Source organism: Microbacterium sp. JB110, from assembly GCF_003335195.1.
Classification (GTDB): domain Bacteria; phylum Actinomycetota; class Actinomycetes; order Actinomycetales; family Microbacteriaceae; genus Microbacterium.
Genome location: NZ_QPGM01000005.1, coordinates 229,240 through 286,910 on the forward strand (window position 1 = coordinate 229,240; position 57,671 = coordinate 286,910).

Annotated in this window: 47 protein-coding genes (2 of these 47 only partly in view); 29 read left to right on the forward strand and 18 right to left on the reverse strand. The window is 69.1% G+C overall.

What is annotated here, in order from left to right; genetic code table 11:
• The 6 genes from CIK77_RS10895 to CIK77_RS10920 form a co-directional block, all read right to left on the reverse strand.
• Positions 1–158: the beginning of an ATP-dependent DNA ligase gene (locus CIK77_RS10895; RefSeq protein WP_087054015.1), read on the reverse strand. The gene continues 901 nt to the left of window position 1, outside the view; only the first 158 of its 1,059 coding nucleotides appear in the window; it begins with the start codon at positions 156–158; the stop codon falls past the left edge of the window.
• Positions 159–270: 112 nt separating this feature from the next.
• On the reverse strand, positions 271–1,776 hold the full coding sequence (locus CIK77_RS10900; protein WP_087054014.1) for a phytoene desaturase family protein: 1,506 nt from the start codon (positions 1,774–1,776) through the stop codon (positions 271–273).
• A gap of 60 nt (positions 1,777–1,836) precedes the next feature.
• Entirely contained in the window at positions 1,837–3,063 is a 1,227-nt protein-coding gene (locus tag CIK77_RS10905) for an acyl-CoA dehydrogenase family protein (protein ID WP_087054013.1), read from the reverse strand.
• A 79-nt stretch (positions 3,064–3,142) separates the two neighbouring features.
• Positions 3,143–3,907, reverse strand: a complete 765-nt coding sequence (locus tag CIK77_RS10910) for a CPBP family intramembrane glutamic endopeptidase (protein ID WP_170934049.1) — start codon at positions 3,905–3,907, stop codon at positions 3,143–3,145.
• A 197-nt stretch (positions 3,908–4,104) separates the two neighbouring features.
• On the reverse strand, positions 4,105–4,422 hold the full coding sequence (locus tag CIK77_RS10915) for a transcriptional regulator (protein ID WP_087054034.1): 318 nt from the start codon (positions 4,420–4,422) through the stop codon (positions 4,105–4,107).
• Between the two features lies 1 nt (position 4,423).
• Complete coding sequence (locus tag CIK77_RS10920) at positions 4,424–5,086, reverse strand: hypothetical protein (protein WP_087054011.1); 663 nt, start codon at positions 5,084–5,086, stop codon at positions 4,424–4,426.
• Between the two features lie 93 nt (positions 5,087–5,179).
• Between CIK77_RS10920 and CIK77_RS10925 the strand changes: the two genes are divergently transcribed.
• The 5 genes from CIK77_RS10925 (at position 5,180) to CIK77_RS10945 (ending at position 10,462) form a co-directional block, all read left to right on the forward strand.
• A complete protein-coding gene (locus tag CIK77_RS10925) occupies positions 5,180–5,389 on the forward strand; it encodes a hypothetical protein (protein ID WP_087054010.1) in 210 nt (69 codons plus the stop codon).
• A 321-nt stretch (positions 5,390–5,710) separates the two neighbouring features.
• Positions 5,711–6,430 carry an L-ribulose-5-phosphate 4-epimerase gene (locus CIK77_RS10930; RefSeq protein ID WP_087054009.1) on the forward strand — a complete coding sequence of 240 codons (720 nt, stop codon included), beginning with the start codon at positions 5,711–5,713 and terminating at the stop codon, positions 6,428–6,430.
• On the forward strand, positions 6,427–8,028 hold the full coding sequence (locus tag CIK77_RS10935) for a xylulokinase (protein WP_087054008.1): 1,602 nt from the start codon (positions 6,427–6,429) through the stop codon (positions 8,026–8,028). The genes CIK77_RS10930 and CIK77_RS10935 overlap by 4 nt, the downstream gene beginning before the upstream one ends.
• A complete protein-coding gene (gene araA / locus CIK77_RS10940; RefSeq protein WP_087054007.1) occupies positions 8,025–9,548 on the forward strand; it encodes an L-arabinose isomerase in 1,524 nt (507 codons plus the stop codon). The genes CIK77_RS10935 and araA overlap by 4 nt, the downstream gene beginning before the upstream one ends.
• Positions 9,548–10,462, forward strand: a complete 915-nt coding sequence (locus tag CIK77_RS10945; protein WP_087054006.1) for an aldose 1-epimerase family protein — start codon at positions 9,548–9,550, stop codon at positions 10,460–10,462. The genes araA and CIK77_RS10945 overlap by 1 nt, the downstream gene beginning before the upstream one ends.
• Before the next feature lie 123 nt (positions 10,463–10,585).
• Here the strand turns inward: CIK77_RS10945 and CIK77_RS10950 are convergent, their stop codons facing one another.
• Both CIK77_RS10950 and CIK77_RS10955 read right to left on the reverse strand, forming a co-directional pair.
• Positions 10,586–11,545 carry a hypothetical protein gene (locus CIK77_RS10950; protein WP_087054005.1) on the reverse strand — a complete coding sequence of 320 codons (960 nt, stop codon included), beginning with the start codon at positions 11,543–11,545 and terminating at the stop codon, positions 10,586–10,588.
• Positions 11,546–11,807: 262 nt separating this feature from the next.
• Positions 11,808–14,471 carry a LamG-like jellyroll fold domain-containing protein gene (locus tag CIK77_RS10955; RefSeq protein ID WP_170934048.1) on the reverse strand — a complete coding sequence of 888 codons (2,664 nt, stop codon included), beginning with the start codon at positions 14,469–14,471 and terminating at the stop codon, positions 11,808–11,810.
• Positions 14,472–14,853: 382 nt separating this feature from the next.
• On the opposite strand from CIK77_RS10955, the gene CIK77_RS10960 reads away from it, so the two are divergent.
• The 13 genes from CIK77_RS10960 to sucD all read left to right on the forward strand — a co-directional run bounded on the left by CIK77_RS10960 (position 14,854) and on the right by sucD (position 36,883).
• A complete protein-coding gene (locus tag CIK77_RS10960) occupies positions 14,854–15,489 on the forward strand; it encodes a hypothetical protein (protein WP_212647438.1) in 636 nt (211 codons plus the stop codon).
• 86 nt (positions 15,490–15,575) lie between these two features.
• Positions 15,576–17,051 (forward strand): hypothetical protein, encoded by a 1,476-nt coding sequence (locus tag CIK77_RS10965; RefSeq protein WP_087054003.1) that lies wholly within the window; start codon positions 15,576–15,578, stop codon positions 17,049–17,051.
• An 83-nt stretch (positions 17,052–17,134) separates the two neighbouring features.
• Positions 17,135–20,032, forward strand: a complete 2,898-nt coding sequence (locus CIK77_RS10970; RefSeq protein ID WP_170934047.1) for a LamG-like jellyroll fold domain-containing protein — start codon at positions 17,135–17,137, stop codon at positions 20,030–20,032.
• Positions 20,033–20,113: 81 nt separating this feature from the next.
• Positions 20,114–23,605: a family 43 glycosylhydrolase gene (locus tag CIK77_RS10975; protein ID WP_087054001.1), complete on the forward strand. Its 3,492-nt coding sequence runs from the start codon at positions 20,114–20,116 to the stop codon at positions 23,603–23,605.
• Positions 23,606–23,687: 82 nt separating this feature from the next.
• Entirely contained in the window at positions 23,688–26,648 is a 2,961-nt protein-coding gene (locus tag CIK77_RS10980) for an immunoglobulin-like domain-containing protein (protein ID WP_087054000.1), read from the forward strand.
• A 172-nt stretch (positions 26,649–26,820) separates the two neighbouring features.
• Entirely contained in the window at positions 26,821–27,843 is a 1,023-nt protein-coding gene (locus tag CIK77_RS10985; protein WP_087053999.1) for a LacI family DNA-binding transcriptional regulator, read from the forward strand.
• The gene (locus CIK77_RS10990) at positions 27,840–29,387 is read left to right on the forward strand and encodes a sugar ABC transporter ATP-binding protein (RefSeq protein ID WP_087053998.1); all 1,548 of its coding nucleotides are present in this window, start codon (positions 27,840–27,842) and stop codon (positions 29,385–29,387) included. Before CIK77_RS10985 ends, CIK77_RS10990 begins: the two co-directional genes overlap by 4 nt.
• A gap of 320 nt (positions 29,388–29,707) precedes the next feature.
• Positions 29,708–30,712: an ABC transporter substrate-binding protein gene (locus CIK77_RS10995; RefSeq protein ID WP_087053997.1), complete on the forward strand. Its 1,005-nt coding sequence runs from the start codon at positions 29,708–29,710 to the stop codon at positions 30,710–30,712.
• 102 nt (positions 30,713–30,814) lie between these two features.
• On the forward strand, positions 30,815–32,380 hold the full coding sequence (locus tag CIK77_RS11000; RefSeq protein WP_087053996.1) for a sugar ABC transporter ATP-binding protein: 1,566 nt from the start codon (positions 30,815–30,817) through the stop codon (positions 32,378–32,380).
• On the forward strand, positions 32,377–33,435 hold the full coding sequence (locus tag CIK77_RS11005; protein WP_087053995.1) for an ABC transporter permease: 1,059 nt from the start codon (positions 32,377–32,379) through the stop codon (positions 33,433–33,435). Before CIK77_RS11000 ends, CIK77_RS11005 begins: the two co-directional genes overlap by 4 nt.
• The gene (locus CIK77_RS11010; RefSeq protein WP_087053994.1) at positions 33,432–34,478 is read left to right on the forward strand and encodes an ABC transporter permease; all 1,047 of its coding nucleotides are present in this window, start codon (positions 33,432–33,434) and stop codon (positions 34,476–34,478) included. Before CIK77_RS11005 ends, CIK77_RS11010 begins: the two co-directional genes overlap by 4 nt.
• A 307-nt stretch (positions 34,479–34,785) precedes the next feature.
• Positions 34,786–35,952 carry an ADP-forming succinate--CoA ligase subunit beta gene (gene sucC / locus CIK77_RS11015; protein WP_087053993.1) on the forward strand — a complete coding sequence of 389 codons (1,167 nt, stop codon included), beginning with the start codon at positions 34,786–34,788 and terminating at the stop codon, positions 35,950–35,952.
• A gap of 28 nt (positions 35,953–35,980) precedes the next feature.
• Positions 35,981–36,883: a succinate--CoA ligase subunit alpha gene (sucD, locus tag CIK77_RS11020; RefSeq protein WP_087053992.1), complete on the forward strand. Its 903-nt coding sequence runs from the start codon at positions 35,981–35,983 to the stop codon at positions 36,881–36,883.
• Positions 36,884–36,953: 70 nt separating this feature from the next.
• On the opposite strand, the gene CIK77_RS11025 is transcribed toward sucD, so the two are convergent.
• Together CIK77_RS11025 and CIK77_RS17690 are read right to left on the reverse strand one after the other, a co-directional pair.
• On the reverse strand, positions 36,954–37,511 hold the full coding sequence (locus CIK77_RS11025; protein WP_170934046.1) for an AarF/UbiB family protein: 558 nt from the start codon (positions 37,509–37,511) through the stop codon (positions 36,954–36,956).
• Positions 37,512–37,557: 46 nt separating this feature from the next.
• Complete coding sequence (locus tag CIK77_RS17690) at positions 37,558–37,716, reverse strand: hypothetical protein (RefSeq protein ID WP_181861411.1); 159 nt, start codon at positions 37,714–37,716, stop codon at positions 37,558–37,560.
• A 267-nt stretch (positions 37,717–37,983) separates the two neighbouring features.
• On the opposite strand from CIK77_RS17690, the gene CIK77_RS11030 reads away from it, so the two are divergent.
• From CIK77_RS11030 to purH, 5 genes are all read left to right on the forward strand, one after another.
• Entirely contained in the window at positions 37,984–39,417 is a 1,434-nt protein-coding gene (locus tag CIK77_RS11030; protein WP_087053990.1) for an HNH endonuclease, read from the forward strand.
• 111 nt (positions 39,418–39,528) lie between these two features.
• Positions 39,529–40,773 (forward strand): cell division protein PerM, encoded by a 1,245-nt coding sequence (locus CIK77_RS11035; protein ID WP_087053989.1) that lies wholly within the window; start codon positions 39,529–39,531, stop codon positions 40,771–40,773.
• A 97-nt stretch (positions 40,774–40,870) separates the two neighbouring features.
• Positions 40,871–41,626 (forward strand): SDR family oxidoreductase, encoded by a 756-nt coding sequence (locus tag CIK77_RS11040; protein ID WP_087053988.1) that lies wholly within the window; start codon positions 40,871–40,873, stop codon positions 41,624–41,626.
• Positions 41,627–41,683: 57 nt separating this feature from the next.
• Positions 41,684–42,271, forward strand: a complete 588-nt coding sequence (gene purN, locus CIK77_RS11045; RefSeq protein WP_087053987.1) for a phosphoribosylglycinamide formyltransferase — start codon at positions 41,684–41,686, stop codon at positions 42,269–42,271.
• A gap of 14 nt (positions 42,272–42,285) precedes the next feature.
• Positions 42,286–43,896, forward strand: a complete 1,611-nt coding sequence (purH, locus tag CIK77_RS11050) for a bifunctional phosphoribosylaminoimidazolecarboxamide formyltransferase/IMP cyclohydrolase (protein WP_087053986.1) — start codon at positions 42,286–42,288, stop codon at positions 43,894–43,896.
• 149 nt (positions 43,897–44,045) lie between these two features.
• Here purH and CIK77_RS11055 read toward each other — a convergent pair whose 3' ends face one another.
• From CIK77_RS11055 to CIK77_RS11070, 4 genes are all read right to left on the reverse strand, one after another.
• Positions 44,046–44,546 carry a methylated-DNA--[protein]-cysteine S-methyltransferase gene (locus tag CIK77_RS11055; protein WP_087053985.1) on the reverse strand — a complete coding sequence of 167 codons (501 nt, stop codon included), beginning with the start codon at positions 44,544–44,546 and terminating at the stop codon, positions 44,046–44,048.
• Positions 44,543–46,048: a DNA-3-methyladenine glycosylase 2 family protein gene (locus CIK77_RS11060; protein WP_087053984.1), complete on the reverse strand. Its 1,506-nt coding sequence runs from the start codon at positions 46,046–46,048 to the stop codon at positions 44,543–44,545. The genes CIK77_RS11055 and CIK77_RS11060 overlap by 4 nt, the downstream gene beginning before the upstream one ends.
• Before the next feature lie 194 nt (positions 46,049–46,242).
• On the reverse strand, positions 46,243–46,695 hold the full coding sequence (locus tag CIK77_RS11065) for a GNAT family N-acetyltransferase (protein ID WP_087054032.1): 453 nt from the start codon (positions 46,693–46,695) through the stop codon (positions 46,243–46,245).
• Between the two features lie 90 nt (positions 46,696–46,785).
• The gene (locus CIK77_RS11070) at positions 46,786–48,189 is read right to left on the reverse strand and encodes a L,D-transpeptidase family protein (RefSeq protein WP_087053983.1); all 1,404 of its coding nucleotides are present in this window, start codon (positions 48,187–48,189) and stop codon (positions 46,786–46,788) included.
• A 210-nt stretch (positions 48,190–48,399) separates the two neighbouring features.
• On the opposite strand from CIK77_RS11070, the gene CIK77_RS11075 reads away from it, so the two are divergent.
• The gene (locus CIK77_RS11075) at positions 48,400–49,179 is read left to right on the forward strand and encodes a glucosamine-6-phosphate deaminase (RefSeq protein WP_087054031.1); all 780 of its coding nucleotides are present in this window, start codon (positions 48,400–48,402) and stop codon (positions 49,177–49,179) included.
• 3 nt (positions 49,180–49,182) lie between these two features.
• Here the strand turns inward: CIK77_RS11075 and CIK77_RS11080 are convergent, their stop codons facing one another.
• Both CIK77_RS11080 and CIK77_RS11085 read right to left on the reverse strand, forming a co-directional pair.
• Positions 49,183–49,794, reverse strand: a complete 612-nt coding sequence (locus tag CIK77_RS11080; RefSeq protein WP_087053982.1) for a TIGR00645 family protein — start codon at positions 49,792–49,794, stop codon at positions 49,183–49,185.
• 80 nt (positions 49,795–49,874) lie between these two features.
• Entirely contained in the window at positions 49,875–51,002 is a 1,128-nt protein-coding gene (locus tag CIK77_RS11085; protein WP_170934044.1) for an ROK family protein, read from the reverse strand.
• A gap of 89 nt (positions 51,003–51,091) precedes the next feature.
• Here CIK77_RS11085 and CIK77_RS11090 point away from each other — a divergent pair, with 89 nt between their 5' ends.
• On the forward strand, positions 51,092–52,720 hold the full coding sequence (locus CIK77_RS11090; protein WP_258861469.1) for a beta-N-acetylhexosaminidase: 1,629 nt from the start codon (positions 51,092–51,094) through the stop codon (positions 52,718–52,720).
• A 23-nt stretch (positions 52,721–52,743) separates the two neighbouring features.
• Here the strand turns inward: CIK77_RS11090 and CIK77_RS11095 are convergent, their stop codons facing one another.
• Positions 52,744–53,661: an N-acetylglucosamine kinase gene (locus tag CIK77_RS11095; protein ID WP_087053979.1), complete on the reverse strand. Its 918-nt coding sequence runs from the start codon at positions 53,659–53,661 to the stop codon at positions 52,744–52,746.
• Positions 53,658–53,840: a hypothetical protein gene (locus CIK77_RS11100; RefSeq protein WP_087053978.1), complete on the reverse strand. Its 183-nt coding sequence runs from the start codon at positions 53,838–53,840 to the stop codon at positions 53,658–53,660. The genes CIK77_RS11095 and CIK77_RS11100 overlap by 4 nt, the downstream gene beginning before the upstream one ends.
• A 162-nt stretch (positions 53,841–54,002) precedes the next feature.
• Between CIK77_RS11100 and CIK77_RS11105 the strand changes: the two genes are divergently transcribed.
• The 4 genes in view from CIK77_RS11105 to CIK77_RS11120 are tightly spaced (at most 10 nt apart) and all read left to right on the forward strand, a layout consistent with a single transcriptional unit that may run on beyond the window.
• Complete coding sequence (locus CIK77_RS11105) at positions 54,003–55,283, forward strand: sugar ABC transporter substrate-binding protein (protein ID WP_087053977.1); 1,281 nt, start codon at positions 54,003–54,005, stop codon at positions 55,281–55,283.
• A gap of 10 nt (positions 55,284–55,293) precedes the next feature.
• Positions 55,294–56,262, forward strand: coding sequence for a carbohydrate ABC transporter permease (locus tag CIK77_RS11110; protein ID WP_087053976.1), 969 nt, complete (start codon positions 55,294–55,296; stop codon positions 56,260–56,262).
• On the forward strand, positions 56,259–57,095 hold the full coding sequence (locus tag CIK77_RS11115) for a carbohydrate ABC transporter permease (RefSeq protein WP_087053975.1): 837 nt from the start codon (positions 56,259–56,261) through the stop codon (positions 57,093–57,095). Before CIK77_RS11110 ends, CIK77_RS11115 begins: the two co-directional genes overlap by 4 nt.
• A protein-coding gene (locus CIK77_RS11120) for a glycoside hydrolase family 3 N-terminal domain-containing protein (protein ID WP_087053974.1) crosses the window boundary here: on the forward strand, positions 57,092–57,671 show its beginning. It continues 848 nt past the right edge of the window; only the first 580 of its 1,428 coding nucleotides appear in the window; it begins with the start codon at positions 57,092–57,094; its stop codon lies off the right edge, out of view. The genes CIK77_RS11115 and CIK77_RS11120 overlap by 4 nt, the downstream gene beginning before the upstream one ends.

A 57,671-nucleotide genomic window follows, 5' to 3' on the forward strand; every position in this document is an offset into this window, starting at 1 on the left:
CCGCGCGATCCGAGCTCGACCGAGTCACCGTCCCACGAGGCGAGAACGCGGAAGCCGTCCCACTTCGGCTCGTACAGCAGCCCGCCCTCCGTCTTCGCCGGATCCGGGACATCCGGAACGGCCTTCGCCAGCATCGGCTGCGGGATCTCGTGCGCCATGCGCCCATCCTGCCCGCCGCGCACACGCCGGTCCACCCCCGCAACTCTTCAAGTCTCCGCCTTTTCCTCTGCGGGCAGCTGCGGAAAAGCGGGAGACTGAAGAACTGTGCGGTCAGGCGAACACGTGCGACAGGGTCGACGGCATGCCGCGGTCGCGCAGCGCGGTGCGCGCGGCGAACCAGCCGGCCATGCCGTTCACGCCGGGGCCGGGCGGGGTCGACGCCGAGGCGAGATAGACGCCGCGCATCGGCGTGCGCCACGGCGCAGGCGAGATCACCGGGCGCCGGAACGCCTGCATCAGCGTGAACGCGCCGCCGAGCACGTCGCCGCCGAGCGCCGCCGGGTTCTCCGCCTCGCGGGCGTTCGCGGGCACGGAGTGCGAGGCGATCACGCGATCGCGGAAGCCGGGAGCGAAGCGCTCGATCTGCGCGGTGATCAGCTCGGTCGGGTCGACGGGCGAGCCGTTCGGCACGTGGATGTACGCCCACAGCACCTGTTTGCCCTCCGGCGCCCTGGTCGCGTCGAGCACCGACGGCTGCACCGCCAGCACGTACGGAGCCTTGCTGATACGACCGCGCGCGACGGCGTTCTCGCTCGCCTCCGTCTCGGCGCGGGTGCCGCCCACGTGCACGGTGGGGGAGAGCGCGAGGGCCTCGTCGGCCCACGGAACGGGGCCGTCGAGCGCGAAGTCGACCTTCGCCGCTGCCGGCCCGTATGCGTAGCGATCCAGCGCGCGTGCGTACGACGACGGCACATCCGGATGTGTCAGTGCCAGTTTCGGCGACGTGTCGAGCATCAGCACGTCGCCGGATGCGGGATCCCCCCAATCGAGGGACGCCAGGTCGCGGACGTGCTCGCCTGTGACGACGCGGCCGCCGTGCGCGGTGAGGTCGGCGATGAGGGCATCGGCGATCGACTGCGCCCCGCCGCGGGGGTAGCCCCATCCGGTCTCGGCGTGGCCGTGCGCGGCGAGCATCAGCCCGGCTGCCGCGCCCGCCAGCGACGGCAGGGGAGTGTTGGCGTGGGCGAGCACGCCGGTCAGCAGCGCCTGCGCCTCCTCGGTGCGCAGGACGCTGCGGCCGAGCGGAGTGCCCGTCGGGAGCATGCGCAGGGCGAACCGGATGGTGGTGAGCAGATCGCGCGGGACGCGCACCATGTTGTTGCCTGTGAAGTCGACGACGCCGCCGATCCGCTTCGCGAGCGGGCCGAGCATCCGGCGCCATGCGGTGCCGTCGGCGCCGAGGCCCGCTGCGGTGCGCTCGATGTCGCGCCACGCGATCGCCGAACGACCCGGTGCGATCGTCTGCGCGTAGGAGATCTCGGGCACGATCCAGTCGACGGTGTCCATCAGGCCCGCGGCGCGGAAGAACGGAGAGGTCAGCGCGATCGGGTGCACGGCGGAGCAGACGTCGTGCCGGAAGCCCGGCAGCGTCATCTCCGTCGTCGCGACCCCACCGCCGGCATGATCGGCGGCCTCGAGCACTGTGACCTCGTACCCGCTGCGGGCAAGCGCCACAGCCGCAGCCAGCCCGTTCGGACCGCTCCCGACAACCGTTGCTCGCACCCGCCCATTGTCGCAGGTCCGCCGAGCCGGTCGTCCGAGCGCATAACTCTTCATTTCTGGCACATCTCCGGTGGTGTACCCACCCGGAGATGTGCCAGAAATGAAGAATCAGCGCTATGCGAAGGCGCCGACGCCGGTGATGTCTCGGCCGATCAGGAGCGCTTGGACGCTTTCTGTGCCCTCGTAGGTGTGGATGGCCTCGATGTCGGCCAGGTGCTGGATGACGCGGTTCTCGAGCAGGATGCCGTTGCCGCCCAGCATGTCGCGGGCGGTGCGGGCGATGTCGCGCGCCGTGCGGGTGTTGTGGAACTTCGCCAGCGACGCCTGCGTGGGCCGCAGCTGTCCCGCCGCCTCGATGTCAGCCAGGCGCCGGCAGAACAGCTGCATCGAGGTCAGCTGCGCGAGCATCTCCGTGAGTCGCTGCTGAACCATCTGGAATCTCGCCAGCGGCTTGCCGAACTGCTCGCGGGCCGACGCGTATGCCAGCGCGGCCTCGTAGCAGGCCGTCGCGTGCCCCAGCGCCGACCACGCCACGCCGGATCGCGTGGCGAACAGCACGGTCGAGGTGTCCTTGAACGAACGCGCGCCAGGCAGTACGGCATCCGCAGAGACCCGCACATCGTGCAGCCGGATGTGCGCCTGGTGGATCGCTCTCAGCGCGACCTTCCCCTCGATCACGCTCGCCTCGTAGCCGTCGACGTCCTGCTCGACGAGGAAGCACCGCACCGCGCCGTCGTCTGGATCGCCTGGCGACGCCACGCGCGCCCACACGAAGGTGATCCCGCCGGATGCCCCGTTGCCGATCCACTTCTTCGCACCGCGGATGATCCATCCGGCGCCGTCCCTGGTCGCGACCGTCTCCAGCGAGGTCGAGTCCGACCCGTGCGTCGGCTCGGTCAGCGCGAACGCACCGAGCACGGTGCCGTCGGCGAGCGGCCGCAGCCAGCGGGCCTTCTGCTCGTCGCTGCCGAACAGCGCGAGCGTGCGCAGCGCCAGCCCGCCCTGCACGGCGAGGATCGTGCCGAGCGAACCGTCGCCGCGGGAGAGCTCCATGTTCACCAGGCCGGCCGCCAGCGGCGACAGGTGCGTGAGCCCCGGATGATCGATGCCGTCCGTCATGAGATCGAGCTCGCCCATCCGGGGGACGACCTCGACCGGATACTCCGACGCGTCCCAGGCGGCGAGCATCCGTTCGCCGGTCTCGTCGACGAGGGTGCGCGCGCGACGCCACGCCTCGCGATCGGAGCCGGCGACGTCGGCGAAGACCTCGTAGTAGTCGGTGTCGGCGGGGGCGGTGACGTCGTACTTCTCTGTGCGATCGCCTGGCAGGGGAGTGCTCATGCCGTCACGCTATGGCCGTCCAGGCGCCGGTTCCAACCGGTTGTGGGATCTCGACAGGCGCCGCGGGGGTTCGTTCCGATCAGCCGATGTCGATGAACAGCAACAGCAGCGCGGGTGCGCTCGTCAGCACGTTCACGATGAGATGCGCGACGAGGATCGGCAGGAGCCGGCCCTGGAAGCGCACGATCAGCGCCGAGCCCAGCCCCCAGACGACGAAGGCGGCGAACATCGCAGCCGCCGCGCTCCACGTCGCGGCGAACCATGCGTGCTGGAACCCGAAGGCGAGCGAGGGGACGACCACCCCGGTCCAGCCGCCGAGGCCGCGCTGGGCGATGCCGCGGAAGGCGAGTTCCTCGACGGGCGCGTTCAGCGGGGCGAACAGCACGAACACACCGATGGCGATCAGCGGCGCGAGAGCGGCAGGCACGTCGACGAGGGTGTGCGGGGAGGCGAAGGCGGTCTCGAACGCGGTGAACGGGTCGGACTCGAACAGCGCGAGCGTGCCGATCAGCGCGCCGGCGAAGGGGAGGTAGAGCGCAGCGAGCCAGGCGAGACCCCACAGGACGTCCACCCAGACGCCGCGCGGACCAGGCGCGAGCATGTCCCGAATGCGCACCCGGCGGCGTCGCAGAATCCGGATGACGACGACCCACGTCAGAATGTTGACGGGGATGATCGTCCAGGTCGCCAGCAGTGACCCTGGCGGGAGCGCCCAGCGGTCGTTGGCAACGAGCAGGATCAGGGCGCCCGCCAGCGCTGCCAGCACGATCAGCGCGATCCGGATGACCAGAACCGTCCACGCATCGCGCGGTTCGAACGGTGTGGGGGCGGCGATCGAATGCATCCGCCGCCGGTCGACGCCGCCAGGCGCAGGCCGCCCACGGTGTTCCGTCGCTCCGCGGAGGGACGCGGCGCGACCGCGAGGTCGTACCGGCAGGTCGGTCGGCCCGACGCCATCCGTCGCGCCATCCGGCGGTGGAGGTTCATGCGGCGAGGTCGTCTCGCGCCCGGACGGGGGTCGGAAGCGCCGCGCGGAATCGGTCATCGGTCGCCCCTTCTCCGTGATGGAGCGCTCAGCATCGCGAGCAGCTCCTCGCGGTACGTCGCAAACGCGAGCCGACCCGCGGGGGCGAGCGCGACGTGGGTGACCGGCTTGCGTCCCTGGAAGCCCTTCGAGATCGCAACGTATCCTGCGTCCTCGAGGCGGGTGAGGTGGGTGGTCAGATTGCCTGCGGTGAGGTCGAGCTCCCGCTGCAGCTGCAGGAACGGAAGTTCGTCGGCCGGATCGGGCAGGGTCGAGGCGAGCAGGGTGACGATACGCAGGCGAACGGGTGCGTGGATGACGGGATCGAGCGCCATCTCACGCACCGGCCATGGGAGCGGCGACACGGCCCGAGCGAGCGGCGGCGAAGAAGAAGGTGCATCCCGACACGGCGTACACGAGCCAGTGGTGCGGCACCGCGACGGTGGTGGCCACGAGCACTGCGAGGCACAGCAGAAGACCGACGAAGAAAGGCGTGCGCGTGCCGCTGAGCGGGGCGCCGACCATGTAGAGGGTGGCGAACACAATCGTGAACGCCCCGGGGAACACGAGAGCCAGGGACTGCTCGTCCACACCGGAGCGATCCAGGGCGACCGTGAACATCACCACCACCGCGGTGCCGATCGAGATCGTCCAGCCGTACAGGGCGCCGGAGCGGGCGCTCGGCCCGCGCATCCCGCGGCCCATTCTGGCCCCGATGAACCCGGAAGCGGCGAGTGCGGTGCATATGACGGCGGCGATGACGATGTCGGTTGCCGTCGATGGGAGCCGGAACAGCGGGTTGCCGCCGAGCGCGCCGGATTCGCTCCACTTCAGTGCGTAGCACGCCACCCACACCACGCCCCAGATCACCAGCAGGGTGCCGCCGAGGCGCGAGGTGCGGACGGCGAGGGCGCGCTGCTGCTGTTCCATCACCCGCGCCATCTCGGCCGCGTCGACTGCGCCGTCGTCCTGCGGTTCGTCGTCCGGCATCTGGTCCATGCAAAGTAGTTTGCGATTCAAACCAATAGTTGTCAACGGCGAGCATCGGGTCTCGAGTCGGATGTTTTCGGATGGGGGAGGCGAACGGTTAGGGTGGAGCGCAAGCTTCAGAAAGGGCGCGAGATGTTCCTGCTCAGCATTATCTTGTTCGTCGGCGGAATCGCGCTGTTCGGTGTGGCCTTCATGCCGTTCATCACGGTCGGGTTCGTATCCGCGCTCGTCTTCGCGCTCGGCATCATCTGCGTGTGCCTGGCGATGGCGCTGCCGATCCACGCGCGATCCGGCGCCACGCACCAGCGCTGACCCGCACTGCTTCCAGAACGCACCCGGCCCCGTGCCGGGTGCGTTCTGCTGTGTCGGCGGCTCGGGTGGGGGAGATCGCGCTTCCCGTTCGACGGTGCCGCAGTTCGGCGCACTGGAGCGCGCGGCGGGGTCTTGGGAGCCGCAGCTCGGCACACGCGAGCACGCAGCGGGCCGGTGCCGCGGGTCGGCACACTGGAGCGGACAGCGGGTGCTGGGTAGGCTGGGGCCACGCGGGCTCCGCTCGCCTTGACGAGGTCGAAGGCCCCTCGTAGCATTTTGTTACCGGTCACAAGGTCCGGACACACAGCAGTGAGGTTTTACGTGAGCGACGCCGCCCCCACCTTTGCCCCAGAGATCGAAGAGGCCATTCGTGCCGTCCGCGCCGACGTGGCGGCGCTGCATGCCGAGCTCGTGCGCTACGGTCTCGTCGTCTGGACCGGTGGGAACGTCTCGGGCCGTGTGCCGGGCGCCGACCTGTTCGTCATCAAGCCCAGTGGTATCAGCTACGACGACCTGGCGCCGGAGAACATGATCCTCTGCGACCTCGACGGCAATGCGATCCCCGGTGCGCCAGGCAGCGAGCGCGCGCCCTCCAGCGATACTGCGGCGCACGCCTACGTGTACCGGAACATGCCGGATGTGGGAGGTGTGGTGCACACCCACTCCACGTTCGCCGTCGCGTGGGCTGCGCGCGCCGAGGAGATCCCGTGCGTCATCACGGCCATGGCCGACGAGTTCGGCGGCCCGATCCCCGTCGGCCCGTTCGCGATCATCGGCGACGACTCGATCGGCCGCGGCGTGGTCGAGACGCTGCGCGGCCACCGCTCGCGTGCCGTGCTGATGCAGAACCACGGCCCGTTCACCATCGGTGTGAACGCCAAGGACGCCGTGAAGGCGGCCGTGATGGTCGAGGACGTCGCCCGCACCGTGCACTACGCCCGAGAGGCGGGCGAGCTGGTGCCGATTCCGCAGGAGTCGATCGACAGCCTCTACAACCGCTACCAGAACGTGTACGGACAGAGCACGGACGCTCGTCGATGACCGGCGCGCAGGATATCCTCGCCGGCCGCACCAGTCTCGGCATCGAGCTCGGCTCGACGCGCATCAAGGCGTGCCTGATCGGCTCGGACGCCACAGAGGTGCTCGCCACAGGCGGCCATGCATGGGAGAACCGGCTCGAGAACGGGCTGTGGACGTACTCGCTCGACGACGTGTGGTCAGGGCTGCAGGCCGCGTACGCCGACCTGGTCGCCGACGCGGAGACGCGCCACGGCGTGCGGCCGGACACATTCGGGGCGATCGGCGTCTCCGCGATGATGCACGGCTACCTCGCCTTCGACGCAGCGGGGGAGCTGCTCACCCCGTTCCGCACCTGGCGCAACACCAACACGGGCGATGCGGCGACCGAGCTGACCGAGCTGTTCGGCGTGAACATCCCGCTGCGCTGGTCGATCGCGCACCTGCATCAGGCCGTGCTCGACGCCGAGGAGCATGTGCCGAACCTCGACTTCGTCACCACGCTCGCCGGCTACGTGCACTCGCGCCTGACCGGCCGGCGCGTGCTCGGCGTCGGCGACGCATCCGGAATGTTCCCCATCGACTCCGTCACGTGCGACTTCGATGCCCGGATGATCGATGCCTACGACGCTCGCGCCGGAGAAGCCCTGCCGGCGCCCGTCACATCGCTGCTGCCGGAAGTGCTCGCTGCGGGCGCCGAAGCAGGCGCACTGACCGACGAGGGCGCAGCGCTGCTCGACCCGTCTGGCGCACTGCGCGCCGGCATCCCGCTGTGCCCGCCTGAGGGCGACGCGGGCACCGGCATGGTGGCGACGAACTCCGTCGCACCCCGCACGGGCAACGTCTCGGCCGGCACGAGCATCTTCGCGATGGTGGTTCTCGAGAAGGCGCTCGAGAGCGTGCATCACGAGCTCGACCTGGTCACCACTCCCGCAGGCGACGCCGTCGCGATGGTGCACTGCAACAACGGCGCCAGCGAGCTGGGCGCATGGGCCGGCCTGTTCTCGCGCTTCGCCGAGGCATCAGGCCGGCAGCTCGACGACGACGCCGTGTTCGAGGTGCTGTTCCGCGAGGCGCTCGCCGGAGAGCCGGATGCCGGTGGCCTCCTCGCCTACAACCATCTCGCCGGAGAGCCGGTTGCCGGTCTCACCGAGGGCGTGCCGCTGTTCGTGCGCACATCCGGCAGCGACCTGTCGCTCGCCAACGTCATGCGCTCGCAGATCTACGGCGTGTTCGGCACGCTCGCGATCGGTATGCAGGTTCTCGCTGACGAGGGCGTGACGCTCGAGCGGATGTTCGCCCACGGCGGTCTGTTCCGCACGGCCGGCGTCGCGCAGCGCTTCCTCGCCGGTGCACTCGGTGCCCCGGTGGCGGTGGGGGAACTCGCCGCGGAGGGCGGCGCGTGGGGGATCGCCGTGCTCGGCTCCTACCTCGCGCACGCTGACAGGGCGCCGCTCGAGAAGTACCTGGACGACGACGTGTTCGCCTCCGCGGAACTCCGTGTGATCGATCCGGATCCGGCGGACGTCGCCGGGTTCACCACCTACCTCAACCGCTATCGCGCGGGCCTGGCCATCGAGGCCGTGGCACCGCAGGCAATGAACCGAACGGAAGACGCATGACTCGTACCCCGCTGTCCACGACGCTCGACGAGTACGAGGTCTGGTTCCTCACCGGAAGCCAGCACCTGTACGGTCCGGAGACGCTTGCTCAGGTCGCCGAGCAGTCGCAGCAGATCGCAGCTCAGCTGAGCGATGCGCCGGATGTCGCGGTGAAGCTGGTCTGGAAGCCGGTGCTGACCGATTCCGACGCGATCAAGCGGATCGCACTGGAGGCCAACGCCGACGACCGCGTGATCGGCGTGATGGCATGGATGCACACCTTCAGCCCAGCCAAGATGTGGATCGCCGGCCTCGACGCGCTGCGCAAGCCGCTCGCGCACCTGCACACCCAGGCGAACGTGGAACTGCCGTGGGCCGACATCGACTTCGACTTCATGAACCTGAACCAGGCGGCGCACGGCGACCGGGAGTTCGGCTACATCCAGACGCGCCTCGGGGTGCCGCGCAAGACGATCGTCGGCCATGCCGGCGACCCGCGCGTGCAGCGCGAGCTCGGCACCTGGCAGCGCGCCGCGGCCGGTCTTGCGGCCTCGCGCAGCCTGAAGCTGGCGCGCTTCGGCGACAACATGCGCTTCGTCGCCGTGACGGAGGGCGACAAGACCGAGGCGGAGCTGCGCCTCGGCGTGCAGGTGAACACCTGGGGCGTGAACGAGCTCGCCGAGGCGGTTGCCGCGGCGAGCGACGCCGAGGTGGATGCGCTGATCGACGAGTACGAAGAGCTCTACGAGATCGCGCCGGAGCTGAGGCGCGGCGGTGAGCGTCACCAGTCCCTGCGCGACGGCGCAGCCATCGAGATCGGGCTGCGCTCGTTCCTCGAGGAGGGCGGCTTCGGCGCCTTCACCACCAGCTTCGAGGACCTCGGCGCGCTGAAGCAGCTGCCGGGCCTCGCGGTGCAGCGACTGATGGCAGAGGGCTACGGCTTCGGTGCAGAGGGCGACTGGAAGACCGCGATCCTGGTGCGCATCGCGAACGTGATGGGCGCGGGCCTGCCGGGCGGTGCGAGCCTGATGGAGGACTACACCTACGACATGACGCCGGGCGACGAGCTGATCCTCGGCGCGCACATGCTCGAGGTCTCGCCGTCGCTGACGACGCAGAAGCCGACCCTCGAGGTCCACCCGCTCGGCATCGGCGGCAAGGACGACCCGGTGCGCCTGGTCTTCACCGCCGACCCCGGCCCCGCCGTCGTCGTCGCGATGAGCGACATGCGCGACCGCTTCCGGCTCACCGCCAACGTGGTCGAGAACGTCGAGCCGCGCGCCGCGCTGCCGAACCTGCCGGTCGGCCGTGCCGTCTGGAAGCCCGCTCCCGACTTCAACACCTCGGCCGCCGCGTGGCTCACCACGGGCGCCGCCCACCACACCGTGATGTCGACGGCCGTGGGCCTGGAGGCGTTCCGCGACTTCGCCGAGATGGCCGAGATCGAGCTGCTCGCGATCGACGAGTCCACGAACATCACCGAATTCCAGAAGCAGGTGCGCTGGAACCAGGCGTACTACCGCCTGGCCCAGGGTCTGTGATGACGCCCCGCTCAGGTCGCCAGATCCGGATCTCCCTGGCCGGGTACGAGGCCGTCATCGCGAGCGTCGGTGCGTCGCTGCGGCAGCTGCGCTACGAGGGTCGCGACCTGGTCGTGCCGTTCGAGGCGGACGAAGTGCGTCCAGGCTACCGCGGCACGACGCTCGCGCCGTGGCCGAACCGCGTCGTCGACGGCGCATACGATTTCGGCGGGCAGCGGCACCAGCTGGCGCTGACAGAGCCGGAGCGAGGCCAGGCGCTGCACGGGCTGCTGTGCTGGGCGGATTTCAGCGAGCGCTTCGCAGATTCGGACCGGGTCGAGCTCGCCGCGATCATCGAGCCCCAGGCGGGCTATCCGTTCCGCGTCGAGGTGACGGTCGAGTACCGCGTCGGGCCCGACGGTCTGCGGCAGACGGTGACGGCGCGCAACGTCGGCGCGGACACCGCGCCGTGGGGCACAGGACCGCATCCGTATCTCGTGGCAGGCGACGGCCGCGTCGACGACTGGACGCTGACGCTTCCGGCCGGTCAGGTGCTCACCGTGACACCGGATCGCCTCAGTCCGGTCGTGGTGGAGCCGGTCTCCTCGCACCCGGAGTGGGACTTCCGTGCGCCGCGTGCGATCGACGACGTGTTCATCGACCACGCATTCACCGGGTTGGACCGCTCGGACCGCATCGCCGAGGTGCGCCTCGAGGCACCGGGCGGCACCGGCGTCGTGATGACCTGGGACGAGCGCTGCCCGTGGGTGCAGGTGCACACGGCGGACACCCCGGATGCCGAGGCCACACACCGCATCGGCCTCGCCGTCGAACCGATGACCTGCCCGCCCGACGCCTTCAACTCCGGCACCGACCTGGTCGCACTGGAGCCGGGCGACGCCCACGCCGCCTCCTGGCGGATCACCGCGATCTGACGCGCTCGGGCGGCCCGCGGGCGCGCGTGTGACGCGAGTGCCTACGATTCTCGCGAGTGCCTACGCTGTTTCATAGGCACTCGCGAAGAACGTAGGCACTCGCGGTTGGCGCAGGTGGTGGCCTCAATCGGGGGAGCCGGCGCGGACGACGACGCGGTCGCCGTCCTGAGCGAACCGGAGAGTCGTGCCGATCTCGTGCACGGACTGCAGCTCCTCCGGGAAGTCGGCCGAGACGGTGACTTCGGCGATCGGGTCGAAGACGCCGTCGGAGCAACCGCCGGTTGTGAAGCCGCTGGCGCCGAGAGAATCGGATCCGTCGCCGCCGAATATCGTGATGCACCTCGGTGTCGGAACTGCGTCGTTCGACTCCGCCGACCCGCCGGTGGCTCCGGCGTTCATCTCGAACCCGACGAGCGTCAGCCCGAGGTAGTCCTCGAACCGCACCGCGTCGGCCGGATCGCCGAGCGGTGCGTTCTCGAAGTTCTCGGGAAAGTCGAGGTGCGGCGCCTCGTGCAGGGTGGCGACGACGGTCGGGTCGTAGTCGACGATCGTCGCGACGACGATTCCCGTGATGACGCTTGCGACCACGACGGAAGCGGCCCAGAGCGCCGCAAGTCTGCGCGTGAAGGGGCGGGGCTCCGCCTGTGCGTCATCAGCAGGTTCCACGGCGTGATCCGCCGGACCGGCTGCGATGTTCTCGGGGCGCGCGTCCGATGCCTCGCCGCGAATGCGGATCCGGCTCCCGGTCTCGGTCTCATCCGGGGCACGCGTGCGCTCGGCATCGGCAGGTCCGGCGGCCGTCGTCGCGAAACCGGCGGAGCCGTCTGCGGCCACCGACAGGAGGGCATCCGGACGGTCGCTTCTTCCCGTGACATCGTCTGCGGCGCTGTCATGCGCGTCGCTGGTCCGGGAGCCCGAGCTCAACGCCGTTCCGGCACCGTGCCCGGCCCCGCCTTCGCGCACCCCGGCCGCTTGCTCCTCCAGCTCTCTCAGCCGATGCAGCGCTGCGGTGTCATCGAAGATGTCGGCATGCCTGCCGTATGCGCGGGCACGCAGCGCGGCGAGCTCGTCGGCGTCGTGCATTCGCTCGGCTCCCTCAGCGATCCAGTGTCCACGGGCCGTCTTCCGGGCGTGGGGCTGTCCATGCAGATTACGGGATTCCGGTCGCGCATCAGGACCCGACGGCCTTCGGCGCCGGCGCGGCCATCGGCTGTCGATAGCCGTACGGCGCCCGCTGTCGGCAGCCTGGCACCTGCGCGCACAGCAACAGAATGCGCGCTCGCCAACAGGATCTCCCGGAATCCGTGTTCGCGAGCGCGCGATCTGTGCCGTTATGCGCGCACGGCTACGAGCAGTCGGCCGCGTCGTAGGGTGCGGTGACCGCCGCGTCGCCCGCGGTGGCGGTGGCCTCGCCTGCGGGGATCGAACCGTTCCGCGCCGAGAACGCCGACGACTGCGTCTCCCCAGCGGCGACCGCGACCTCGCGCTCGCCGTACGGTGTGGACACCTCAGCATCCACAGCCTCGGCGCCGTCGTTCGTCACACTCGCAACCAGCACCACGCTGCCCGCGACGCAGCGCGTCGTCGCCGTCGCACGCAGCGACGCCGGGGCCGCGGCCACCACGACCTCGGCGGTCACCTCCAGCGCGGTCGTGCTGAACAGCTCGCGGTTCGGCGCATCCCATTCGGTCGCGCCTCCCTCGCCGACCCAGTCGTTCAGGTTCGCGCCGATGGAACGCACAGTTCCCGTCACCTCGTGCGTTCCCGGCGCGGACGTGTCGAGCTGCGTCAGATCCCAGTCGACGGGCAGCTCGGCGCCGCCGTAGCCGTAGGCCAGCGTCACGCCCGCCGTGGCCGGCAGCGCGGCGCGCACGTCCTCATCCGGAGCAGACGAGGCGATCTCGACGGAACCGAGATCGGTCCGCGGCGCCTCGACGGCGTCGGAGGACCGCACGTGATCGTACTGCCCCTTCGTCAGCGAGACCACGCCGCCGTGCTTCGTGCTGGGCGCCATCCAGAACTCGTCGCTGTGCAGCTCCGTCCAGCCGGCGTCCAGGTCGTTCGTCTGCATCGGGCGGTACCCGGTGGTCGGGATCACGTCGACGTAGAGGTACCAGTGGTCGTCGTCGTGCCGTTTGAACACAGCGGGCCCCTCGACGCCGCCGGGGTCGTCGCCCGCCCAGCTCGCGCCGATCTCGGTCTGCAGCAGCGACCAGTGGGTGCCATCGGCCCACCAGTCGCCGGCCGTGGTCGACTCCATGTAGATGCCGTTGCCGAGGCCGTTGTCCTTCGTGATGCGGTAGGTGGTGCCCTCGTTCTGGATGATCGTGGTGTCGATCGCGTCGGCACCCTGATCGACCAGCGTGCCGCCGAACTCGTACGTCTCCTGCGTGAAGTCCGTCGTCGCGCCCCACATCACGCGGCTGTAGGTGCTGCCGGTGTGCTCGGCGTCGTCGTACAGGTTCGACGACCAGTACACGACGAACGCGCCGTCGCCTGCTCCGTGATAGTCGGGAACCCAGGTCGCCTCCGGCGCCCACGCCATACCGAGCTCGGCGTGGGTCACGCCGTCGGCGGTGGTCGCCACATCGAACTGGCGCAGATCGCTCCAGGTGACGAGATCCTTCGACTCCCACACGTTCAGCTTGGTGCTGCCGTTGCTCGACCAGTGGCACCAGTCACCGCATGCGCTGGTGCCGGAGTCGCCGCCGAACACCCGCAGATCGGTCGCGATGATGTAGTAGGTCTCAGTCTCGGGGCTGTACGTCAGGTACGGGTCGCGCACGCCCGTCGTGCCGAGGTCGGAGGCGAGGATCGGTTCGCCTCCGTTCAGCGGATCCCACTGCTCCGGATCGTCGCCGCGGGAGACGTCGAGGTAGATCTTCTCGGCGTACCCGTCGCTGTCCTCGATGAAGTGCACCATCATGTAGCCGAACGGCGTGTCCGCACCGACGGCCGGCCGGATCGTCACAGGCACCTCGCGCGAGACCGCATGGCCCCGCACGGTCGCCGTGGCCGTCAGCGTCGCCTCCACCGGCTCCTCGCCCGCCTCCGGCTGGGCAGCCGTCGCGGTGCGGCCGTCACCTGCCACGGTGATCGCCGAGTCGGACGACGACCACGCCACGGCGCCGTCGTAGTCAGGCAGCTGCCTCACGGCCTCGGTGAATGTGACGTCGCCCACACCGTCGGCGACGCTCTGCGCGGCGGCGAGGAGCTCATCGGCATGCAGTGCGGCGTCGGTCTCCGACACGGCGGCGACCTCGTCTGCGTCCAGGGCACGGTCGTACACGCGGAAGGTCGCCACCTCTCCCGCGTAGAGCGGGTCGGGGTACGGCGATCGGCCGATCGTGTTCATGCTCTGATCGGCGATGTCACCGGGAGTCAGGGCGGTGTCCGTCTCGCCCACGCGCTGCCCGTCGACGTAGAACGACAGCGTTCCCGCCTCCGCATCGATCACCGAGGTGAGGCTGTACCAGCGGTCGGCGGCCAGTGGATCGGATGCGCGCGCGTTCGACTCCCCGCCGCTGCCGGATGTCGTGATCGCCGAGCGCGGTGCGTCGCGCGTCGAGGCGAACCAGGACTGCTCGGGGGAGTCGCTCCCGATGCTCCAGAGGAAGTTGTAGTCGCTGCGCATCGAGGCGTCGAGCTTCGTCTCGATCGTGACAGTGGCGGATCCGGCACCCGCGAGCAGGTCGTCAGGCAGTCGCACCCAGTTGGCGCTCTGGTCTGTCTTGGCGCCGCCTGTGAGCTCCAGCGAGTCGCCCGTCCAATGGCTCCCGCCGACGACCTCGGCGGGCCCCGCACCTCCCTGGGCGGAGTTCGGCACGGTCGAGCCGCTCGTCTGCGCGAAGTCGTACGACGCGATGAGGCCCTGATCCGGTTCCGCGGCGGTCGCTCCCGAGGGGAGTGATCCGACAACGAGTGCGGCGGCGGCGAGCGTGATTCCGGATGCCAACAGCCGCTTCCGGTTCGAGCGACCGAGGGGACCGGACGTGGTGCTTCTGAACACAACAGCTCCTTTGCTGGTGGCGTCAGCCCTGCCGCACGCGGGACGTGCGATAGGGCCGTTGCGGCACGGTGAGGCCGCGGCGGTGACGCTGCGACACCGCCGGAAAATCGTGCTTGTTCCCGGTAACATAACACGCTAGTGTTCCGAGGTGAAGACGTCGACCCGACGACGGACGACACAAGGCAAGGGCGCCCCACATGCTTCCCAGAGCGCACCAGCGCACCCCGCGTGAGCGGCTGCCCTCTGCCTTGATCCGGAGTCGATTCGACACTCGAACATCCGGTGCGGCGGCGCGCAGTCGCCGGCCGGTCACACAGCGGCGGCTGCTCGTCGCCGAAGGAATCGGCGGCGACGCCGAGGAATGGAGAAAACGATGATCCGGATGAACCGGTCTCACATCGCTCGCACTGCTGCAGGCGTCGTGGGCGGCCTTGTGCTCGTCGGCGTGGGCGGCGCGGCCATCGCCGAGGAGGTCGGCGCCGACGGCGTCGACGTCAACGTCACGATCGAGGAGCAGGCGGCCGGCGCGCTCTCGCTCAGCGTCGCCGCCGAGAGCGAGACGCTCACCGAGGTCGAGGGAGCCTCGGCCGACTACCGCGAGTTCACGGGAGCGCTGCCCGACGTCACAGTGGCCGACACTCGCGCCGAGGTGCCGGATGGGGTGTTCTGGTACGTCACCGGTCAGGCCAGCGACTTCGTCGGTGCGGATGGCCAGGCGCCCATCACACCGGACCACCTCGGCTGGACCCCTGCGCTGGTGACCGAGGGCAACGGCGAGGTGTCGCCGGGTGACGAGGTGCCGACCTCGCTCGACGAGAGCACCAATCCGAGCACCCCGAACAACGTCGGTCTCTCCGGCGAGGAGCTGCTGCAGATGGCGCTGGACTCGTCTGAGGCGACCGCGGCGAACGGCGAGTGGACGGCGAACGCCGACCTCACGCTGAAGACCCCGAACGACGTCGAGGCCGGCTCGTACACCTCGACGGTGACGCTGTCGCTGTTCGAAGACACGTACTGAACCACGAGTGGACCGGTCGGGGGCCTCGCGCTCCCGACCGGCTCCCCGACCCTCTGACGCATCCGATTCCTTCGCCTGGGAGAACTGTGCTCCGCAACGTCATGACGCGCCAGCGCCTCGCCGCACTCGCGGCCGCGCTGGGACTGGTGGCCGCCGTCGCCGCTCCGACCGCCGCTTCGGCGGCCGAGGCCCCGGATGCCCCTGACGTGCGATGGGCCGTGACCCCCGCCGACGAGTCGGGGTCGGACGACCGCTTCTCCATCCAGCACGCGCTCGACGCGGGGGAGAGCGTGACCGAGTTCATCTCGGTGCAGAACCTCGGCGGCGAGGAAGCCACCTTCAGCCTGTCGGCGGCCGACGGCTTCACGACCCGCAGCGGCCGGTTCGACATGCTCGCCTCCGACAAGGAATCGGTCGATGCCGGCACCTGGGTCGAGATCACCGACGAGGTGACGATCGCCGGCGGCGACAGCGCCGTCGTGCCGTTCACCATCACGGTGCCGGAACAGGCAGAGCCCGGAGATCACCCCGCGGGAGTGGCGGCATCCGTGATCACGACCCAGTCATCCGGCGACGGCACCAGCCTGGGCGTGGAGAGCCGCGTCGGCGTGAAGGTGATCACCCGCGTGAAGGGGGAGCTCGCCCCCGCACTCGAGGTCACGAACGTCGATGCGACCTATCACGGCACGTGGAACCCGCTGAGCCCCGGCGAGGTCACGGCCACCTTCGAACTCACCAACGCCGGCAACACCAGGCTGACCGCGGCGGGAATCGCCTCGGCCGGCACGGGCGAGACCGCATTCCCCGCCGACGGCGACCCCATCGGCGACCTGCTGCCTGGCGACACCCGCGAGGTCACGGTCGCCATCGACGGCACATGGCCCACCTTCTATGCACCGGGCGAGCTCGTCGTCACCCCCACGGCGGAGGCCATGGACGGCACGACGCCTGAGGCGGATGCGGTCGCCGTGGACCTCGGTGTCATGGCGATGCCGTGGCCGCAGCTGCTCGTGCTGCTGGCACTTGCGCTCATCATCGCCGCGCTGACCTGGAACCGCCGCCGCGGCAGGCGCCGCATCGAGCAGCTGCTGCAGCAGGCGCGCGAGGAGGGCAGACGCACGGCGAGCTCCGGCGATGCTCCCGCACCGATGCGGGTGCACCGGCGGAACACGCTCGCGATGCTCGCCGCACTGGCGATCGCGGCACTCGCCTCCGCACCGGGCGCCGCAGTCGCCGTCACCGAACCGGGCGACGACGCAGACGGCGTCAGCGTGCACGTGAACATCACCGAACTCGACGACGGCGGCCCCGGCCCTGGCACGGATGGTCAGACGGAACCGGGAACCGATGGCGGAACCGATCCGGATGTCGGCGACGACACCGCGACGGACGCCGACACCGGTACACACACGACCGACGATGCGTCCACGGATGCGGACGACTCCGGCGACGACCTCCCCGCTACGGGGCTCGACGTCTCGCTGACGATCGCGCTGGGTGCGGCCGGGATCGCCGCCTGCGCCGTCGGCGTGTACGTCTTCCGCCGCCGCACCGCGCGCTGACACGGGTCGGTGCGCACGGACTTCCCCCATGCCGCGTGCCGACGGCGCGCGGTCACACCCGAGAAAGAAAGTCGATGAGGACAATGTCGATACGTTCAAGACGCTCGCTCAGAGCCGTCGGTGCGACCACGGGAGGCGCGCTGCTCGCGGCCGCCCTCGCGCCGATCGCCGCCGCACCGGCCGCGGCCGCGGAGGACCTCCCCGATCCGATCGCGCAGTTCACCTTCGACGAGGCGCCCGCAGACGGCGCGTTCACGTCGGGAGGCGCCACCGCCGCAGTGAACGGCACTGCGTCGCTGGTCCCGGGGCAGGAAGGACAGGGGACAGCCGCCGAGATCGGGTCTGACTTCTGGCTCGACGTCACCGGCGAAGACGGCGCCTCGCTCCTGGCCGGCCTCGACCAGGCGACCATCTCCTACGACTCGCTGCCTGCGGCATCCGGGAACACCGGCTGGACCGTGTACGCCGCCGCCTCCGCTGACCCGCCGACCTATCAGCAGGAGCGCTATGTCGGCCTCATCGATGAGGCCGACGGCATCACCGTCGAGCGCTACAACAACTCGGGCGCGCGCGATTCGACCGGCAACCTCGCGGCCACAGGCCTCACCGGCGAGTGGAAGCACGTCGATCTCGTGCTCGACGGGGACAGCGCCAAGCTGTACGTCGACCAGCAGCTCGTCGACGCGAACACGGCAGGCCCCGCGCTGACCGAGATCGTCGGCGACACCGGCATCCTGCAGCTCGGCAAGGCGAACTGGGAAGGCGGCGAGTACTTCGCCGGACTGCTCGACAACGTCACGATCTACTCCGAGGCGCTCTCCTCGACCCAGCTCGGGCTGCCGGCACCGGAGTCGGTCACCGTCTCAGGCGACGACGTCGCCAGCGGTGCCGTCGAACTCTGGCAGGGCGAGCAGACGCAGCTCACCGCGAACGTCGCGCCCAAGGGTGCCGAGAGCACCGTGACGTGGTCCAGCGCCGACGCGCAGGTCGCCACCGTCTCGGCCTCCGGCACCGTCAGCGCCGTCAGCGGCGGCACGACCACGATCACGGCGGTCGCTGACGGCGACCCGACACTGACGGCCGAGGTCACCGTGACGGTGAACGAGGTGACCGACGACGAGAAGGCACAGCGCGACACCGACGCCCTCGCGATCGAGAACGCCGACGACATGCGGGGCACCTTCTCGCTGCCGACGGTCGGCTCCCACGGCTCCGACATCTCCTGGGAGATCGTCTCCGGCGGTGAGTACGCAACGATCACCGAGGGTGTGAACGACTCCAGCGTCTCTGCGGACGTGCAGCGTCCCGCCGCGGGCGGCGACGCCGCGGCGATCGAGCTCGTCGCGACCGTCACAGCAGGCGAGACGGCACTCACCCGCGAGTTCGCGGTCTCGGTGCAGCCGATGCCCGCCGATCACGGCGAGGATGAGGCGTACGTCTGGGCCTTCTTCACCGGCGAAGGCGTCGGCGGCGAGGAGATCAGCCTCGCGGCCTCGAAGGGCGACGACGCGCTCGACTGGAACACCCTGAACGAGGGCGAGCCGCTGTTCACCTCGCACCTGGGCGAGGAAGGACTGCGCGACCCGTTCATCCTGCGCTCGCCGGACGGCGACACCTTCTACATGATCGCCACCGATCTGAAGATCGATGGGCGCGACGGCGGTTTCACCGGCGCGCAGACGCACGGTTCCCTCGCCGTCGAGGTGTGGGAGTCGAACGACCTGGTGAACTGGTCGGATCAGCGCCACATCACGGTGAGCACCGACTATGCAGGCAACACCTGGGCGCCCGAGGCGTACTGGGACACCGAGCGCGAGACCTTCGTCATGTTCTGGGCGTCGAACCTGTACGACACGACCGACCCTGCCGACCGCACATCGCCGAACTACAACCGGATGATGTACGCCACAACGGACGACTTCATCACGTTCTCGGAGCCGCAGGTCTGGATCGACGTCGACCGTCGCGGCCAGTCGGGCGCCGGATCGATCGACGTCACGGTCGCCCAGCACGAAGGCGACTACTACCGCGTGTACAAGGACGAGAACTCGATGACGCTGCGCCAGGAGCGCTCATCCGACCTGCTCGCCACGGTCGAAGGCAGCTACCCGGAGACCACCGGTGCGGGCGATGAATGGGTCGAGCAGGCTGTGCAGATCGGCGTCGGACAGGACAACGGCTACAACGGCACGTTCACCCAAAGTGAGGGCCCGTCGCTGTTCCCGGCGAACGAGGGAGACGCGAACGGGTACGACTACTACCTGTTCGCCGACCAGCCCGACTACCACGGCGGACCGAACCACTACGTGCCGATGGCGACGAACGACATCACCGACGGCAGCGCGTGGCAGGTCATCGGCGACGAGATGCCCCAGTCGCAGTTCCCGCAGAACGCCGACGGCGGCATGCCGCGCCACGGCACGATCGTGCCGGTGACGCGCGAGCAGTACCACGGCGTGCTCGAGGCGTTCGCTCCGGAGCTCGCTGTGGTCTCGGTCGACGCGATCGATGTCAGCACACAGGCGGGGCAGGCACCGGCGCTTCCGGATGCCGCTCACCTGGTGAAGGCGAGCGGAGACGCGGAGGACGCCGAGGTCGTCTGGGATGACATTCCCGAATCGGCATACGCCGAGGCCGGCACGTTCACCGTCGCGGGCGTGGCGCAGGACGACTCGCGCCAGCCGGTGGAGGCGACCGTGACCGTGACCGAGCGCGAGTCGGGCATCGAGATCGAGGCCGCAACGCGCTGCGTGGTCGGCAAGAACATCCTCGTCACCACGGTGAGCAACACCGGCGCTGAGGCGACGACCGTCTCGGTGTCGACTCCGCACGGCTCGAAGGACGCCGTGACGGTCGCCGCCGGAGCGAGCGCGAGCCAGTCGTTCTCGACCCGCGCGGCCGAGATCGCCGCCGGCTCGGTCACGGCCGAGTCCGCGGGAGGCGAGGCAACGGCCCCGTACTCCGCCGCCAGCTGCGGCTGACGCCCCAGGGGGCGGTGCGGCGACGAATGCCGCACCGCCCCACCCACACACGCCCCGCATGCGGGCACGAAGGAGTGCGACATGACGAACAGACCTCCCCACAGTCACGGAGCGCAGGAACCGCGCCCCGTGCGACGAGCGGGCGCAGCGCGCAGACGCGTGGCGCTCGGCGCGAGCTGCGCCGTTGCGGCGGGACTGCTGCTGCCATTCGGCCAAGCGGCACAGGCCGCCGAGGGCGACGCCCCGCTCGTCGAGTACGAGTTCACCCAGACGACGGGCGCAACCGTGGCGGACTCCGGCGGCGGCGAGACCGCGACCGTGCAGAACGCAGACGATGCGCAGTGGACGGGCACATCGCTCGAGCTCACCGGCGGCGCCAAGGACGGTGCGGGCACCTGGGTGCGCCTGCCGGACGACGTGCTCGCCGAGGCGAACTCGGCGACCATCACCACCGAGGTGAAGATCGACGAGGCGATGAAGGACGCCTATAACTTCCTCTGGAACATCGGCGCGGAGGGCGACACCGAGCACTACTTCTTCGCATCGGTGCGGGACGCCCCGCGCGCCGCGATCACCACCGCCTCCAACGGCGGCGAGAGCAGTGCGCCGGCCGACGAGAACCTGCAGGCCGACCGCTGGTACTCGCTCACCACGGCACTCGACGGCGACGCGGGCACACTGTCGTTCTACGTCGACGGGGAGCTCGCCGGGCAGACCGCCACCGACCTGTCACCATCGTCGATCGAAGACCAGACGATGAACACGATCGGCCGCTCCCCGTGGCCCGACGCGCTGTTCGCCGGCGAGGTGTCGGCGTTCCGCGTCTACGACCGCGCCCTCAGTGCCGACGAGATCGCCGCGGCCAGCGCAGACGACGCCGCGTTCAACCACGACGAGATCCAGTCGCAGGCTCAGGGCCTGCTGGACGGCATCGGCGACCTGCCGGAGACCGTCGACGGCGACTACCTCGCACTGCCGACCGCCGACGGTGACGTGAGCTGGTCGAGCAGCGACGCGTCGGTGATCGCCGAAGACGGCAGCGTCACTCAGCCGGAGCAGGGCGCAGACCCGGTGTCGGTCACGCTCACCGCGGCCACGACCATCCGCGGCATCTCGGCCACCGCCGACTTCGAGGTGCAGGTGCTCCCATCGAGCGCCAGCACCGAGGAGCGCGCCGCGCTGGCGGCCCAGCAGTACGCTGTGCCGTCCGTCATCACCGACGGCGCAGCGCTTCCCGAGGCTCCCTCCGGCGTCACCGCGACGCCGATCGAGGCGACCGGAGCCGTTCTCTCCGACGGCGCGCTGAGCCTTGCCGGCGACGAAACAGCTGACGCGACGGTGACCGTTGAGATCGCCCGCGAGAGCGCTCCGGATGTCACGGTCACCAAGACCTTCTCCGTCGCGGTGCTGCCGCAGGACGAGGCGGCGCAGCTGGCCGCGTATCACCGCACGCCGACCAGCGAGCAGGAGGCGAACAACGCCGATGTCGCCTACAGCATGCATCTCGCGCTCCCCGCAACAGACGGTTGGGCGCCGCTGAACGAGAACTACGGCATCTTCTTCCCGAAGACCTCCGCGCCGATGCCCGCGGGCGGGCCGAGCTCCTCGCTCATCCGGAGCCTGAAGAACCCTGCCCTGTTCACCATGCCCGACGGCGGCTACGGCGTCGTCGCGACGCGGATCGCGCGCGGCGGCGGCCCTGACGGAACCCAGGCGGACTCGGTGCTGGTCGCCACCTCGGGCGACCTGCGCAGCTACGACGAGATCGGACTGCTGCAGCTCGATGAGGCGGGCGGCGTGAACCGCCCGACCGCGGTCTACGACTCGGCGGACGAGGTGTTCCGCGTCTCGTGGACGACCGATTCCGGTGCGCAGCGCCACCAGTCGTTCGGCGACCTCGTCGCCGCTGTGGATGAGGGCGCGCAGGGAGAATCGGCGAGCGGCCGGGTCACCGGCACGACCGTCGCGAGTGACACCGGCATCCGGAACTTCGCCTCCGGCGTCGAGCTGACCGTGCCGCAGCAGACGGCGGACGGCCTGCTGCAGCGTTTCGGCCGCATCGAGAACACGGGCCATGCCGCGTTCGACGACGTGTCGGTCGCAGCCGACGGCGAGCTGGCGCAGGGCGACCTGCCAGGCACGGTCGAGCTCGACTACTCCGACGGGTCGACGCGCGAACTGCCGCTGAACGAGTGGGACCTGAGCGGCGTCGACACCACCACGCCAGGCAGCTATGAGGCCACGGCGACGGTCAAGCGTGCCGACTATCCGACGCCGTTCGCCGACGAGCGTGCCGATCCCTCCGCGTACAAATACGACTTCAACGGGGAGATGCGGTACCTGATGGTCGCCACGAACGACCCGAACCTGGATGTCGTCCATCAGGGCGGCGCGGCGTTCCTGCCGATCCGTTCGGCGGACACGCTGGCGGGGCTGGCCGACGCGGCGGACCCGACCGAGGTGCACCTGCTCGACCGCGGCGACGTCGACGCGCACGGCGGCACCATGACGGGCTGCTTCTGGGCGCCGGAGCTGCACGAGATCGACGGCAGGCTGTCGATTCTGTTCATGCCCTGCTACAACTCCTCGCCCGACTACATGACCGGTCGTGCATCGATCATGCAGCTCGAGCAGGATGCGAACGGCGACGACCTCGACCCGATGGACCCGGACAACTGGTCGACGCCCGTGCACGTCACGCGCGCCGACGGCAGCGACCTGAACGCGGTCAGCGGCATCTCGCTGGACATGACGTTCTTCACGGATGCCGACGGCCAGGCGTACTACGCATGGCAGCAGGTGTGCGCCACCTGGATCGCAAAGGCCGACCCGGCCGACCCGACCCGCATCACCAGCGAGCCGGTGATGATCATCGAACCGGAGTACGCGTGGGACAACGTGTGCGCTGAGGGCCCGAACGTGCACACCCGCGACGGCAAGCTGCTGATGCTCTACTCCGGTTCCAGCGTCGGTGACACGTACACCACGGGTCTGGCAACGGCCGAGGCGAGCGGAACGGATCTGACCGATCCGGCGTCATGGCAGAAGATGAACTACCCGCTGCAGAAGTCGGGCATCTACGACGGTGAGTGGCAGCTCGGCACGGGCCACGGCATGTGGTCGGAGGACGAGGACGGCAACCTGATCTACGTCTTCCACGTCCGCACCGACAACAACGGGCTCACAGGTCGCGACATGTTCGTGCGCCGCGTGCACTTCGACGCGGAGGGCATGCCGGTGATGGACATGGAGCCGGATGAGGAAGTCGCAGACGAGACCGTGACGGTGACCGTCGAGGTGACGGCGGCAGCGCCGATCGCCGTCGAGACCGCGACGCGCTGCGTGGCGGGGAAGAACATCCTGGCCGCCACCGTCACCAACAACGGTGCGGACACGGCGGACCTGTCGGTGTCGACGCCGTTCGGCGAGCGCGCCGATGTGACCGTCGAAGCAGGGAAGAGCACGACGAAGGCGTTCTCGACGCGGCAGGCCGAGATCGACGCGGGCGAGGTCATCGTGACCGCCGGCGGCGACGAGTTCACGGCGCCGTACCAGGCAGCCAGCTGCCGATGACGCTGTGCGGGGTGCGGGCGGTGAGCCGCCCGCACCCCGCATCCACCACTGCTGGACCACCCACACGAGGGAGTGCAAGACCATGAGAACCCGACACCCCGCACACCGACGGCCGCGCAGGCAGCGGGCGCTCGGCGCCGTGCTGGCCTGCGCCGTGGCGGTGCCGCTCGGCGGACTCGGCACGTCCGTCGCGCAGGCCGCCGACGCACCGGAGCCGACCGCCCACTACGACATGTCGCACAGCGGCACATCGCTCATCGATGTGTCGGGCAACGGCCGCGACGCGACGCTCATCGGTGCGACGGATGCGAGCTTCGTCGACGCCGATGGCGACGACGTGCTCCGCTTCGCCGACGACGCCTACGCGTCGCTGCCGCAGGGGCTCGTCACAGGCGACGACAACGAGTTCACGGTGGAGTTCACCGTGTCCGCCGACGCCGCGCGCAACCACTTCGGCTGGGTGCTCGGCGACGGCGTCGGCGCCTGGAACACGACCGAGCTGGGCAACCACGTGTTCGTCAGCCCTGTCAGCGGTCAGGGCGGCTATGCCGGTGAGGTGCTCTCCGGCATCCGGGTCAAGGCAGGCGACGGCAACGGCGAAGTGCGACTGCCCGCCGGCGGCGGCATCGGCAGCGGCTTCGCCACGCTCACGATGGTGGGCTCGGGCGACGCGCTCACGCTCTACCTCGACGGCGAGGAGATCTCGAGCGCGACGCACGGGTATCAGATGAGCGACATCGTGCCATCCGGCGACGTGCTCGGCTACCTCGGACGATCGCTGTACTCGGGCGACCCGCTCCTGGAAGCGGATGTCACCGACGCGAAGTTCTGGGACTCCGCCCTCACCGTCGAACAGCTGCGGGCGGCGCAGCCGACCGCCGAGGAGAAGCAGAGCGCGAACGAGGGGCTGCTCAGCCTGGACATCGAGCGGGCGATGCTCGGCGAGAACACCGGCCTCGATCGGGTGACGAAGCCGCTCTCGCTGTCGGATGAGCTGAACGGCGTGAGCCTGGAGTGGTCCTCGTCCGACGAGCAGGTGATCGCGCTCGACGGCACGGTGTCGCGCTCCATCGACACAGACACCGCTGTGACGCTCACCGCGCAGACCGGCTCAGGTGCGACGCTGACCTTCGAGGTCACTGTGCTCGCCCCCTCGCTGTCGACCGATCTCGACGCGATCGAGCTGGCGGCCACCACGACGGAGCACCTCCCGCTCGTGGTGACCGGGCCGGCCGAGGGCACGGACATCGTGTGGGAGTCGTCGGATCCGGATGTCGTCACAGGCACCGACGTCGACTACGTCGCACCGGAGGTCGGTGTGCCCGATCCCTATGCAGGCGGCGGCATCGTGACGCGGCCGGAGTACGGTGCAGGCGACATCGACGTGACGCTCACGGCCACCGCGACGCTCGGCGGACAGACCGAGACCCGCGAGTACGCGGTGAAGGTCGCAGAGCACGGGCGCACCTCGCCGGATGCGGGCTACGCTGCGGCGTACTTCCGCTCGGACGGCGACGAGCGCATCTACAGCGCGGCGACCACCGAGAACGACTTCTTCACCTTCGACGAGGTGAATGGAGGTCAGCCCGTCGTCGACAACTCGGCCGACACCACAGGGCACCGCGACCCGTACATCCTGCGCTCGCACGACGGCGACAAGTACTACATGATCGCCACGGATCTCTGCATCGGCTGCGGCACCGGATGGGGCGAGGCGCAGAGCAACGGCAGCCTCAAGGTGAACTTCTGGGAGTCGACCGACCTGGTGAACTGGGAGCGCACCAACGGCGACGGCAACGGGGCGATCACGGTCAACCAGCCGAAGGCCGGCATGACGTGGGCGCCTGAGGCGTACTGGGACGACGAGCTGCAGTCGTACGTGGTGTTCTTCGCCTCGCGCCTGTACGACGATGTCGAGCACACCACGGGCGACCTGCATGCACGCATGTTCGCGGTCGTGACTCGTGATTTCGTGAACTTCTCGTCGCCGCCGGCGACCTGGCAGGACACGGGCCACTCGCGCATCGACTCGACGATCGAGAAGATCGGCGACTACTACTACCGGTTCTCGAAGAACGAGGACGGCGGAGCCGCCGACGGCCTGGAGCGGGGCAAGGACATCTTTCTCGAGCGCTCCAGCGTCCTCACCGCGCCGACGAGCGAGTCGGATTGGAACGCCGATCCCGACCAGACATGGCAGCTGCTGGACACCGCGATGACCACGCCGGTCACGGGCAACCACGGCGAGGGCCCGCAGATCACCAAGCTCAACGAGGGCGACCCGAACAACACGGCATCAGGCGACGGATACGTCTTCCTCGTCGACAACTACAGCGCAGGCGGCTACCGAGGCTTCGTGACGAGCGGAGAGGCGATCGCTTCGAGCACTCAGAACGATCGGCTCTCGCAGCGCGACGGATGGGAGCCGCGCACCGACGGCCTTCCGGACAGCCCGCGGCACGGCTCGTTCGTGAGCGCTCCGCAGCAGCTGCTCGACGCGATGCACGGCTGGAGCGACGTCGAGGCAGTGACCTCCGAGACGACGCTGGCCGCCGACGGCCGCACCGTCACGGCCCGCGTCAGCGCAGGCGACGACGGCGATGTCGCAGGCGCGGTGACCTTCTCCGGCTCCGGATGGACCGAGACCGTCGCGCTGACGGATGCCGAGGCCTCGATCGAGGTTCCGGATGGCGTCGCACAGGTGAGTGCGAGCTATGACGGGTACCGGGACGCACTGGTGGCGACCTCGGAGGCCGAGCCGGTCGCGATCGGCGACGTCTCCGCACTGGAGGCGACGGCCGCGACGCGCTGCGTGGTCGGCAAGAACGTGCTGGCCGTGACGGTGACCAACTCCGGTGAGGACGCCGTCGCGGCGACGATCTCGACGCCGTTCGGCGAGCGAGCGGATGTCGCCGTCGGCGCGGGCAAGAGCGTGACGAAGGCGTTCTCGACCAGGCAGGCGGAGATCGGCGCGGGCGAGGCGACCGTGACGGCGGGCAGCGCCGAAGCAGTCGCGCCGTACTCGGCCTCCGCCTGCGGCTGACCGGGCGCATTCGGCAACAGAATGCGCGTTCGCCAACACGATCTCGCCGGATCCGTGTTGGCGAACGCGCGATCTGCTGTTCTGGGCGCGCGGCGCCGACATCTCAGCCCCCGAGCCGATAGTCGCTAATCTGGGACGACCGTGCGATGGGCACGCGTCAGAGAGGATCCACGTGGCAGGCACGAGCGCCGAGAAACCGAACATTCGGCAGGTCGCGCAGCTCGCCGGCGTCTCTCACATGACCGTCTCGCGGGTGATGAACGACTACCCGCACATCAAGGAGGCGACCCGCAAGCGCGTCCTCGACGTGATCGAGGAGCTCGGCTACCGGCCGAACCAGGCCGCCCGCGCGCTCGCGACGCAGCGCAACCGCCGCATCGGCGTGCTCGTCGAGAGCGCCGTCTCGTTCGGGCCGATGAGCACGCTGCGCTCCGTGGAGTTCGCCGCGCGCACGGCCGGCTACGCGGTCAATTCGATCGGGCTGCACGACGGCGACGAGGTCACCCCGCAGGAGGCGATCGAGCACCTCACCGCGCAGGGCATCGACGCGCTGTGCGTGGTCGCCCCCCGCTCGTCGTCGCTGGCGACCATCCGGAAGATCCCGATCGGCGTTCCCGTGCTCGTGGTCAAACCCGACAAGGACCCGGCGTTCCTCACGATCTCCGTCGATCAGCAGCAGGGCACCGTTCTCGCCGTGGACCACCTCGTCTCGCTCGGCCACCGCGACATCCTGCATCTGGCAGGTCCCCTCGACTGGCTCGACGCGCGAGCGCGCGAGCGCGCCTTCCACGCGCGCGCCAAGGAATGGGGCATCAGGCAGCGTCCGATCGTGGTCGGCGACTGGTCGGCCGACTTCGCCTACGACTACGCGAAGGGGCTGCGCGAGCTGCCCGAATTCACCGCGGTCTTCGCTGCGAACGACGACATGGCCGTCGGCCTCGTGCACGGGCTGCACGATCGGGGCTTCTCGGTGCCTGGCGACATCAGCGTGATCGGCTTCGACGACATCAGCCTCGCCGCGCACGTGCTGCCGCCGCTGACGACGGTGCACCAGAACTTCCACAGTCTCGGCGTCTCCGCCGTCGACATGCTGCGTGCCGCGATCGAGGAGCGCGAGATCCCGCACGTGACGCGCATTCCCGCCGATCTGGTCGTCCGCTCGTCGACGGCGGCGCCGCGGGAGGAACGGCGATGACCGAGCAGCGACCTCTCGTCGAGATGTCGGCGATCACGGTCGAGTTCGCGGGGAACCGCGTGCTCGACGGCGTCGACCTCACGCTTCGCGGCGGTGAGGTGCACGCCGTGATGGGCGAGAACGGGGCGGGCAAGTCGACTCTCATCGGCGCGCTGACCGGCACCCATCCGATGCGATCCGGGCGAGTGCTCATCGCCGGAGAGCCGTGGACGCCGACAGGCGTTGCGCACAGTCGCGCCTCCGGCATCGCCACGGTGTTCCAGGAATCGCACCTGATTCCCCACCTCACCGTCACCGAGAACATCATGCTCGGCAACGAGGAGCGGAGTCTGCTCGGCCTGAGCTGGCGGCGCAATCGCGAACGCGCGCTCGACGTGCTCGCCAAGCTCGGGCTCGACGACGTCGACCCCGCCACGCGGCTCTCGCACCTCTCGCCCGCCGTGAAGCAGCTGATCGCGGTGGCCAGGGCGCTGGTGCTCGAACCGCGCGTGCTGATTCTCGATGAGCCGACCTCGAGTCTGGACGGAGCGGAGGCGGGGCGACTGCTCGGCGTCGTACGGCGGCTGCGCGACCGCGGCGTGGCGATCCTGTTCGTCTCGCATTTCCTCGAGCACGTGCTCGCCGTCAGCGACCGGATGACCGTGCTGCGCGAGGGCCGCGTCGTCGCGGAGTACCGCACGGACGACGTCGACCGCGCCGACCTCGTCTCGAAGATGATCGGCGGCGACGTCGAGGAACTGCGCGCACTGCGTTCTCAGCGTGCCGCCCACCACTACGACAGCGGGGCACGGGCGCGGCTGCGTGCGGCATCGCTCGGGCGTCGCGGCATGATGGAGCACACGGATCTGGAGGTCTCACCCGGCGAGATCGTCGGCTTCGCGGGGCTGCGCGGCTCGGGCCGCACGGAGCTGGCCAGTCTGCTCAGCGGTGTCGAGCGCGCGGACAGCGGTGAGATCTGGCTCGACGGGAAGCGCATCGACCTGCGCACACCAGGGACGGGTCTGCACCGCGGCATCGCGATGTCGAGTGAGGATGTGCGAAGCGACGGACTGATCGGCGCTCTCACCGGCAGGGAGAACATGATGCTCGCGCTGCAGGCCACGCGCGGCTGGACGCATCCGATCTCGTCGGGAGAGCAGCACGACATCGTCGAGACCTGGGGCGAAGCGCTCCGTCTGCCGATGAACGACCTCGATCGTCCCGTGGAACAGCTCTCCGGCGGCACGCAGCAGAAGATCATGCTCGCGCGCCTGTTGGCGATCAGGCCGCACGTTCTCATCCTCGACGAGCCGACCCGCGGCATCGACATCGCTGCGAAGCTGGACATCCAGAAGCGGGTGACGCGCCTGGCGGGGGAGGGCGTCGCTGTCGTGTTCATCTCGTCGCAGCTCGAGGAGGTCGTGCGCCTGAGCGACCGGATCGTGGTGCTGAAGGACCGAGAGAAGATCGGAGAGCTGAGCAACGGGCCGGGCGTCACAGTCGACACCATCGTCGAGATGATCGCCGCCGACCTCGCAGAAGAGGGGTTCTCCTCAGCCCCCTGATCGCCGTGACCTGGGCGTGTCTCATGACTAATCGCCTACTGCGCAGGTCGCGTGCACGCGCCTCGTCTTCGTTGTCGTCGGTCGACGATGCGAAGCATCGACTCCCTCGTCCGCCTCGCGAGGCACGTACCCGCGACCTTGCTCGCTACGGCTTAAGTCACAAGACACGCCCAATCGTGTCGAACACGTGTTGCCGGAACAAATTGTTCCCGGTAACATAAACGGAACGACGCGCCAGCGTCACTGCAATCAGCAATGGATCCGAAGTCGGACCCACCCATCACCGGATGCCCGATTCCGGTGTCTCAAGGAGGAGAACCATGTCTGCACGCACGCACATCATCCGCACGGCCGGTCTGGCCGCAGTCGGCGTACTCTCGATCGGTCTCGTGGCCTGCTCCGGCGGCGACGACGGCGCGGGCGCATCAGGCGACGGCGAGGGCGGGACCGCAACGATCGGCTTCGTCGCGGTCGGCCCCGAGGGCGCGTGGCGCGAGGCGAACGAGAACAACATCCAGGAGACGTTCACCGAGGACGCAGGGTACGAGCTGAAGTTCGCACCGGCGACCAACAACGACCAGAAGTCGCAGATCGACAGCTTCACGACCTTCGTCGATGAGGGCGTCGACCTGATCCTGCTCTCGGCCACGGAGGCGACAGGCTGGGAGGACTCGCTCGAGTACGCCCAGGAGGCGGAGATCCCTGTCGTGCTGCTCGACCGCGGCATCGAACCAGACAACACCGACCTGTACGTCACGCGCATCGCGCCGAACAACGTCGAGGTCTCCTCGGCCGTCGCCGAGTGGGCAGCGGGCGAGTTCCCCGACGGCGCCAACTACTTCACGCTCGAGGGCCCCGCGGGCGTCTCGGTCGTGAACGAGCGCAACGAGGGCTTCGACGCCGTGATCGGCGACAACTCCGACTTCACCAAGATCGGCGCTCAGACGGCGAACTGGACGACCGACGAGGGCCGCAGCGTCGTCGAGACTGTGCTGAAGTCGAACGACAACGACGTGCAGTTCATCTTCGCGCAGAACGACGAGATGGGCATCGGCGCCGCGCAGGCGGTCACCGAGGCCGGCCTGACCCCGGGCGAGGACGTCAAGATCGCGACGATCGACGCGACGGAGAACGGCATGAAGGCGCTCGCCGCCGGTGAGCTGTCGTTCGTGGCCGAGTACAACCCGCTGTTCGGCGAGATCGCCCTCGACGTGGTCGAGAAGACGCTCGCGGGCGAAGAGGTCGAGCCGAGCATCGTCGTCGAGTCCGCGACGTTCGACTCGGCGGAGGCAGCCGAGGAAGCGCTGCCCGACCGCAAGTTCTGATCCGGGAGCTCCTCTCCCGACCGGGTGCGGGGGTCGTGCGCGACCCCCGCACCCGGCAAGCTTTCGCGGCACAGCCGCGGTGACCAGATGTGGAGACACAGGATGTCGGAAGCACGTCCGATCGTCGAGATGAAGGGCATCTCCATCTCGTTCCCCGGGGTGAAGGCCCTCGACGAGGTGAGCCTGCGACTGCACCCGGGCGAGGTGCACACGCTGATGGGCGAGAACGGCGCTGGCAAGTCCACGATGATCAAGGCGCTCACCGGCGTCTACAAGATCGACGAGGGCGAGATCCGGGTCGCGGGTGAGGCCCGTCGGTTCAGCGGCACGGCCGACGCGCAGAGCGCGGGGGTCGCGACGGTGTACCAGGAGGTCAACCTCTGCACGAACCTCTCCATCGGCGAGAACGTGATGCTGGGAAACGAGGTGCGCGGCGCGTTCGGCGTGAACTGGCGTGCCACCCACCGTGCGGCGCACGAGGTGCTCGCACGGCTGGGTCTCGGGCACCTCAACACCAAGCAGTCGCTGTCGACCCTGCCGCTGGCCATCCAACAGCTGGTGGCGATCAGCCGCTCCATGGTCGAGGAGTGCAAGGTGCTCATCCTCGATGAGCCGACATCCAGTCTCGACGCGGCCGAGGTCGAGCAGCTGTTCGCCATCATCCGGCAGCTGCGCGACCAGGGCGTCGCCATCCTGTTCGTCTCCCACTTCCTCGACCAGGTCTACGCGATCAGCGACCGGATGACCGTGCTGCGCAACGGGCAGTTCATCGGCGAGCACCTCACGAGCGAGTTCCCGCGCGCCGAACTGATCGCCGAGATGATCGGCAAGGACGTCGCCGCGCTGAATGCGAGCGAGGCCGGCGAGCTGCGCGCACCGCGCACAGGCACCGTGCCGGTCTACGAGGCGACATCGCTCAGCCGCAAGGGCGCGCTCGAGGAGCTCGACATCGAGCTGCGCCGTGGCGAGGTCGTGGGGCTGGCCGGCCTGCTCGGCTCCGGTCGCACGGAGCTGGCCAGGCTCATCTACGGTGCAGACAGGAACGACACCGGAACGATCAGCCTGCACGGCGCCAAGACCGAGATCAAGAACCCCGCGAAGGCGCTGGCCAAGCGCATCGCGTTCGCGAGCGAGAATCGACGCGACGAGGGCATCATCCGCGACCTCAGCGTGCGCGAGAACATGATTCTCGCAGTGCAGGCCAAGCGCGGCTGGGCCAGACCGCTGTCCAGGCGCGAGCAGAACGAGATCGTCGAGAAGTACATCTCTGCGCTCGGCGTGCGGCCGACGGACCCCGAACGGCCCATCCGGCTGCTGTCAGGCGGAAACCAGCAGAAGGTGCTGCTCGGCCGCTGGCTCGCGACGGAGCCCGAGGTCCTGATCCTCGACGAGCCGACGCGCGGCATCGACATCGGTGCGAAGGCCGAGATCATGGACTACGTCTCAGGGCTCGCCGACGAGGGGCTCTCCGTCGTGTTCATCTCATCCGAGCTCGAAGAGGTCGTGCGACAGAGCGACCGTATCGTCGTGCTCAAGGACCACCGTAAGATTGCCGAGCTCGACGGCGGACCTGGCATGTCCACCGAGAACATCGTCACGATCATCGCCGAGGAGCATTCGGCGGATGAGAACGCGGGCGCAGGCGCTCGCGAGGAGGTTGCATCATGAGCGAGAACGCTCGTGGGCCGCTCGAGGCTCTCAAGCAGGTCCTGAAGCGGCCGTACGTCTGGGGCATCGTCGCCATCGTGCTCCTGCTGCTGATCAACGTGGTCAACGACCCGACGTATCTGGCGGTCTCGGTGAGCGGGAACGGCCACCTGGTCGGGAACCTCATCGACATCCTGCGCTCCGCGGCGCCCGTGATGATGATCGCGGTCGGGATGTGCCTCGTGGTCGCGACGAAGGGCATCGACCTCTCCGTCGGCTCCGTGATGGCGGTCGCCGGAGCGGTGGCGATGGAGTTCCTCAGCTCCGCGCCGAACACGGCAGGATCGGCGTTCCTCGCACTGGGACTGGCGATCGTGGTCGCAGGTCTGCTCGGCGCGGTGAACGGGTTCCTCGTCTCGGTGGTCGGTCTGCAGCCGTTCATCAGCACACTGGTGATGATGCTCGCCGGTCGCGGACTGGCGAAGGTGATCACCGGCGGCCAGAACACGACGGCGAACAACGACATGTTCCGCTGGTTCGCGAACGGCTACGTGCTGGGCCTTCCCGTCGTGTTCCTGCTCGCGCTGCTGATCGTCATCGCCGTCGGCCTCGTCGTTCGCCGCACTGCGCTCGGGCTGATGATCGAGGCGATCGGCATGGACGCCAAGGCCGCACGCCTCGCCGGCATCAACCGTCGCGCGCTGCTGCTGACGGTGTACATCGCCGGCGGCGCGCTCGCAGGATTCGCCGGAATCTTCGCCACCGCGACGGTGATGACGGTCGACGTCTCACGCACCGGCTACCTGCTCGAGCTCGACGCGATCCTCGCGGTCGTCATCGGCGGCACCTCGCTCGCCGGCGGCAAGTTCAACATCACGGGCGCGACGATCGGGGCCCTCCTGATCGCCACGCTCGACAAGACGGTCGTCTTCCTCGGCGTCTCCTCGTCGGCATCGCCCGCCTTCAAAGCCATCGTCATCGTCGCGCTCGTGCTGCTGCAGTCGGAGCGGGTGCGCAAGATGTTCCGTCAGCGCCGGGCGGCTCGCCCGGCCAAGCGAGAGGCAGTCGCAGCATGAGTGCTCTCCTGACCACCCCGACGCCGACGCCTGCGGCGAAGCCCACGGGCATCCGGGGCCTGATGCAGCGGTTGTCGCACCACGTCGAGGCGCTGCCGACAGCGGCGGCCGTCGTGATCTTCATCGGCATGCTGGTGTACGGCGAGATCGCCTACGGGAGCATTCTGCAGGCGGGCACGCTGTCGAACCTGCTGATCAACAACTCCCACCTGATCGTGCTCGCCGTCGGGCTGACCTTCGTGATCATCACGGGAGGCATCGATCTCTCGGTGGGTGCCGTGGTCGCCTTCAGCAGCGTCTCGGGCGTGATGCTGATGAACGCCGGCTGGAACCCGTGGATCGCGATGATCCTGATGGTGCTGATCGGCACGGGATTCGGCCTGATCTCGGGCGTTCTGATCCAGTTCTTCAACGTGCAGCCGTTCATCGCGACCTTGGCGATGATGTTCCTCGGGCGCGGCCTCGCGTCGATTCTGAGCACGGAGCCGGTGCGTCTCGGCGACGACTCGGCGGCCCGGCTGCTGTCGGAGAAGATCAAGATCATCGACGGCCCGAAGGTGAACGACCTCGTCATCACGCCGAGCGTGATCGTCGCGGCGCTGGTGGTCGTGATCGCGTTCTTCATCCTGCACCGCACGCGCACCGGTCGCACGGTGTACGCGATCGGCGGCTCCGAGAACTCGGCCCAGCTGATGGGTCTGCCCGTCACGATGACGAAGCTCTGGGTGTACGTGATCAGCGGCTCGCTCGCCGGTCTCGCCGCTGTGCTCTACACGGCGCGCCTCGGCAGCGCTCAGAACATCACGGGGCTCGGTTGGGAGCTCGACGCGATCGCCGCTGCCGTCATCGGAGGCACTCTGCTCACGGGAGGTGCGGGCTTCGTGCTCGGCTCGGTGATCGGCGCTCTCGTGCTCGGACTGATGAACGTGCTGATCACCCGTGACGGCGGCATCCCGCCTGCGGCCACCACGATCATCACCGGCGGCATCCTGCTGGTGTTCGTGCTGCTGCAGCGCGCCGTGCTCGCCCGACAACGGGAATAGCCCGCAGCTGCTCATCCGAAGCGCGTCGACTCCTCGTGAGTCGGCGCGCTTCGTCGTGCCCGCCGCGGCCGGTTCCGGTGTGCGTAATTGCGCCACAACCCGGCCGTTGCCGCACTCTCGCACACCGGAGCGAGCCCGCGTGCGGCGGAAGCACAGTTCGGCACACCGGAGGCGCCCCCGATGCGCACGAGCATCCGATTCGGGAGTGTCGCGGCCCGGTAGTACGCTGGCACCGGTCGAGTTTTCTCGACGTCGAGACGTTTTCCACGCCTCTGCAAACCCGTTCGCCCACCTAAGGAAAAGCAACGTGGATCTCTACGAGTACCAGGCTCGGGACCTTTTCGAGAAGTACGAGGTGCCGGTGCTCGCCGGCATCGTCGCCGACACCGCCGAGGAGGTGAAGGCAGCAGCCGAGAAGATCGGCGGCGTCGTGGTCGTCAAGGCTCAGGTCAAGGTCGGCGGTCGCGGCAAGGCCGGCGGTGTCAAGGTCGCCAAGACTCCGGATGAGGCATACGAGGCAGCCAAGGCGATCCTCGGCCTCGACATCAAGGGCCACATCGTCACGCGCGTCATGGTCGCTCAGGGCGCAGACATCGCCGAGGAGTTCTACTTCTCGGTTCTGCTCGATCGTGCGAACCGCTCGTACCTCGCGATGGCGAGCGTCGAAGGCGGCGTGGAGATCGAGCAGCTCGCGGTCGAGAAGCCCGAGGCGCTCGCGCGCATCGAGGTCGACCCGCTGGTCGGCATCAACAGGACCAAGGCGATCGAGATCGCGAAGGCCGCGAACTTCCCCGACGAGCTCATCTCGAAGGTCGCCGATGCCTTCGTCAAGCTCTACGACGTCTACAAGCACGAAGACGCGACCCTCGTCGAGGTGAACCCGCTCGTGCGCACAGGCGACGGCGACATCATCGCCCTCGACGGCAAGGTGTCGCTCGACGAGAACGGCAGCGAAGTGCGCCACCCCGAGCACGAGGAACTCGAGGACAAGGGTGCAGCCGACCCGCTCGAGGCCAAGGCCAAGGAGGCCGGTCTCAACTACGTCAAGCTCGACGGCCAGGTCGGCATCATCGGCAACGGCGCGGGTCTTGTCATGTCGACCCTCGACGTCACGGCGTATGCCGGCGAGAACCACGGCGGCGTGAAGCCGGCGAACTTCCTCGACATCGGCGGCGGCGCGAACGCGCAGGTCATGGCCAGCGGGCTCGACGTCATCCTCGGTGACGAACAGGTCAAGAGCGTGTTCGTGAACGTGTTCGGCGGCATCACCAGCTGCGTCGCCGTCGCCGACGGCATCGTGAAGGCCCTCGAGATCCTCGGCGACACGGCGACCAAGCCGATCGTCGTGCGCCTCGACGGCAACCAGGTCGAGGAAGGGCGCGCGATCCTCGCTGAGGCCGCCCACCCGCTCGTCACCCTTGCGGCCGGCATGGACGAGGGCGCCGACAAGGCCGCCGAGCTCGCGAACGCCTGAGACGAAGAGACGGAACAGGGACAAAGAAATGTCGATCTACCTGAACAAGGATTCCAAGGTCATCGTCCAGGGCATCACGGGCGGCGAGGGCACCAAGCACACCGCGCTGATGCTGAAGGCGGGCACGAACATCGTCGGCGGCGTGAACGCGCGCAAGGCAGGCACCACCGTCACGCACGAGAAGCCGCACGAGGGCGAGATCGCGCTGCCGGTGTTCGGCTCGGTCGCCGAGGCCATCTCCAAGACCGGAGCGGATGTCTCCGTCGCCTTCGTGCCGCCGAAGTTCGCGAAGGACGCGATGATCGAGGCCGTCGACGCCGAGATCCCGCTGCTGGTCGTCATCACCGAGGGCATCCCGGTCGGCGACAGCGCGGAGGCGTGGGCGTACGCGAAGAGCAAGGGCAACAAGACCCGCATCATCGGGCCGAACTGCCCTGGCGTCATCACGCCAGGTGAGGCGCTTGCGGGCATCACACCGGCGAACATCACCGAGTCCGGTCCGATCGGTCTGGTGTCGAAGTCGGGCACGCTGACCTACCAGATGATGTTCGAGCTGAACGACTTCGGCTTCTCGACCGCCATCGGCATCGGCGGCGACCCGGTCATCGGCACGACGCACATCGACGCGCTCGAGGCGTTCGAGAACGACCCGGACACCAAGGCGATCGTGATGATCGGTGAGATCGGCGGCGACGCCGAGGAGCGTGCGGCCGAGTTCATCAAGAAGAACGTCACCAAGCCCGTCGTCGGCTACGTCGCGGGCTTCACGGCCCCCGAGGGCAAGACGATGGGCCATGCCGGCGCGATCGTGTCAGGCTCGGCCGGCACCGCGGCAGCGAAGAAGGAGGCTCTCGAGGCCGCGGGCGTGAAGGTCGGCAAGACGCCGAGCGAGACCGCCGAGCTGATGCGCGAGATCATGAGGTCGCTGTAACCAGTGACCCTCAGCCCCCGGTGCTTCGGCGCCGGGGGCTTTCGCGTGCATACGGGCGGTCGGCGGACATTCAGAGGATCAGCAGAACCCAAGACCCGCTCGGCCGCCGCGCGAGCGGTTCTGGTGTTGTCCGCCTCGCGGCGGTGATCGAGCTCCTCGAGCAGTGAGCCGGAGAGTCCGGTTGCCAGCGCCTCGACGTCCATCGCGCGCGCCCACACGCCCACCGACGCTGAGCACTCTCGGCGAAGCGGCGCAGGATGTCGCAGTCGACCCGCACATCCGCCGCAGCCCCTGGGTGACGCACCTTGACGACGACATCGGTGCCGTCCGAGAGCACCGCGGCGTGCACCTGGGCGAGCGAAGCCGCAGCCAGAGGCTCCGGCGCGAACGACTGCAGGGCCGTGTCGGGGGAGCGGCCCCAGTGGTCAGCCAGCAGCTCCCGAACTGCGGTTCCCTCGATCGGTGCGACGTCCTTCTGCAGTCTGGCGAGCTCGTCCGTGAGCACTCGCGGCAGCTGGTCGGCCCGCGTCGACAGCACCTGGCCGATCTTGACGAAGGTGGCGCCGGCCCGCTCGAATGTGCCGACGAGTGCTCGAGCGGACTGCGGCGACTCAGGCCCCTGTCGCACGGCTCCAGGCAGCCCGGAGGTCGAGGCTGCCCGCGCCAGCCTTCCGTCACGGAGAGGTCGGCGCAGCCGTGCGCGAGACTCCCTGGCCAGCGTGACCGGGCCGGGGACGGTGCCTGCGGGCACGAGCGCCTCCGATCACCACGAGCAGGGCGAGCCCGCCGACGACGGTGCCCGTGAACACCAGAGCGCCCAGGAGCAGCCACACCAGAACCTGCTCATGGCGCGTCACTGGCGGCGAACAGGAGCGGACCTGCGCACGGGCAGATGCGTGGTGCAGGTGCAGACAACGCCTTCGTTCGATGCGCTGCACTGCGTGCGATGTGTCGTATATATCTGCGTAGTACGTGCCCATTCGTTCTCATTCTCGAGATGAATAAGTGGCGAGCTAAACATCTGTTGACCAGGTCAATGATCGAACGTGTCTAGAACATTTGTTCTAGACAAACCTGATTCACACGAGTAAAATGTATGTATGGACACGAACCCGCTGGCAGGAGTCGAGGAAGCGCTCGATGCGCTCCGCGCTGCCAGCGGTGGGCGACCGGTCGAGGTGCTCAGTCCCGCTGAGCTCGTCGCCGTGAGCGCCGCCTACGGTGCGCTTCGCCGGCAGATCGATGCGGCGCAGGCGCCGGTCGCCGCCGAGATCGCGCGGCAGTCGAGGCGGGAGCTGGGCGGCGATTCCCTGGCTAAGAAGCAGGGGTACACCACTCCGGCATCGCTGATCGCGACGACGGGCGGCGGGAGCATCGGGGAGTCGCTGAAGCTCATTCGTGTGGGTGAGGCGACGAAGCCGAAGCAGGCGCTCTCCGGCGAAGAGCTTCCGGCCAAGCACCCGCACGTCGCCGATGCGCTCGCGTCGGGGCGAATCGGCGTGACGGTGGCCGACGACATCTCCAAGATGCTCGACGCGGTCGAGCTGCGTGCGTCGCGGCAGGCGATCGACGAAGCGGAGAAGCAACTGGTCGAGCTTGCGCCGGGGCTGACGCCCGATCAGGTGCGCAAGCTGATCATGCGTGCCGAGGCACATCTCGACCCCGACGGGCTGGAGCCCGCAGAAGACCGGCTCCGTGAGGAGCGGTTCCTGGTCGTGCGGGAGGAGCGCGACGGGTCGATCAGCCTGAAGGGCTCCCTCGATCCGGTGTCCGGTGCGCCGGTGAAGACGCTCATCGACGCAATGGTGACGAACACGCTGCGGACGCGAGGCCGCGCGAGTGAGCCAGGGGTCTCGCACGGGCGCAGCGCGTCCGCGGGCGGAGCGCGTGACCCTCGCACCGGCCCGGGGTCGGACATCGGCGACGGCGCCGATCTCGCTCCCGCCGTCGACGAGCGTTCGCGCAAGCAGATGCAGGCGGACGCTCTCGTCGATATCTGCAGGCACGCACTCAGCTGCGATGATGTCGCGACGGGGCCGTCGACGACGATCGTCGTGCGGATGACGCTCGACGAGCTCGAGAGCCGCACAGGACAGGCGACGATCGACGGGTTCGATCGGCCGGTCTCCGCTGCGGCGGCACGCAGGATCGCGGTCGACGCGCAGGTCATCCCCGCGGTGCTCGACTCGCAGAGCGAGATCCTCGACTGGGGCAGGGCGAAGCGGCTGTTCACGAGCACGCAGAAGCTCGCACTCACCGAACGCGACGGCGGGTGCGCGTTCTGCGGTGCGCCGCCGGTGCAGTGCTCGGTGCATCACATCGAATGGTGGGTGCGCGACCGCGGCAGGACAGACCTGAGTGACGGAGTTCTGCTCTGCACCGGATGTCATCATCGCGTGCACGACGACGGCTGGGGCATCGAGGTGCGCGGCCTCGGAGTCAGGGGAGACGTGTGGTTCGTGCCGCCGCCGTGGCTCGATCGCGAGCAGACTCCCCGCCGTGGCGTGAGTGCGCACTTCGGCCTCGCCGCGTAGCGCAGGCACGTCCGGTCCGGCAGCGACGGGCGGTTCACAGGACATCCGCACCCGCCATCGGCGTGCGCGCCGCGGCCGCGAGCGTCTGGCGACGTAGTCTCGATTCCGATCATGAATCGCCTCCTCGTCGCCGTTCTCGCCGCGGTCGATGCCGTCGTCGCGGCGGTCATCGGCCTCGGCGTCGTTCTCGTTCCCCTCGTGCTGGGCTGGTTCACCGCGTTCTCGGGCGCGGACTGGGCCTCGCTCTGGCCGACGGGCGCCCGCATCTGGCAGCTCGGCAATCTGGTGCCCCTGCACCTGAGCCTCGACGACCTCTTCGTCGCCTCATCCGGGGTGGCGGCGGACGCTGCCGGTTTCGTCGTCTCGCTGGCGCCCCTCGCGCTGGCCGGCTTCGTGCTGCTGTTCGCCGCTCGCTCCGGCCGCCGTGCGGCTCGTGCCGGCGCGTGGATCGTGGGCGTCGTCTCCGGCACTGTCGTCACGTGCGCCATCGCCACCGTCGTGCTGATGACATCCGGGACTCCCGTCGTATCGGTCGCCTCATGGCAGGCGATCCTCTTCCCGACGGCCCTCTATCTCGGCGGCGCGCTCGTCGGGGCCGTCACCACCGCGTGGGGCGACGGCGACGACGGCGCGATCGACGCACTGCACGACCGCGTGGACGCACTCTCGCCTGCATGGCGCGCCGTTCCGGCACTGGCAGTGCGCGGCACGGCGATCGCTCTCGTCGGGCTCATCGGGCTCGGCGGCCTCGCGCTGCTGGCCTCGGTGATCACCCGCGGCGGCGAGATGATCACGCTGTTCGAAGCCGCGCAGGTCGACGCCGTCGGAGCGACCGGCCTCACGTTCGCGCACCTGGCCTACCTGCCGACGCTGCTGGTGTGGGCGATCTCCTGGGTGGCGGGCCCCGGTTTCGCTGTCGGCACGGCGACCGCCGTCGCACCGTCGACCGTCGATCTCGGCGTCGTGCCGAGTCTGCCGCTGCTCGGCCTGCTGCCGGAGCAGGGCTCCCCGTTCCTGCTGCTGGTGATGCTCGCCCCCGTCGCCGTCGGCGCGCTCGCCGCACTGTCGCTGCGCGGCATGCTGGCACAGGAGTGGCGCGCGGAGGGCATGCTCGGCGACGACGCCGAGCCGTTCCTGCCGCGCATCGCGCTCGCCGCATCGGTTGCGGTGCTCACCGCGGGCACGGCCGCCCTGCTGGCGGTGATGGCATCCGGATCGATGGGGCCAGGTCGGCTCGTCGACGTCGGCCCGTCCGCTGGCCCCGTCGCGCTCGCCGTCGGCCTCGAGGTGCTGCTGGGCGCGGCGATCGTCCTGCTCAGCCCCCGCATGCGGCGGTCCGAGGAGCTCGACGCGTAGCACAGCGGCGGACGGCGACGGAGCAGCGCCCTGTTCCTGTTGCAGCGATATCGTCGGGTTGACCCCTGCATCTCACATCGCTATCGAGAGGACCTCCATGAGCACCACGACGAATCAGCCCCTGCGCGCGCTCGTCACCGGAGCCACGAGCGGCATCGGGGCGGCGACCGTGCGCCGCCTCCGCGCCGAGGGCTGGGACGTGATCGCCACCGGTCGCCGCGCCGATCGCCTCGAGGCACTCGCGACGGAGACCGGATGCGACACGTTCGTCGCCGACCAGACCGATCCGGCCGCCATCGAGGCGCTTCGCGACCACATCGTCGCGGGAGGCGGACTCAATGCGCTCGTCAACAATGCGGGCAACGCCTTCGGCCTCGAGCCGGTCGAGACCGGCGACGTCGACAACTGGATCCGGATGTACGAGCTGAACGTGCTGGGCACGCTGCGCGTGACCCAGGCGCTGCTGCCGGCACTGCGGGCGTCCGGCCGCGGCGACATCGTCACGATCACCTCCACTGCAGCGCACGGCGAGTACCCGGGAGGTGCCGGCTACACGGCGAGCAAGCGTGCGGAGCGGGAGATGGTGAAGACGCTGCGTCTCGAACTCGGCGGCGAGCCGATCAGGGTCATCGAGATCGCACCAGGTGCGGTCGAGACCGAGTTCTCGCTGGTGCGCTTCGACGGCGACGCCGACAAGGCCGCAGCGGTCTACGACGGGTACGAGCCGCTCGTCGCGGACGACATCGCCGACGCCGTCGCCTACACGCTGACGCGCCCCCATCACGTCAACGTCGACACCATGATCATCCGCCCTCGAGCGCAGGTGTCGAACACGCAGACCGTGCGCAGGTGACACGAGGCTCCGGATGCCCGGTGCGGGCGGGTGGGGACGAGCGCATAGACTGAGGGCGTGATCTCGGTCGTCGTTCTGATCTCGGGCAGCGGTTCCAACCTGCGGGCCCTCTTGGAGGCGACCAGCGCGGTCGACTATCCCGCGCACGTCGTCGCCATCGGTGCCGACCGCGAGGCCGTCGGGTTGGGGCACGCCTCTGACTTCGGCATCCCGAGCTTCGACGTGCCGTACACGTCGTTCTCGTCGCGAGAGGAATGGGGCGAGGAGCTCGCCGAGCAGCTGCGCGCCTGGAACGCCGATCTGATCGTGCTCAGCGGCCTGATGCGCCTGCTGCCTGAGTCCGTCGTCGACGAGTTCGGGCCGCGCATCATCAACACCCACCCGGCCTACCTGCCGGAGTTCCCCGGTGCGCACGGGGTGCGCGACGCCCTCGCATCCGGCGCCTCGGCGACGGGGGCGAGTGTGATCGTCGTGGACAACGGCGTCGACACCGGACCCATCCTCGCCCAGGAGCGAGTGCCCGTGCTGCCGGACGACACCGAGGCGAGCCTGCACGAGCGCATCAAACCCGTCGAACGCCGCCTGCTGATCGACGCGGTGCGCCGCGTCGCCACGGGCGAGCTCGACCTGACCACCCCCGCCTGACCGAAGGAGTCCCCATGGCCGGTCCCCGCCACGACGCATCCCTCTACCGTGAGCGCGATGCCGTTCCGATCCGCCGCGCTCTCGTCTCCGTGAGCGACAAGACCGGCCTCACCGAGCTGGCGGCCGCGCTGGCCGCGGCAGACGTCGAGATCGTGTCGACGGGCTCGACCGCGCAGACGATCCGCGACGCGGGCCACGAAGTCACCGACGTCGCCTCGGTCACCGGCTCGCCGGAGATGCTCGACGGCCGCGTGAAGACACTGCACCCGAGCGTGCACGGCGGGCTGCTCGCCGACCTCCGCCTCGAGCACCACGAGACCGAACTCGGCCAGCTCGGCATCGATCCCTTCGAGCTCGTCGTGGTGAATCTCTACCCCTTCGTCGAGACCGTCGCCTCCGGTGCGGAGCCGAACGACATCGTCGAGCAGATCGACATCGGCGGCCCCGCCATGGTGCGCGCATCGGCGAAGAACCACGCCAATATCGCGATCGTCGTCAGCCCCGAGTCGTATCCCGCGATCATCGAATCGCTCGGCAAGGGCGGCACCAGCCTCAAGGACCGTCGCGAGCTCGCCGCCCGCGCCTTCGCGCACACCGCGAACTACGACACCGCCGTCGCCCAGTGGTTCGCCGAGAAGACGCTCGCCGGCGGCGAGCAGGAGATGCCAGGCCAGCTCACGATCCAGGCGGAGAAGATCACCGACCTGCGATACGGCGAGAACTCGCACCAGCGCGCAGCGATCTACACCCGCGTCGGAGGACACGGCATCGCACAGGCGGAGCAGCTGCAGGGCAAGGAGATGTCGTACAACAACTACGTCGACGCCGACGCCGCGCTGCGCGCCGCCTACGACATGGTGAAGCCGGCCGTGGCCATCATGAAGCACGCCAATCCGTGCGGCATCGCCGTCGGCGAGGCGAAGGCCCTCGACCCGATCGCGTCCGCGCACGTACGCGCGCACGAGTGCGACCCGCTGTCGGCGTTCGGCGGCGTGATCGCGGCGAACCGTTCGGTCACGCTGAAGATGGCGGAGAACCTGCGCGACATCTTCACCGAGGTGATCATCGCCCCCGAGTTCGAGCCGGCGGCGCTGGAGCTGTTCAAGGAGAAGAAGAACCTCCGCGTGCTGCAGCTCCCCGCCGACTGGAAGCAGGAGCGGATGGACGTGCGCCTCGTCTCCGGCGGCCTGCTGCTGCAGGACGCCGATCTGTTCGACGAGGACATCGAGAGCATCGCCGACACATGGCAGCTCGTGGCAGGAGAGAAGCCCGACGGCATCTCGACGACCGAACTGGTGTTCGCCTGGAAGGCGTGCCGCGCCGTCAAGTCGAACGCGATCGTGCTGGCAGACAAGCTGGCCACGGTCGGCATCGGCATGGGTCAGGTCAACCGCGTCGACTCGTGCAAGCTCGCCGTCGAGCGCGCAGGCAGCCGGGTCACCGGTTCGATCGCCGCATCCGACGCGTTCTTCCCGTTCTCGGACGGGCCGGAGGTGCTGATGAACGCCGGTGTGAAGGTGATCATCCAGCCCGGAGGGTCAGTGCGCGACCAGGAGACGATCGAACTCGCCAATGAGCGCGGTGTGGCGATGTACTTCACCGGCGAGCGCCACTTCTTCCACTGATCCTGGGGTTCTGGGCACGCACATCGCTGCGTTGTCGTTGGTCGCGGGGCTCTCGGCCCCGCTCCCGCCTCCGCCTTGCGCTGCACGCACCCAGAACCCCAGGATCCGCGTACTGCTGAGTGCGTCGAATACTGGGGATCGCGGGCTGGTCAGGCTTGGGCTTCGCGGGTGAGGAGGCTTCGCTTGATGTCGAGGCCCCAGGCGAAGCCTCCCAGGGACCCGTCGGAGCGCAGCACGCGGTGGCAGGGCACGAACAGCGCCGCGGCGTTGCGGGCGCAGATGGAGGCGGCGGCCCGCACGGCGGAGGGGGAGCCCAGAGCCTCGGCGAACTCGGCGTAGGTGAGCGGGGCGCCCGGCGAGATGCCGCGCAGCGCCGTCCACCCTCTGATCTGCATCTCTGTGCCGTGCAGACTCACGGCGACGGATTCCAGTGCGCCGAGGTCGCCGTCGTAGTAGGCGCGCACGGATGCTGCCGCTGACGGCATCGAACCCGTGACCAGCCGCTCCGGCCGGGACGCGGGCCGCAGCCGCGCCACGAGCGATGCGATGTCGTCGGTCCAGCCGGATGCCATCACCGATCCGTCAGTGTCCGCGAGCACCGTGAAAGGGCCGTCCGGTGTGGTGAGTGTCTCGTGGATTGCGGAGCTCATGATGTCCTTCGCGTTGTGTGCTGGTCGGAGGCGGCGCGCCACAGGTGCGCGCAGAGGTACGAACGCCACGGTGCGGCGCGCGCCGCCCACGACTGGAGAGGCTTCGCGTCGGCAGGGAGTCCGGCGGAGGCCGCACCGGCACGCAGCGCGACGTCGCCCGACAGGAACACGTCGGGGTCATTGAGCACGCGCATCCGGACATAGTCCGCCGTCCATGGGCCGATGCCGCGCATCGCCATCAGTGTTCCGCGCTGATCGGCTCCGTCGTCGGCGCCCGTCAGCGAGGTCTCGCCCGTCGCCACGGACTCCGCCGCGGAGACGATGGCCCGCACGCGAGCTGCAGGGCCCCGCAGCACTTCTGTGCCGCGCGCGGCGATGGCGGCCATTGTGGGGAACACGAGCCGTTCCTCGCCCGCGATCTCGAGGCGATCCCCGAGTGCGTGCACGAGCCCGGTGAGATGGGTTCTGGCCGCCGCTACGCTGATCTGCTGACCGATCATCGCCCTGATCAGCATCTCGTGCGGGTCGACCGTCCCCGGCACTCTGATGCCGGGAACGCGCGCCACCAGCGGCGCGATCTCCGCGTGAGCGGCGAGAGCCTGGTCGATGGCGGCGGGATCGGCGTCGAGGTCGAGCAGTCGGCGCACCCGCGCGACGAGCACGCCCAGATCGGCCATGTGGTGCAGGTGGGCCTCCAGGCGGAGCACGCCGGGGGAGTCCTCCTGCGCGCTCACGCGGAACCAGGCGACCCCGCGCGGCAGTCGCAGCGTGCGCGCATAGGAGCGGGGCCCGGCCTCCTCCATGCCGCCGACACGGCGGACCGCCATCCAGTCGAACAGGGTGCCTGCGTCGAAGGGCTCCCGCACAGGCAGCGTGAGGTGCACGGTCGCGGCAGGCTCCCCGGCAGCAGCGGCCGCCGTGCGCGCAGCCTCCAGGCGACGCTGCGCGCGCAGGTCGCTGGGCGAGACGCCGAACAGCTCGAGGATCGTGTCGTTGAACTGCCTGACGCTGGCGAACCCGGCGGAGAACGCGACGGACGTGACAGGCATGTTGGTGTCGACGAGCAGGGATCGCGCAGTCTGCGCCCTGTGGGCGCGGGCGAGGGCGAGCGGACCTGCGCCGAGTTCCGCCCGCAGCAGACGCGACAGGTGACGTGTCGAGTAGCCCAGCGCGGCGCCGAGCCCCGCCACGCCCTCCCGCTCGACGACGCCGTCGGCGATGAGCCGCATCGCACGCGAGGCCGCGTCGCCGCGAAGGTTCCACTCGGGCGACCCCGGAGCGGCCTCAGGCAGGCAGCGCTTGCACGCCCTGTACCCCGCCTCGTGCGCGGCGGCGCTCGTCGGGTAGAACGAGACGTTGCTCGGCTTCGGTGTGCGCGCCGGGCAGCTCGGCTTGCAGTAGATGCCGGTGGAGCGCACGGCCGTGACGAACTGTCCGTCGAACCGCGGGTCGCGCGCGGCGATCGCACGGAACCGTTCATCGAAGGTCGCGGTCGTGAGCACCCCTCAACCATCGCACGTTCCGCCCCCACCTACTAGCGGGAATCGGACACCGCGTCTGGGGTGAATCCTCTGGGCACTCAGCGAAGAAGGGCGGCGACGGAGTCTCGTTGGGGGAGGGGGATACGAGACCCCGCCGCCGACTTGACTCAGGACGCGACGAAGCGTCCTGAAGATTTCGGGATGGTCGCCGACGCCTACAGGCGGATCTGCGCGACTACTTCACCGTACTCGGTCTCGCCGACCGGTGTGAACCCGACACGGTGGAAAAACGCTTCAGGGCCGCCCTCACCAGCCTCGTAGATGACGTTGACGTGGTCGAAGCCGCGCGAGCGCGCCTCCTCGAGCAGAGCCGTCACGGCGAAGCGGCCGACGCCGCGACGCTGATCGTCTGCGTCGACGTTGATGCGCCACAGCACGGAGTCGAGATAGTCGATGGTCGTCTCGCCGCCGAAGCTGGCGCTGATGAAGCCGACGACGCCCTCATCGCCGATGACGACACGCTGCCAGGTCGACGACGGGTCGAGCACCGTTGCCGCGATGCCGTACGACACCGGCGCGAGGAACTGCTCCTGGCCGGGCTTCAGCGAGAGGTTGTTGACCGCCACGATGGTCTCGGCGGACAATTCGACAAGGCGCAGTTCCGTCATGGTCTCAGGGTAGGACATCCGGGGCGGAAACGGGAAGCCTCGGCCAACAGGCGACGATCACGGTCAGCGCCGCGCATCCGGCGTCCGAGATCAGGCATGCACCCACACGTCGGTGCCGACAGGGGTCCAGTCGAACAGCCACTTGGAGTCGGCGACGCTCATATTCACGCAGCCGTGGCTCATCGGCTGAACGCCGAACTCGTTGTGCCAGTAGGTGCCGTGGAAACCCTCCGAGCCGTTGAAGTACATCACGTTCGGCACGTTCGGGGTGTAGTAGTACGGCGGCTCCGTGGTGTCCTCGTTGCCCATGTTCTGCGAGGTCAGCTTGACGTAGGTCTTGAAGGTGCCCTGATCGGTCTCACTGCCCGCCTTGCCGGGCGAGACCGGGAACGTCTTCACGACCTTGTCGTTCTCGATCGCGTATGCCTGCAGCTTGCCGAGGTCGACTTCGAGGCGCCGCTCGAGTGTGGTGACCTCCGCCTCGACTGTGTCGACGTCGAGCGCGAGGGAGCCCTTGCCGGATTCGAGGGCCTTCGCGTACTTCGCGGCCACGCCGTCGATGCTGTTGACCTTCCAGCCGTCCTGACCCTCGCCGCCGTCGAGCACGGCACCCGCGGTGTCGACGATCTGCGTGACGTCCTGCGCCTCGCGGTCGACCTTCTCCGGAAGCGCATCGACGACCTTCTGAATCCCCGCCGTGTCGGCGGTGACGGCGAAGCCGCCCTCGCCGTCAGGGGCGACGTCGAGCCAGGAGTTCAGCTGCTTCGTGCTGACGGGCACGGCGCGTTCGTCGTCGACGTAGAAGCCGGCGCCCTCTGCCAGCTCGTTGAGCGCAGCGGCCTGCTTCTTCGCGGCATCAGTGCTCGTGGTCGCGACGACTTCGACAGAATCGGCCGAGACGGTGATGCCGCCGTCGCCTGCGACGAGCGCAGTGCTGAGGTCGGCAGCCAGGGCCTCGAGGTCGGGGCCGGAGCCTGGCTCCGCCGCAACGGCGACGAACGCCCCGTCGGAGAACTCGACTTCGGCGTCGACCGGCTCGACGAAGAGGTCGGGAGCCTGCTCCTGGAGAGTCTCGATCGCCGTGTCGTCGTCGATCGTGACAGTGGGGGCGTACGGGTCCTGCGGGTTCCAGTCCGAGATCTTCCACAGCGGGTGGTCCTCGAACGCCCTGGTGGCTGCCTCTTCTGCGTCGACCTGCGCGCCGAGGTCCTCGCCGGTGACCTCGACGCCGCCGATGGAGATCGTCGCGTCGTCGACGCGCTGCTCGATCGCCTGCGCCGCCGTGCCTGCCGTGTGGAAGCCGACGGGTGCACCTGCCACGGCCACTCCAGGGGCGATCAGCACAAAGGACGCAGCGATGGCGCCCGCGACGAGCAGGCCGCCTGGAATGCCGATGCCGAGCCACAGGCCGGTGCGGCGCCTGCGGCGCGGCTTGTCCTCGGTCACGTCGGTGACCTCGACGGACTCGATCGGTGCGGTTCCACCGTCAGTCATTGGTTGTACCCCCTGGGCCGATGAAATCGGAAAATGCACGGTCCTCCCCAGAGTGTAATTCGGCGGATTTGGGAATATCCCGGCCAGTCATCACAATGCGGAAACGATCGTGGGGTAAGAGGAACGAGAAGAGGTCGTCTGTCGCCGCGCACGAAGCCGAGGGGATGCAAGGATGGAACGAATCCTTCCCCGATGAACGGAGCCGTGCAGATGGCAGAGGTCGTGATCGTCGCCGACGAGGCGTCAGGCGGTCAGTTGGCAGCCGAGGCGATTGCGCGCCTCGTGCGCGGCAAGCCGGACGCTGTGCTCGGCCTGGCGACGGGGTCGACACCGCTGCCCGTGTATCGGGCTCTGCGCGAGGAGTTCTCCGGAACCGATGTCTCGCGGGTGCGCGGCTTCGCACTCGACGAGTATGTGGGCCTCGCCCCGGAGCATCCGGAGAGCTACCGCTCGGTCATCTCGCGCGAGGTGGTCGAGCCGCTCGGGCTCGACCCTCGGCTCGTGCGTGTTCCGGACGGCGCGGCCAGTGCGGTCGAGCGCGCGGCGACCGACTACGACGAGGCGATCGCCGCGGCGGGCGGCGTCGACGTGCAGCTGCTCGGAATCGGCACCGACGGGCACATCGGCTTCAATGAGCCGGGCTCGTCCTTCGCCTCGCGCACACGGGTGAAGACGCTGACCAGGCAGACCCGTGAGGACAACGCGCGCTTCTTCGCGTCGCCGGACGATGTGCCGAGGCACTGCGTGACGCAGGGGCTGGGCACGATCCTCGAGGCGCGTCACCTGGTGCTGCTCGCGTTCGGCGCTGGCAAGGCCGAGGCGGTCGCCGGCGCCGTCGAGGGCCCCGTCACCGCGTCGCTGCCGGGCTCCGCCGTCCAGCTGCACCCGCACGTCACGGTGATCGTCGATGAGCCGGCAGCCGGTGCCCTCCGCTTCGCGGACTACTACCGCTACACCTACGACAACAAGCCCGCCTGGCAGGGACTGTAGGCGTCAGGGACGTCCCGTAGGGATCTCGCTGGGCTCGACGGACGGGTGCTGCGCCGACATCCGGTCGATCCACGCCAGTGCGACGGCCGAGACGATGAACGCCATGTGAATCACCACCTGCCAGAACACGCCCTCCGTCGTGTACTGCTCGCCGGTGACAGATTCGTCGGTGGGAGCGCCGATGTCGCCCACCTCGATGAAGGTGCGCAACAGGTGGATCGACGAGATGCTGATGATCGAGATCGCCAGCTTCACCTTCAGCACGTTCGCATTGACATGGCTGAGCCAGTCGGGCTGATCCGGATGATCATTGACTCGCAGCTTCGAGACGAATATCTCGTAGCCGCCCATGATCACCATGATGAGCAGGTTCGCGATCATCACCACGTCGATGAGGCCGAGCACGCCCAGCATGATCGTCGCCTCGTTGAGGTGCGTGATGTCGTGGATGACCGTCTCGATCAGGTGCCAGAGGTCGATCATGAACACCACGACGTACACGACCTGCGCGATGATCAGCCCGATGTAGAGCGGTGCCTGCAGCCATCTGCTGGCGAAGATGAAGTACCCGAGTGCGGGGCGGCGGCGTGGGGGCGACTGGGGCGTGGCGCTCATGGAGGAATCGGCCTTTCTCATCTGGCTCGGCCGATTCTAACGAGCGTCGGTGATCGGCGGCTGTGGGCAGCCCTGCCCCGTCAGAGCGCGGCGATCGCCAGCGATCTCACGATGCCCGACATTCCGAGCAGCACCGCGTCAGGACCGTTCACTCCAGGCATCACTGCGCACAGCCGCCCGGAGACGAGGCTGCGCTGATTCCGGATGGCCGTCTGCGCGGCCTCCGCGATGATGGCCACGTCCAGCTCGCGCGGCCCGTCGATGATGACCCTCGGCACGTCGAGCATGGCGACGGCCGGAGTGAGGGTCTGCCCGATGAGTGCACCGATCTGGCGCTGGGTCGCCTCCAGGAGCGCAGCGGCCTCCGGACGATCCGGCAGCTGATCGCGCAGTCGGTCGGCCATGCGCAGCAGCGACTGCACGGACTCCTCGACGGTGGCGGAGCCGTCGGCAGCCGGGGGAGTGCGTACGTGCGCGAACTCTCCCGCGGCGAAGCTGGCCCCGCGCACCAGCTGTCCGCCGACGAATGCGGCGCCGCCGAGACCGGCGCCGACTCTGACGAGCAGCAGGTCGTCGCTGTGCTGCGAGTCGAGCTCCGAGACGATTGCGGCGTTCGCGTCGTTCTCGACGCGCGTCGGCACGGAGAATCGCTCTCTGACGACGTCGGCGAGCGCGAGCCTGCGCCAGCCCAGGTTCGTCGATTCGAGCACGACGCCTGAATCGTCGACGATGCCTGGCGTGCCTATGCCGATGCCGCCGATCGGTATGGTCGTGGACTCCGCCAGCTGAGCGACCAGGCCCAGCACCTGTGCGACGGCGCCGTCACCGCGGGCGTTCCCGTCGACGACGGCGTGGCGGATCTCGGAGCCGTCGAGGGTCAGCAGCGAGCCGTGGAACTCGCCGGGCTGGCTCAGATCGACGGCGACGGTGGTGAAGACATCCGGATTGATGGCGAGCAGCGTCGCCGGCTTGCCAGGACGACCTGCCGTCGCCCGTGACCCCGTCTCGACGATGATGCCGTCGGAGACGAGCCCTGCGACCAGCTCGGAGACGGTGATCCGCGACAGGCCGGTGATGCGCGCGACATCTGCCCTGCTGACGTCGCGCGAGCGCAGCACCGTCTGGATGACGAGGGTGCGGTTGTGCGCACGCGCGTCTGTCGGCAGCAGCTTCGTCGCGAGCCGGGACTCGGCGCCCCTGCGAGCCATGTGCGTTCCCCTTTCGCTCGCCTCAGAGACCATTCTGCAAATAACCTATACCGAACTGCACGCCACCGACGTCGACGAGAGGCGCTTCTGTGATCCCCCAGCCCGCCACCATGGCCACATCTGATTCCGTCTTCGTGCTCGACGCGAGCTGCGCGATCAGCGCGTCGCATGACGCCGAGCCCGCCGGAGCGCTCCTCGCACAGCGCCTGCGCACGGCCTGCGGCCTCCCTGCGCCGGTGACGACGACGCCCGGGGCGAGCATCGACATCCGGATCGACTCCGCGCTCGCCGCTGAGCACTACGCGGTGAGCGTGGGCACCGACGGCGTCGTCGTGCGCGCGGGCGACGCGGCGGGCGCGCTGCACGGCGCACAGACGCTGCTGCAGCTGCTCCCGCCCGACGTGCACCGCTCCGCGCCGATCGGTCGCACCGCGTGGACGCTCCCGTGCGTCGAGATCGTCGACGGTCCCCGGATGCGCTGGCGCGGGGTCATGCTCGACGTGGCGCGCCATTTCTTCGCACCGCGGGAGATCCGGCGCCTGATCGATCTGCTCGCGATGCACAAACTGAACGTGTTCCACCTGCATCTCACCGACGATCAGGGCTGGCGGGTGCAGATCGACAAGCACCCGGCGCTGACCGAGATCGGCGGGTGGCGGCCGCGTTCGCAGGTCGGTCATCGCACGGCCGGCGTGTTCGATGCGAGGCCCCACGGCGGCTTCTACTCCCGCGACGACCTCCGCGAGATCGTCGCCTATGCCGAGCTGCGCGGCGTTCTCGTCGTGCCGGAGGTCGATCTGCCGGGTCACGTCGGCGCAGCCGTCGCCGCCTATCCCGAACTCGGCATTCCGGGTCGTGCTCCCGCCGAGGTGCCTGGAGGGTGGGGCATCAGCAGCCATGTGCTGAACATGCGCGAGTCGACGGTGGCGTTCTGCTGCGACGTGCTCGACGAGCTGGTCGACATCTTCCCCAGCGAGGTCATCGGCATCGGCTCCGACGAGTGCCCGACCGAACCGTGGCAGAACGATCCGGAGTCCGTCGCGCGTGCGGCCGAACTCGGGCTGGGGTCGGTCGCGGAGCTGCAGGGCTGGTTCGTCTCTCGACTGGAGGCGCACCTCGCCGGGCTCGGGCGTCGTGCGATGGGGTGGGAGGAGGTGCTGGACGGGCCGCCGTCGCGCGTCGACACGCTCGTGACCGTGTGGCGCGGCTCGCGCGCCGTCGCCCGTGCCGCCGAGGCCGGCCACGACGTCGTCTCTGCGGCCGACACCTCCGTCTACCTCGATTACCGGCAGTCGGACGGTGCGGACGAGCCGATCCCGATCGGCACGATCGTCGACGCGGACACCGTGCTCGCCTTCGACCCGATGCCCGACGGGCTCACAGATGAGGCGGCACAGCATGTGCTCGGCGGCCAGGCGAACCTGTGGACGGAGAACGTCGACGACCCGCGCATGGTCGATTTCTACGCCTTCCCGCGGGTCTGCGCCCTCGCCGAGGCGCTCTGGCGGGGGCCGGGCGATCCGGATGAGTTCGCCCCGCGTCTCGACGCGCATCTCGAGAGACTGAGGGCGGCCGGCGTCGAGTTCCGCCCGTCGGAAGGACCGGCTCCGTGGCAGCGCCGCCCCGACGCGCAGGGTTCGCCCAAGTCGCTGGCGCAGCGGCAGGCGGAGCTGAACCGCCTGATCGACACGGGGCACACGCCCATCACGATGGAATAGGGCTCCGTCCCCGGCGGATCAGATCACACCACCCGTGTGTGGCCGGGCAGCGGGTCGGGATTCTCGCGGAGGCGATCGGCGAGGGCGATCGCCCCGTCGAGGGGGGAGCCGAGCGCCCGCACCACCTCGACGCCCGGCCGCGCCGCCCGCACACGGGCGAGCAGCGGAGCGGTGATGCGGTCGGCGCGTGCCAGGCCCCCGGTCAGGGTGACGCGCTCCGGGACGTCGTCGGCGAGCGCGGCCAGCAGGGTCGCTGCCAGGTGCGATGCGGCAGCGTCGAGGATCCTCGCGGCCCGGGAATCGTGATCGGCGCATTCGACGACGCGCGGCACGAGGGAGCCGAAGATCCTGGCGCGGTCGACGGCAGGGTAGACGGCGGCTGGCCAGTCGACCAGATCGCCGAACGCCTCGGTTGCGATGTCGGCGAGACCCGGGGCGTCGTCGCACCTGCCGTCGAGGTGCTCTGCCGCAGCGCGCAGCGCTTCCATGCCGATCCAGGCACCTGAGCCGAGGTCGCCGAGCAGGTGGCCCCATCCGTCGACGCGGTGCCATGCCCCTGCGAGGTCGGTGCCGAGTGCGATCGATCCGGTGCCTGCCGCGAGCACGGCTCCCGGGGCACCGTCGAGGGCTCCGAGGTGTGCGGTGACGATGTCGGAGGTCACGATCGCCCGCTCGGTGCCGAACGCGTGGCGGGCCGCGCCCTCGAGGGCACGGGGCCCCTTCGCGTGGGTGGTGAGCCCAGCCGCACCGATGGCGACTGCCGTGATCGGCACGCCGCCCGCCATGCGCGCGGCGTGTTCGCCCATAGCGGTCACCGCTGCGCGCGGGTCGGCGGCGACGACCGACGCAGCCAGCTCAGGCAGGTCGTGCCGCGCCGACACGGAGCCGCCGAGCGCGATCCTGGTGCCGGAGCCTCCGACGTCGATGCCGACGAGGATCATGCGCGCATCGCCTCCCTCGCCGATCCGCCTCTCGTGCGCAGCCGCTCGCGCGCCTCGTCGGCCACGACGCGAACCTGGGCGTGCAGCGGCTCGAGCACCGCGCGCGTCGAGCGCGCGTCGAGGCCGCGGGGCGTGTCGAGACGCGCCTGTGTCGGGAGCGGGGGTGTGAGCGGGTCCATCAGGCCTCTTCGCGAATCGGTGGACGGCGTGGCTGGTCGAGCGTGTGCGTCGGACGTAATGAAGTCTTCACATACGAGTATTGCAAAGATGCCGAACTAATTGAATAATCTATTCGACAGCAGCGATACGCGACACTCGTCGCGCCGAACAATGGAGTTTCTATGCAGTCACGAATCATCAGGGCGGCGGCCATCGGCTCGATCGCCGTGCTCGGCCTCACAGCCTGCTCCGGCGGCGGGGAGGACGGCGGTTCAGAGGGCGGTTCCCTCGACGTCTGGATCATGCAGGGCACCAACCCCGACGCCGAGGCGTTCTTCGACGACGTCGCCTCCGCCTTCAAGGAGGAGACCGGAGCCGACCTCAACGTCGACTTCGTGCAGTGGGGCGACGCGCACGACCGCTTCGTGACCTCGATCGCCGGAGGCACGACGCCGGATGTCGCGGAGACGGGCACGACATGGACCGCCGAGTTCGCGGACGCCGGGGCGCTGGTGCCCCTCGAGGAGCACGTGGCGGACGCTGGCCTCTCCGACGATCTCGTCGAGGGTCTGGTCGAAGCCGGCACCTACGACGAACAGCTCTACGGCATGCCGTGGTACGCGGGCGTCCGGTCGCTCATCTACCGTTCCGACATCTTCGAAGAGCTCGGCCTCGAGGCGCCGACCACGTGGCAGGAGATCGTCGACGCGGGCGAGGCGATCCAGGAAGCACACCCCGACATGAACGCCTTCGCAGTGCCAGGAGGCGCAGAGTTCATCACCTACCCGTGGGTGTGGGGAGCGGGCGGCGAGGTCGCCGCGGACGACGGCGGCACGTGGACGTCCCAGATGAACAGCCCGGAGTCGGTCGAGGGCATCGAGTTCTTCACAGGGCTGCAGACCGAGCACGGCTTCTCGTCGGCGGGCGCGACCACATGGGACGAGGTCGGCGTGCTGGACAGCTTCACGGCCGGCGACACCGCGATGGCAGTGATGGGGTCGTGGACCCCGGCGACGATCGTCGAGCAGGCCCCCGACCTCGAGGGGAACTTCGCCGCGGCGCCCATCCCCGCAGAGGACGGCGGGATCGCCCCGAGCGTGCTCGGCGGGTCGCACCTGTCGATGTTCAACACGACGGACGACGAAGACCTCTCCTTCGCCTTCATCGAGATGATGACGACGGGCGAGTTCGCCGACCAGTGGGCGGCTGAGACCGGGTACTTCCCCGGCCAGGCGTCGCTGCTCGACTCGGCCGTCTCCAGCGACGACCCGCTCGTGGCCCCGTTCGCGACGCAGTTCGTCGACGGCGGTGCAACGCTTCCCGTCACGCCGACCTTCGGCGCCGTGCAGGCGAAGCAGACCACCAACACGGCGATCCAGTCGATCCTCTCCGGTGATGCGTCAGTGCAGGAAGCGCTGGACTCCGCTGCGGCCGAGATGACCGAACTGCTGAACGCGGAGTGAGCGGACTGACGTGACGGCGAACCTCTCCACCCTCGCGTCTCGGCCACGGGCCTCAGGCACCGGGCCGAGACGCGGGTCCTTCGGGGCATCAGGCGCGCGCAGGCTGCGCCCGTGGCTCCTGCTCGCCCCCGCGCTGGCGGTGCTCGCAGTCCTGATGCTGTGGCCGCTCATCCGGGTCGTGCTGTTCTCACTGCAGGAGTACGGGCTGCCCGAGATCGTCTCGGGCGATTCGAACTGGAACGCGGGCGCGAACTACGCCGAGCTGTTCACGAGCGAGCAGCTGTGGCGGGTGGTGCTGCCCAACACGGTCGGATTCGCCGCGCTGTGCGTGGGATTCACCGTCGCACTCGGCACGGGAGTCGCCGTGCTGATGGCGTCGCTCGGGCGCTTCTGGCGCACGGTCGTCGGCAGCGCCATCATGGTGGCGTGGGCGATGCCCGCCGTCACGGGAACCTACGTGTGGGTGTGGATCTTCGACGCGGACAGGGGCATCGTCAACCAGATGCTGATGGCGCTCGGGCTGATGGACGACCCGACGAACTGGTTCACCAACCGGTTCCTGTTCTACGCCGTCGCGATCCTCAACGTCGTGCACCACGGCTTCCCGTTCGTCGCCGTCACGGTCCTGGCCGCGCTGCTCGGCGTCTCGAAGGAGATGCTCGAGGCGGCCGAGGTCGACGGCGCCGGCCCGTGGCGCCGGTTCTGGCAGATCATCGTTCCCAACCTGCGCCAGGTGTTCACGGTCGTGATCATCCTGTCGACGATCTGGGATTTCAAGGCCTTCGCGCAGATCTACCTGATGCCCGGCGGCTCAGGCTCGAACCGCGAGGTGCTCAACCTCGGCGTGTGGTCGTACGTCGAGTCGTTCGGCCAGAACAGATACGGCTTCGGGTCGGCGATCGCCGTCGTGCTGACGCTCCTGCTCGTGGTGATCACCGTGGTCTACGTGCGGTCGCTGATGAAGGAGGAGGAACTATGAGCCGCCACACCTCGCGCCGGCGCACGTCATCGGCGGTGAAGGCCGTGCTCGTCGTGCTGCTGCTCGTGTTCACGCTGTTCCCCGCATGGTGGATGGTCTCCAGTGCGTTCACCGAGAACCCGTCCGCCCGCACATCGATCGGCATCGAAGGGTTCACGCTCGAGCACTTCTCCTATGTGCTCACCGACGGCGGCTTCGGCGTCTTCCTGCGCAACTCCGCGATCGTGGCGCTGATCGTGGTCCTCCTGAGCGCGCTGCTCGGCCTGCTCGCGAGCGTTGCGGTCGCCCGTTTCCGTTTCCGGTTCCGCACCGGCATCCTGATGATGATCCTCATCGTGCAGATGGTGCCGCTGGAGGCGCTGGTGATCCCGCTGTTCGTGCAGGTGCGCGACTTGGGCATGCTGAACATGCTGCTCGGGCTCATCGTCGTCTACGTCGCCCTGTCGCTGCCGTTCGGAATCTGGATGCTGCGCGGATTCGTTGCGGCCGTGCCCGTCGAGATCGAGGAGGCGGCATACCTGGACGGCGCCTCGTGGTGGCGCATGTTCCGGTCGGTGCTGCTGCCCCTGGTGATGCCGGGACTGGTGGCGACGAGCATCTTCTCCTTCATCACCGCGTGGAACGAGTTCGTGTTCGCGCTGACTCTGCTCGGTGGGGAGACCGGCCAGTACACGGTCGCGATCGGCCTGCGCCAGTTCTTCGGCGAGCACTCCAACGAGTGGGGCGCGATCATGGCGGCGTCGACGGTGATCACTCTGCCGGTGATGATCTTCTTCGTCATCGTGCAGGGCAAGCTCTCCAGCGGCCTCGTCTCCGGATCGGTGAAGGGATGAGCGACCGGGCCATCGAACGCCTCGTGAACGGTGTGCTGTGGCCGGGCTTCCTCGGCCGCGGCACGCCGGACTGGGTGGCGCGCGAACGCGACGCAGGGCTCGCCGGGGTCGTGCTGTTCGCGCAGAACATCGGCGGCGCCCCTGTCGACGCGGCAGGCGGGTTCCTCGTCGGCATCGACGAGGAGGGCGGCACCGTCACGCGCATGGATTCCGCACGCGGCTCGGATGTTCTCGGGGCCGGTCAGCTCGGCGCGATCGACGACGAGGACGTGACCCGTCTGGCGGCAGCGGAGCTCGCGCGCCTGTCCGCCGCATCCGGTGCCGACGTCGTCATCGCGCCGGTCGCCGACGTCAACACCGACCCGCGCAATCCGGTGATCGGCACGCGCTCCTTCGGCGGGAGCCCCGCCCTGGTCGCGCGCCATGTCGCCGCGACGGTGCGCGGCCTGCACGCGGCCGGCGCCGTCGCCGTGCCGAAGCACTTCCCCGGCCACGGGGACACGGCCGTCGACTCGCACCACGGGCTGCCGACGAGTGGGGCAACCGAGCAGGAACAGCGCGACGTGCACCTTCCTC

Excerpts from the sequence above, each read along its gene's own strand:
- CIK77_RS10900 (WP_087054014.1), bottom strand. The coding sequence starts at position 1,776 with ATGAAGAGTTATGCGCTCGGACGACCGGCTCGGCGGACCTGCGACAAT.
- CIK77_RS10905 (WP_087054013.1), bottom strand. The coding sequence starts at position 3,063 with ATGAGCACTCCCCTGCCAGGCGATCGCACAGAGAAGTACGACGTCACC.
- CIK77_RS10910 (WP_170934049.1), bottom strand. The coding sequence starts at position 3,907 with ATGCATTCGATCGCCGCCCCCACACCGTTCGAACCGCGCGATGCGTGG.
- CIK77_RS10915 (WP_087054034.1), bottom strand. The coding sequence starts at position 4,422 with ATGGCGCTCGATCCCGTCATCCACGCACCCGTTCGCCTGCGTATCGTC.
- CIK77_RS10920 (WP_087054011.1), bottom strand. The coding sequence starts at position 5,086 with ATGGACCAGATGCCGGACGACGAACCGCAGGACGACGGCGCAGTCGAC.
- CIK77_RS10935 (WP_087054008.1), top strand. The coding sequence starts at position 6,427 with ATGACCGGCGCGCAGGATATCCTCGCCGGCCGCACCAGTCTCGGCATC.
- araA (WP_087054007.1), top strand. The coding sequence starts at position 8,025 with ATGACTCGTACCCCGCTGTCCACGACGCTCGACGAGTACGAGGTCTGG.
- CIK77_RS10945 (WP_087054006.1), top strand. The coding sequence starts at position 9,548 with ATGACGCCCCGCTCAGGTCGCCAGATCCGGATCTCCCTGGCCGGGTAC.
- CIK77_RS10950 (WP_087054005.1), bottom strand. The coding sequence starts at position 11,545 with ATGCACGACGCCGACGAGCTCGCCGCGCTGCGTGCCCGCGCATACGGC.
- CIK77_RS10960 (WP_212647438.1), top strand. The coding sequence starts at position 14,854 with ATGAACCGGTCTCACATCGCTCGCACTGCTGCAGGCGTCGTGGGCGGC.
- CIK77_RS10970 (WP_170934047.1), top strand. The coding sequence starts at position 17,135 with ATGTCGATACGTTCAAGACGCTCGCTCAGAGCCGTCGGTGCGACCACG.
- CIK77_RS10975 (WP_087054001.1), top strand. The coding sequence starts at position 20,114 with ATGACGAACAGACCTCCCCACAGTCACGGAGCGCAGGAACCGCGCCCC.
- CIK77_RS10980 (WP_087054000.1), top strand. The coding sequence starts at position 23,688 with ATGAGAACCCGACACCCCGCACACCGACGGCCGCGCAGGCAGCGGGCG.
- CIK77_RS10990 (WP_087053998.1), top strand. The coding sequence starts at position 27,840 with ATGACCGAGCAGCGACCTCTCGTCGAGATGTCGGCGATCACGGTCGAG.
- CIK77_RS10995 (WP_087053997.1), top strand. The coding sequence starts at position 29,708 with ATGTCTGCACGCACGCACATCATCCGCACGGCCGGTCTGGCCGCAGTC.
- CIK77_RS11000 (WP_087053996.1), top strand. The coding sequence starts at position 30,815 with ATGTCGGAAGCACGTCCGATCGTCGAGATGAAGGGCATCTCCATCTCG.
- CIK77_RS11005 (WP_087053995.1), top strand. The coding sequence starts at position 32,377 with ATGAGCGAGAACGCTCGTGGGCCGCTCGAGGCTCTCAAGCAGGTCCTG.
- CIK77_RS11010 (WP_087053994.1), top strand. The coding sequence starts at position 33,432 with ATGAGTGCTCTCCTGACCACCCCGACGCCGACGCCTGCGGCGAAGCCC.
- sucD (WP_087053992.1), top strand. The coding sequence starts at position 35,981 with ATGTCGATCTACCTGAACAAGGATTCCAAGGTCATCGTCCAGGGCATC.
- CIK77_RS11030 (WP_087053990.1), top strand. The coding sequence starts at position 37,984 with ATGGACACGAACCCGCTGGCAGGAGTCGAGGAAGCGCTCGATGCGCTC.
- CIK77_RS11035 (WP_087053989.1), top strand. The coding sequence starts at position 39,529 with ATGAATCGCCTCCTCGTCGCCGTTCTCGCCGCGGTCGATGCCGTCGTC.
- CIK77_RS11040 (WP_087053988.1), top strand. The coding sequence starts at position 40,871 with ATGAGCACCACGACGAATCAGCCCCTGCGCGCGCTCGTCACCGGAGCC.
- purH (WP_087053986.1), top strand. The coding sequence starts at position 42,286 with ATGGCCGGTCCCCGCCACGACGCATCCCTCTACCGTGAGCGCGATGCC.
- CIK77_RS11055 (WP_087053985.1), bottom strand. The coding sequence starts at position 44,546 with ATGAGCTCCGCAATCCACGAGACACTCACCACACCGGACGGCCCTTTC.
- CIK77_RS11065 (WP_087054032.1), bottom strand. The coding sequence starts at position 46,695 with ATGACGGAACTGCGCCTTGTCGAATTGTCCGCCGAGACCATCGTGGCG.
- CIK77_RS11070 (WP_087053983.1), bottom strand. The coding sequence starts at position 48,189 with ATGACTGACGGTGGAACCGCACCGATCGAGTCCGTCGAGGTCACCGAC.
- CIK77_RS11075 (WP_087054031.1), top strand. The coding sequence starts at position 48,400 with ATGGCAGAGGTCGTGATCGTCGCCGACGAGGCGTCAGGCGGTCAGTTG.
- CIK77_RS11080 (WP_087053982.1), bottom strand. The coding sequence starts at position 49,794 with ATGAGCGCCACGCCCCAGTCGCCCCCACGCCGCCGCCCCGCACTCGGG.
- CIK77_RS11085 (WP_170934044.1), bottom strand. The coding sequence starts at position 51,002 with ATGGCTCGCAGGGGCGCCGAGTCCCGGCTCGCGACGAAGCTGCTGCCG.
- CIK77_RS11095 (WP_087053979.1), bottom strand. The coding sequence starts at position 53,661 with ATGATCCTCGTCGGCATCGACGTCGGAGGCTCCGGCACCAGGATCGCG.
- CIK77_RS11100 (WP_087053978.1), bottom strand. The coding sequence starts at position 53,840 with ATGGACCCGCTCACACCCCCGCTCCCGACACAGGCGCGTCTCGACACG.
- CIK77_RS11105 (WP_087053977.1), top strand. The coding sequence starts at position 54,003 with ATGCAGTCACGAATCATCAGGGCGGCGGCCATCGGCTCGATCGCCGTG.
- CIK77_RS11115 (WP_087053975.1), top strand. The coding sequence starts at position 56,259 with ATGAGCCGCCACACCTCGCGCCGGCGCACGTCATCGGCGGTGAAGGCC.